Annotated in this window: 53 protein-coding genes and 1 pseudogene (2 of these 54 cut by a window edge); 25 read left to right on the top strand and 29 right to left on the bottom strand. The window is 68.9% G+C overall.

Annotated elements, in window-relative coordinates:
- On the top strand, positions 1–377 hold the 3' portion of the coding sequence (locus IPG50_18185; GenBank protein ID MBK6694112.1) for a hypothetical protein. 436 nt of this gene lie to the left of the window's left edge; only the last 377 of its 813 coding nucleotides appear in the window; its start codon lies off the left edge, out of view; the stop codon is at positions 375–377.
- 144 nt (positions 378–521) lie between these two features.
- On the opposite strand, the gene IPG50_18180 is transcribed toward IPG50_18185, so the two are convergent.
- The 9 genes from IPG50_18180 to IPG50_18140 all read right to left on the bottom strand — a co-directional run bounded on the left by IPG50_18180 (position 522) and on the right by IPG50_18140 (position 7,458).
- Positions 522–1,436, bottom strand: coding sequence for a hypothetical protein (locus IPG50_18180; GenBank protein ID MBK6694111.1), 915 nt, complete (start codon positions 1,434–1,436; stop codon positions 522–524).
- A 98-nt stretch (positions 1,437–1,534) separates the two neighbouring features.
- The gene (locus IPG50_18175; protein MBK6694110.1) at positions 1,535–2,326 is read right to left on the bottom strand and encodes a hypothetical protein; all 792 of its coding nucleotides are present in this window, start codon (positions 2,324–2,326) and stop codon (positions 1,535–1,537) included.
- On the bottom strand, positions 2,323–2,820 hold the full coding sequence (locus IPG50_18170; GenBank protein MBK6694109.1) for a sigma-70 family RNA polymerase sigma factor: 498 nt from the start codon (positions 2,818–2,820) through the stop codon (positions 2,323–2,325). Before IPG50_18170 ends, IPG50_18175 begins: the two co-directional genes overlap by 4 nt.
- A 130-nt stretch (positions 2,821–2,950) precedes the next feature.
- Positions 2,951–4,021 (bottom strand): hypothetical protein, encoded by a 1,071-nt coding sequence (locus tag IPG50_18165; GenBank protein MBK6694108.1) that lies wholly within the window; start codon positions 4,019–4,021, stop codon positions 2,951–2,953.
- Positions 4,022–4,241: 220 nt separating this feature from the next.
- Positions 4,242–4,943: a hypothetical protein gene (locus tag IPG50_18160; protein MBK6694107.1), complete on the bottom strand. Its 702-nt coding sequence runs from the start codon at positions 4,941–4,943 to the stop codon at positions 4,242–4,244.
- 319 nt (positions 4,944–5,262) lie between these two features.
- Entirely contained in the window at positions 5,263–6,033 is a 771-nt protein-coding gene (locus tag IPG50_18155) for a hypothetical protein (protein MBK6694106.1), read from the bottom strand.
- A complete protein-coding gene (locus IPG50_18150) occupies positions 6,030–6,806 on the bottom strand; it encodes a hypothetical protein (GenBank protein ID MBK6694105.1) in 777 nt (258 codons plus the stop codon). The genes IPG50_18155 and IPG50_18150 overlap by 4 nt, the downstream gene beginning before the upstream one ends.
- Before the next feature lie 68 nt (positions 6,807–6,874).
- The gene (locus IPG50_18145) at positions 6,875–7,051 is read right to left on the bottom strand and encodes a hypothetical protein (GenBank protein MBK6694104.1); all 177 of its coding nucleotides are present in this window, start codon (positions 7,049–7,051) and stop codon (positions 6,875–6,877) included.
- Between the two features lie 23 nt (positions 7,052–7,074).
- A complete protein-coding gene (locus IPG50_18140; protein ID MBK6694103.1) occupies positions 7,075–7,458 on the bottom strand; it encodes a hypothetical protein in 384 nt (127 codons plus the stop codon).
- Between the two features lie 247 nt (positions 7,459–7,705).
- On the opposite strand from IPG50_18140, the gene IPG50_18135 reads away from it, so the two are divergent.
- Positions 7,706–8,341, top strand: a complete 636-nt coding sequence (locus IPG50_18135) for a hypothetical protein (protein ID MBK6694102.1) — start codon at positions 7,706–7,708, stop codon at positions 8,339–8,341.
- A 445-nt stretch (positions 8,342–8,786) separates the two neighbouring features.
- Here IPG50_18135 and IPG50_18130 read toward each other — a convergent pair whose 3' ends face one another.
- From IPG50_18130 to IPG50_18120, 3 genes are read right to left on the bottom strand one after another with little or no spacing between them, the layout of a single operon-like run.
- Entirely contained in the window at positions 8,787–10,094 is a 1,308-nt protein-coding gene (locus IPG50_18130) for a sigma 54-dependent Fis family transcriptional regulator (protein MBK6694101.1), read from the bottom strand.
- A gap of 54 nt (positions 10,095–10,148) precedes the next feature.
- A complete protein-coding gene (locus IPG50_18125; GenBank protein ID MBK6694100.1) occupies positions 10,149–11,102 on the bottom strand; it encodes a hypothetical protein in 954 nt (317 codons plus the stop codon).
- Complete coding sequence (locus tag IPG50_18120) at positions 11,032–12,174, bottom strand: DUF2330 domain-containing protein (GenBank protein ID MBK6694099.1); 1,143 nt, start codon at positions 12,172–12,174, stop codon at positions 11,032–11,034. The genes IPG50_18125 and IPG50_18120 overlap by 71 nt, the downstream gene beginning before the upstream one ends.
- Before the next feature lie 93 nt (positions 12,175–12,267).
- On the opposite strand from IPG50_18120, the gene IPG50_18115 reads away from it, so the two are divergent.
- Positions 12,268–13,128, top strand: coding sequence for a hypothetical protein (locus IPG50_18115; protein MBK6694098.1), 861 nt, complete (start codon positions 12,268–12,270; stop codon positions 13,126–13,128).
- 40 nt (positions 13,129–13,168) lie between these two features.
- Here IPG50_18115 and IPG50_18110 read toward each other — a convergent pair whose 3' ends face one another.
- A complete protein-coding gene (locus tag IPG50_18110) occupies positions 13,169–14,086 on the bottom strand; it encodes an SUMF1/EgtB/PvdO family nonheme iron enzyme (GenBank protein ID MBK6694097.1) in 918 nt (305 codons plus the stop codon).
- Between the two features lie 64 nt (positions 14,087–14,150).
- Here IPG50_18110 and IPG50_18105 point away from each other — a divergent pair, with 64 nt between their 5' ends.
- Both IPG50_18105 and IPG50_18100 read left to right on the top strand, forming a co-directional pair.
- Entirely contained in the window at positions 14,151–15,008 is an 858-nt protein-coding gene (locus IPG50_18105) for a hypothetical protein (protein MBK6694096.1), read from the top strand.
- Positions 15,008–15,325: a hypothetical protein gene (locus IPG50_18100; GenBank protein ID MBK6694095.1), complete on the top strand. Its 318-nt coding sequence runs from the start codon at positions 15,008–15,010 to the stop codon at positions 15,323–15,325. Before IPG50_18105 ends, IPG50_18100 begins: the two co-directional genes overlap by 1 nt.
- Positions 15,326–15,331: 6 nt before the next feature.
- Here IPG50_18100 and IPG50_18095 read toward each other — a convergent pair whose 3' ends face one another.
- Positions 15,332–16,063, bottom strand: coding sequence for a glutathione peroxidase (locus IPG50_18095; protein ID MBK6694094.1), 732 nt, complete (start codon positions 16,061–16,063; stop codon positions 15,332–15,334).
- Between the two features lie 58 nt (positions 16,064–16,121).
- Positions 16,122–17,549, bottom strand: coding sequence for a dihydrolipoyl dehydrogenase (locus IPG50_18090; protein MBK6694093.1), 1,428 nt, complete (start codon positions 17,547–17,549; stop codon positions 16,122–16,124).
- 153 nt (positions 17,550–17,702) lie between these two features.
- On the opposite strand from IPG50_18090, the gene IPG50_18085 reads away from it, so the two are divergent.
- Positions 17,703–19,049: a DUF4272 domain-containing protein gene (locus IPG50_18085; GenBank protein MBK6694092.1), complete on the top strand. Its 1,347-nt coding sequence runs from the start codon at positions 17,703–17,705 to the stop codon at positions 19,047–19,049.
- Between the two features lie 4 nt (positions 19,050–19,053).
- On the opposite strand, the gene IPG50_18080 is transcribed toward IPG50_18085, so the two are convergent.
- The 3 genes and pseudogenes from IPG50_18080 to IPG50_18070 form a co-directional block, all read right to left on the bottom strand.
- Positions 19,054–20,436: a sigma-54-dependent Fis family transcriptional regulator gene (locus IPG50_18080; GenBank protein MBK6694091.1), complete on the bottom strand. Its 1,383-nt coding sequence runs from the start codon at positions 20,434–20,436 to the stop codon at positions 19,054–19,056.
- A 70-nt stretch (positions 20,437–20,506) separates the two neighbouring features.
- A pseudogene (locus tag IPG50_18075) lies at positions 20,507–22,106 on the bottom strand (HAMP domain-containing histidine kinase).
- Positions 22,103–23,176 (bottom strand): SRPBCC family protein, encoded by a 1,074-nt coding sequence (locus tag IPG50_18070; GenBank protein ID MBK6694090.1) that lies wholly within the window; start codon positions 23,174–23,176, stop codon positions 22,103–22,105. The pseudogene IPG50_18075 and the gene IPG50_18070 overlap by 4 nt, the downstream one beginning before the upstream one ends.
- Before the next feature lie 209 nt (positions 23,177–23,385).
- Between IPG50_18070 and IPG50_18065 the strand changes: the two genes are divergently transcribed.
- Positions 23,386–24,099 (top strand): fatty acid desaturase, encoded by a 714-nt coding sequence (locus IPG50_18065; GenBank protein MBK6694089.1) that lies wholly within the window; start codon positions 23,386–23,388, stop codon positions 24,097–24,099.
- A 13-nt stretch (positions 24,100–24,112) separates the two neighbouring features.
- Here IPG50_18065 and IPG50_18060 read toward each other — a convergent pair whose 3' ends face one another.
- Entirely contained in the window at positions 24,113–24,502 is a 390-nt protein-coding gene (locus IPG50_18060; GenBank protein MBK6694088.1) for a hypothetical protein, read from the bottom strand.
- Positions 24,503–24,800: 298 nt separating this feature from the next.
- Here IPG50_18060 and IPG50_18055 point away from each other — a divergent pair, with 298 nt between their 5' ends.
- Positions 24,801–26,936 (top strand): EAL domain-containing protein, encoded by a 2,136-nt coding sequence (locus IPG50_18055; protein ID MBK6694087.1) that lies wholly within the window; start codon positions 24,801–24,803, stop codon positions 26,934–26,936.
- A 49-nt stretch (positions 26,937–26,985) separates the two neighbouring features.
- Here IPG50_18055 and IPG50_18050 read toward each other — a convergent pair whose 3' ends face one another.
- The 4 genes from IPG50_18050 to IPG50_18035 are packed head-to-tail and all read right to left on the bottom strand — an operon-like array spanning position 26,986 to position 30,298.
- Positions 26,986–27,432, bottom strand: coding sequence for a DUF393 domain-containing protein (locus IPG50_18050; protein ID MBK6694086.1), 447 nt, complete (start codon positions 27,430–27,432; stop codon positions 26,986–26,988).
- A 5-nt stretch (positions 27,433–27,437) separates the two neighbouring features.
- A complete protein-coding gene (locus IPG50_18045; protein ID MBK6694085.1) occupies positions 27,438–28,649 on the bottom strand; it encodes a S1 RNA-binding domain-containing protein in 1,212 nt (403 codons plus the stop codon).
- A 37-nt stretch (positions 28,650–28,686) separates the two neighbouring features.
- Positions 28,687–29,334 (bottom strand): DTW domain-containing protein, encoded by a 648-nt coding sequence (locus IPG50_18040; protein ID MBK6694084.1) that lies wholly within the window; start codon positions 29,332–29,334, stop codon positions 28,687–28,689.
- A gap of 13 nt (positions 29,335–29,347) precedes the next feature.
- The gene (locus IPG50_18035; protein MBK6694083.1) at positions 29,348–30,298 is read right to left on the bottom strand and encodes a hypothetical protein; all 951 of its coding nucleotides are present in this window, start codon (positions 30,296–30,298) and stop codon (positions 29,348–29,350) included.
- A 164-nt stretch (positions 30,299–30,462) separates the two neighbouring features.
- Between IPG50_18035 and IPG50_18030 the strand changes: the two genes are divergently transcribed.
- From IPG50_18030 to IPG50_18015, 4 genes are all read left to right on the top strand, one after another.
- A complete protein-coding gene (locus IPG50_18030) occupies positions 30,463–32,673 on the top strand; it encodes a hypothetical protein (protein ID MBK6694082.1) in 2,211 nt (736 codons plus the stop codon).
- Between the two features lie 82 nt (positions 32,674–32,755).
- Positions 32,756–35,146 (top strand): PAS domain S-box protein, encoded by a 2,391-nt coding sequence (locus IPG50_18025; GenBank protein MBK6694081.1) that lies wholly within the window; start codon positions 32,756–32,758, stop codon positions 35,144–35,146.
- A gap of 93 nt (positions 35,147–35,239) precedes the next feature.
- On the top strand, positions 35,240–35,881 hold the full coding sequence (locus tag IPG50_18020; GenBank protein MBK6694080.1) for a methyltransferase domain-containing protein: 642 nt from the start codon (positions 35,240–35,242) through the stop codon (positions 35,879–35,881).
- Positions 35,878–37,074, top strand: coding sequence for a DTW domain-containing protein (locus IPG50_18015; protein ID MBK6694079.1), 1,197 nt, complete (start codon positions 35,878–35,880; stop codon positions 37,072–37,074). The genes IPG50_18020 and IPG50_18015 overlap by 4 nt, the downstream gene beginning before the upstream one ends.
- Here the strand turns inward: IPG50_18015 and IPG50_18010 are convergent.
- Complete coding sequence (locus IPG50_18010) at positions 37,058–37,663, bottom strand: protease inhibitor I42 family protein (GenBank protein ID MBK6694078.1); 606 nt, start codon at positions 37,661–37,663, stop codon at positions 37,058–37,060. The two genes, IPG50_18015 and IPG50_18010, sit on opposite strands and share 17 nt — an antisense overlap.
- A gap of 158 nt (positions 37,664–37,821) precedes the next feature.
- On the opposite strand from IPG50_18010, the gene IPG50_18005 reads away from it, so the two are divergent.
- Positions 37,822–40,083, top strand: coding sequence for an isocitrate lyase family protein (locus IPG50_18005; protein ID MBK6694077.1), 2,262 nt, complete (start codon positions 37,822–37,824; stop codon positions 40,081–40,083).
- On the opposite strand, the gene IPG50_18000 is transcribed toward IPG50_18005, so the two are convergent.
- The gene (locus tag IPG50_18000) at positions 40,067–41,428 is read right to left on the bottom strand and encodes an MFS transporter (GenBank protein ID MBK6694076.1); all 1,362 of its coding nucleotides are present in this window, start codon (positions 41,426–41,428) and stop codon (positions 40,067–40,069) included. The genes IPG50_18005 and IPG50_18000 overlap by 17 nt on opposite strands.
- A 249-nt stretch (positions 41,429–41,677) precedes the next feature.
- Between IPG50_18000 and IPG50_17995 the strand changes: the two genes are divergently transcribed.
- The gene (locus tag IPG50_17995; GenBank protein ID MBK6694075.1) at positions 41,678–42,625 is read left to right on the top strand and encodes a hypothetical protein; all 948 of its coding nucleotides are present in this window, start codon (positions 41,678–41,680) and stop codon (positions 42,623–42,625) included.
- Positions 42,626–42,628: 3 nt separating this feature from the next.
- Here IPG50_17995 and IPG50_17990 read toward each other — a convergent pair whose 3' ends face one another.
- Both IPG50_17990 and IPG50_17985 read right to left on the bottom strand, forming a co-directional pair.
- Positions 42,629–43,441: a hypothetical protein gene (locus IPG50_17990; protein ID MBK6694074.1), complete on the bottom strand. Its 813-nt coding sequence runs from the start codon at positions 43,439–43,441 to the stop codon at positions 42,629–42,631.
- Positions 43,438–44,880: a serine/threonine protein kinase gene (locus tag IPG50_17985; GenBank protein ID MBK6694073.1), complete on the bottom strand. Its 1,443-nt coding sequence runs from the start codon at positions 44,878–44,880 to the stop codon at positions 43,438–43,440. Before IPG50_17985 ends, IPG50_17990 begins: the two co-directional genes overlap by 4 nt.
- 110 nt (positions 44,881–44,990) lie before the next feature.
- Between IPG50_17985 and IPG50_17980 the strand changes: the two genes are divergently transcribed.
- Positions 44,991–46,292, top strand: a complete 1,302-nt coding sequence (locus IPG50_17980) for a sigma 54-dependent Fis family transcriptional regulator (protein MBK6694072.1) — start codon at positions 44,991–44,993, stop codon at positions 46,290–46,292.
- Positions 46,293–46,335: 43 nt separating this feature from the next.
- The gene (locus IPG50_17975; protein MBK6694071.1) at positions 46,336–46,725 is read left to right on the top strand and encodes a translational machinery protein; all 390 of its coding nucleotides are present in this window, start codon (positions 46,336–46,338) and stop codon (positions 46,723–46,725) included.
- 53 nt (positions 46,726–46,778) lie between these two features.
- Here the strand turns inward: IPG50_17975 and IPG50_17970 are convergent, their stop codons facing one another.
- A complete protein-coding gene (locus IPG50_17970) occupies positions 46,779–47,240 on the bottom strand; it encodes a hypothetical protein (GenBank protein MBK6694070.1) in 462 nt (153 codons plus the stop codon).
- Between the two features lie 122 nt (positions 47,241–47,362).
- Here IPG50_17970 and IPG50_17965 point away from each other — a divergent pair, with 122 nt between their 5' ends.
- From IPG50_17965 to IPG50_17950, 4 genes are read left to right on the top strand one after another with little or no spacing between them, the layout of a single operon-like run.
- The gene (locus IPG50_17965; protein MBK6694069.1) at positions 47,363–48,328 is read left to right on the top strand and encodes a hypothetical protein; all 966 of its coding nucleotides are present in this window, start codon (positions 47,363–47,365) and stop codon (positions 48,326–48,328) included.
- Positions 48,325–49,593, top strand: coding sequence for a serine/threonine protein kinase (locus IPG50_17960; protein ID MBK6694068.1), 1,269 nt, complete (start codon positions 48,325–48,327; stop codon positions 49,591–49,593). The genes IPG50_17965 and IPG50_17960 overlap by 4 nt, the downstream gene beginning before the upstream one ends.
- 50 nt (positions 49,594–49,643) lie before the next feature.
- Positions 49,644–50,732 (top strand): sigma 54-interacting transcriptional regulator, encoded by a 1,089-nt coding sequence (locus IPG50_17955; protein MBK6694067.1) that lies wholly within the window; start codon positions 49,644–49,646, stop codon positions 50,730–50,732.
- Complete coding sequence (locus IPG50_17950; protein MBK6694066.1) at positions 50,690–50,980, top strand: hypothetical protein; 291 nt, start codon at positions 50,690–50,692, stop codon at positions 50,978–50,980. Before IPG50_17955 ends, IPG50_17950 begins: the two co-directional genes overlap by 43 nt.
- A 237-nt stretch (positions 50,981–51,217) precedes the next feature.
- Here the strand turns inward: IPG50_17950 and IPG50_17945 are convergent, their stop codons facing one another.
- Positions 51,218–52,798, bottom strand: coding sequence for a serine/threonine protein kinase (locus IPG50_17945; protein MBK6694065.1), 1,581 nt, complete (start codon positions 52,796–52,798; stop codon positions 51,218–51,220).
- 21 nt (positions 52,799–52,819) lie between these two features.
- On the opposite strand from IPG50_17945, the gene IPG50_17940 reads away from it, so the two are divergent.
- The 5 genes from IPG50_17940 to IPG50_17920 all read left to right on the top strand — a co-directional run.
- Positions 52,820–53,599 carry a hypothetical protein gene (locus tag IPG50_17940; protein MBK6694064.1) on the top strand — a complete coding sequence of 260 codons (780 nt, stop codon included), beginning with the start codon at positions 52,820–52,822 and terminating at the stop codon, positions 53,597–53,599.
- On the top strand, positions 53,599–54,462 hold the full coding sequence (locus IPG50_17935) for a hypothetical protein (protein MBK6694063.1): 864 nt from the start codon (positions 53,599–53,601) through the stop codon (positions 54,460–54,462). Before IPG50_17940 ends, IPG50_17935 begins: the two co-directional genes overlap by 1 nt.
- A 161-nt stretch (positions 54,463–54,623) precedes the next feature.
- Complete coding sequence (locus tag IPG50_17930; protein MBK6694062.1) at positions 54,624–55,706, top strand: sigma 54-interacting transcriptional regulator; 1,083 nt, start codon at positions 54,624–54,626, stop codon at positions 55,704–55,706.
- Between the two features lie 5 nt (positions 55,707–55,711).
- A complete protein-coding gene (locus tag IPG50_17925; GenBank protein MBK6694061.1) occupies positions 55,712–55,972 on the top strand; it encodes a hypothetical protein in 261 nt (86 codons plus the stop codon).
- A 114-nt stretch (positions 55,973–56,086) separates the two neighbouring features.
- Positions 56,087–57,043: the 5' portion of a glycoside hydrolase family 16 protein gene (locus tag IPG50_17920; GenBank protein ID MBK6694060.1), read on the top strand. Its footprint extends 651 nt past the window's final position; only the first 957 of its 1,608 coding nucleotides appear in the window; its start codon is at positions 56,087–56,089; the stop codon falls past the right edge of the window.

Here is a 57,043-nt window from a genome sequence, read left to right as displayed (position 1 = left end):
AGGTCTCCCAGCCGCGCGTTCGTGCATGCCGCAGCGGCGACACCCGGCCCGACGTCGACGGCTGCAACACGTGCTCGTGCAGCGGCGGTCGTTGGGCTTGCACCGAGCTCTTCTGCGGACCGCCGCGCCGGCCGGGCGGGCGTGGCTCGGTCTGCACGGAAGGGCAGACGCGCCCCGCCGGCGACGGCTGCAACACGTGCGCGTGCAACGGCGGTCAATGGGGCGGTTGCACCGAGCTCGCTTGCGCTCCGCGGCCCCAGCGGCCCCGAGCGCAAGGCTGCACCGAAGGCGAGACGATGTCGCTCGACGGTTGCAACACCTGCACCTGCAATGGTGGCCACTTCGCGTGCACCGAGATGTTCTGCGCGCCGCGCTGAGCGTTTAGGGCGCACGCCCGATTCAGGGAACGTTGGCCCTGCGCACGCGCGCCTCTTCAGGCGCGACGTAGGCGCGACAACGCGAGCGCATCCGAGACTGGGATGCCGCCGACGTGTCGCAAGAAGCCACGATCGATGTGCCCCCTACTCAATCGCCAGCGCGAAGGCGTTCGCTCCAAACTTCCTCACCGGCTCGTAGCTCGAAGGTGTCGAGTCGAAGACGCCTGCCGTAAAGCCGGTGGTCGGTTGGTCTTGCCAGCGGAACTGGTCGTGGACGTTGACGACGATGCTGACCCGCGTCGCGTCGCCGGAAGCCTTTAGGTTCACGGGGAAGGTGTACGAGGCCTTGCCCGCGTCAAGGCTCAGCGTGAACGGGCCGGCGGAGGCGCTCGTTGGCAAGGGCGCGTTCGCCCCCTCCACTGGCACCGCGTAGGACTGAGCGACGAACGAGTATCGATACCAGCCGCTCGCGCGGACGCCGTTGCCGAGGGTCACTCCGTCGGCAAGCGCCTGGACGTTGTCGAAGGTCCCGGTGACGGGGACGCCGTTGTTGGAGATCGCCAAGTGCATCGTCGAAGGGACGCGGTAGCGCACGTGCGTGACGCCCACCTTCGCGAGCGTGAACGTATCGTTCACGAGCAGGGAGCGGGCGACGCGGCCGACCTCCGTGTCGTCGCCGTCGTTGAGGCCTGCCTCCACGTAGTCGACGCCGCGGTCGAAGACCACCCAAGGCGACGGGTCGCTTGCCGAGCGAAGGAGCGTGAGCGACACGATGCCCAAGCGTGAGTCCAGCGGTGTGAGGCCCGACAGGCCATCCTTGTGGGCGAAGGGCGTGGCGGTGGCGCCAACGTGAATGGTGATGTCATCGCCGGCCCCTGCGCCGGCCCCTGCGCCGGCGGGCGGTGCTCCGCCGCCTCCGGGAGCTGCGCCGACTTGACCGCTGCCGCTCGGCGAAGGGCCGGGTTCGAACGCGCCGACTTCCGAGGTCTTGCCGCTGCAGTGCAAGGCGCCGACGGTCAGAGCGAGTGGAAGCCACGTGGCACGGGAGAAGATGGGCATGAGAAGCTCCTTTTCCCCGGTGGGTGTCGGGCGAGCCTCGCAGTTATGAAGAAGAAATGGCGGTCGCGCTAGCGGACGTACCTGGTTCGAAATAGCCCCTACAGCGCCTCAACAAGATCGCGAACACGGCGCGCGTGACTCGAGTCGGGATGGGCACGTAAGAAGCGGGCCCCGGCGCGCCTCGCCTTCTCGACGTCGCCCGCGCGAATCAGCGCGTCGACCTCCAACACGTCTCGCTCTTCGCGCAGCGCGCCGTCGGGATAACGGCGACGGTGCTCCGCGCAGAGCGCGACGGTGCCTTGCGGATCACGGGCGAGCCGCCCTTGCGCGCGCGAGAGCAGCTCCGTCTCCGCGGCCAGGTCACGCGTGGGTGCCTGCGACGGGTTGAGCTTCGTGGGCGCTGCTGGCGCGGTTGCGGCGCTCTCCGCGGAAACGACGAGCCCCGGGCTCGTGAGCGGTGACGCATCGGGTTGTGCGCTAGTGACGGGGGCGGCGACCTGCACGGTGACCGACACCGCGGGACGGGGAGGGCGCATCGCCGGCCCCTCGTCGCGCACGAAGGCCACACCCGAGACGGCGACGGCCACGGCGAAGCCCGTCAAAGCGAGCTTCGTCGACAGGCCCAACTTCAGCGCGGCGCCCCGCGCGATCTCTCCGGCGAGCCCCGTCGCGCCGCCACCGCTCCCGCCCGCATCCGTCGCGGCGTCGCCCGTTCCTTGGCCTCGACCGCCATCGCCGCCGCCATCGCCGCCTGACGGTGCCGTCAGCGACAGCACCCGCGCAGCCATCGCGTCGAAGTGCGCCGCTGAGGGCACGTCGGCTTTGAGCTCGGCGAGGGCTTCTCGCAACGCTGGCTCCGCCGACTCGAAGAGACGCTTCGGCTCGTTCACGAGCTACCCCCTGGATGTCGAAGCGTTGGTCGCTCGCCGTTCCGCAGCGCACGTTCGACGGCCGCGCGCGCCGCGTACAACCTCGAGTAGGCGGTCTGGAGCGGGCAACCAATGAGCGCCGCAACCTCCGTCATCGGGAGCTCCTCAAGCTCGAAGAGCACGAAGGCGGCTCGTTTGTCCTCGTCGAGCGCTGCGAGCGCGCGTTCGAGCAGCGCGCGCGCTTCCTTGCGTTGGAGCTCACCCTCCGGATCACCGCCGCCGGCCACCTCGAGCATCGCCGCGTCGTCGGTTTCGGGGCGCTGTTTTCTCCGATGGTTGGCCGCCAGGCGGAGCGCAATGCCGTAGAGCCAGGTGCGCACCGAGGAACGCCCCTCGAAGGTACCGGCCTTGCGATAAGCCACGAGGAAGACCTCCTGGCAGAGATCGTCGACGTCGGCGGCGGGCACGCCCAACCGCCGGAGCGTTCGCCAAACAACAGCCCCGTGCTCACGCACGAGCCCGGCGACGTCGAGCGGTTTGGGTTCATGAGAGAGCTCCAAGGCGGCCACCGGAGGAGCGAAAACCTCCTCGTCGAGAGGAGTGTCTCTCAAGAGCCCAGTTTATGAAACGTCGAGATCGACCTCGCTAAGGTAGGTGCACGCCCAGGCCGAGCGTGCCGAGGGCGGCAAAGCGCGGGAGTTGATGGACCGTCACCAAGTCAGCGCCGGTCGAATAGGCGAAGCGCTGCGGCCCAAGGCCGCTCACTAGGCCGGCGATGCCCGCGTGCAGGATCACGGGACCGAAGAGACCCACCGAGCCCTTCGCCTCGAGGGTCCAATGAAGCGTCAGCTGCGACTCACGACCGCTTCGGTCGAAACCAAGTCCAGCGCCCCGCATCAGGCCAAGCTGACCGCCTCCGCAGGCCAAGGCCGTGAGCCGCGGACCGCTCGGATGCTCGAAGATCAAAGGGCACAGCGCGGCGCCGGCTTGAACGAAGTCGAGCTGCACCAGCACGGGGCCCTTCTGCGCGGAGGGCACGCTTGGCGACTGCTCGACCCAATACGCCGCGCTCGCGGCGAGGGCTGGCCAGCCGGGGCCGCGAAGCCAAGCGCCCGCGCCCACGCCGAACGCGGCCTCCGGGAGAAGGCCCGTCGCGAGCGCGGCGTGCACGTCTCCCTCGCCGCGCCACCCGGAGGGGGCCTCCCGCACGACCACGACTTCGCGTCGGACGACTTCACGGGTCTCCACTCTCTGCGGCTCGACCGCCGTTGCCGTTGCCGTTGCCGTTGCCGTTGGCGCTGGCGCTGGCGTTGGGCGCGAGGCGGCTTCAGGGTCGATCATCAGCGCAATGACTAGCGCGAGCGGCTCGCGCAGCGCCGGGCAGCTCGCATCCTCGAGCGTGCGTGCACCCAGCGGTCGACCGGCGGCGTCGCGGACGCGCACTTCGGCCCGGTACACGGAGCCTGTGCGCCGTACGTGCCCCTCGATGGAGAGGTCCGCTTGGGCCGCCGAAACGAAGGCCACGCGACCGAGCCGAGTTTCGACGGCCTTTGCTAGATCTTGCGTGGCGACGCACGACTCGGCGCCCTCGAGGCGCAGCCAGCTGAGTGATGACGTCCGCTCCTCTGCGCGGGCGCCCGCGCTCACCGCGAAGAGCGCTGCCCCGAGACAAGCGGCGAAGGTCGCCGAGCTCCTGCTTGCTTGGGGCAGCCGCATCGTTCGTTCGGCATAGCCGAGGCCCCGCGCCGCTCCCAGCCGATTGGTGGCGAGAAGTGCGTCCCAGGGGAGGCACCATGGCGACAGTCCCATCCGGGCAACGCCGTGACCGCCGCGGTCGCCTGGCCTGCCGCCGAGCGCCCTCTCTTAGCCGACGACGTCGCCCGTGTTGTGGGAGCGCCAGCCGACCTCGGGGAGCCAGCCACGGCCCCGTCCTTGCTTAGCGACGCACGACCGTCGCCTGAGCGCCCGCGACGGTCACGTCGAGGCTGCCCTTCGCGCCGGTGATGCGGACGCCTTGAGGAATGGCTCTCGCCTCCGTGATGGCGCCGAGCCCCTTCTTGGGGATGGCGAACAGCGCGCTCTTGCCCTCAAGGTTGGACGGGTTCACGTAGAAGTGCTCCAACGTGGCGACGGTGTCGATGACGCGCGCGAAGGAGTCCTGCCCGACGTCCACGAAGAATGACTTCTCGAGCGTGAGGAGCTCCTTGCAAAGGGCGCTCGTGCATTCGTCGTGCGGCTGGGTGAGGTCGAAGTCATCGTCGGACAAGTCGAGCATCGTCGCGCTCTTGCACTTCGGCAGCACTTCGATGCGAACCATGAGCTCGTGCGCCTTGCCGTCGCGGAGAACGTAGGGCTGCAGGCCCTCGGCTTCGGGGACATCACTGGGAGGACCGAGCGTCACGACACGAACGTTTCCGCAAACGCCTTGCGGAGACTCGGGGGTCTCTACGCGCGCGATACGCTCGAGCTCGGAGCGGACGCCTTCGCGGATGGGCTGAACGACCTCCGGACGCGTGGCCGCGGGCGCCTCGCTAAGCTGGACGGCGCCTTCGTCGGTTCCGGATTCGCCGGGCGCCGAGGAGCAGGCGGCAAGGGTTGAGAGGAAGAGTGCGACCAAAGGAAGGGAGTGGCGGTTCATGCGGCAACGGGGGAGCAAAGGCCGCGCCGCGACGAGTTCGGCCGCGAATTCGATCCGCCGGTCGGTCGACGATCTCCAGTTGAGCAGCCCGAGAACGAGTCGAGATCAGTCGGTGGGCCACCGCAGCCCAGTGGCGGGCGGATTGAGCTCAATGTCGGTCGGATCTAGGCCTTGTCGCCCAGTGCGCTCGTGGCCCAGGGGCCGCGAGCTGCCTCGTGCCTGCCGTGCTTGTCGCGAGTGTAGTGTACTTGCCAGAGAGCGAGCGCGCCGCTCTTGAGTGGCGACCACGGCGTCACGCCGGGCCCCAGCTCGCGAGCCCTCACGGCGCGACGTAGGTTCGAAACGCGAGATCCGCGAAGCCCGCGTCTTGAGAGACGTAGGTTGACGCTCGACCCGCCGCGTATCCTTCGGTCTGGTGCGTACCGAACAAGAATCGAGGCTCGGCCTGCGGCGAGAGTGGATTGGGCGTCCACAGCTCCAAGGCGTACGTCTCACCGGCCTTCACGTGCATGCAGTCGCTCCTTAGGTCGAACAGCACGCCCGCTTGGTTGCCGAGGTCGGGTACAGCGGTGCAGTCCATTGGCAAGAAGGCCACAGCGCCCGTCGCCACGACGTTCGTGCCCTGCCACACGTTGAGTCCAAGCCGGTCGCCGGGGGCCGCATGGCAGCGACGCGCCGAAACTTCGATGGCCGTGAGGTACCCCGAGGCGCCTGCGACGAAGGTTTGTTTTGCGCCCCGGGTCGCCGCGCTCACGGCGCCGGATGTCGACTGGTCCAAGACGCTCACCCCGGGCGAGCACACCGGCGGGGTGATCGCCTGCTCGTAGCCGCTGTCGGTCGCTGGCCACGTTCGCGTCCTCGGACCGTCGACGGAAGCATCGACGGCACGCTGCTGCACATCGACGCCAGCGTCCGATGGGGCCGCGGAGCTGCCGGTTACGTTGGGTGGCGCCTCAGGTGTCACGCCAGGCTTGGCTGAGGGACCGTCCTCGCCCCCGCCCCCGCCCCCGCCCCCGCCCCCGTCGACGGCGCCCGCGCAGGCGGCCAGCGTACTTGCCACAACGACGGTAGTGATGATGAGTCGGCTCATGGCTGCACGTAAATCTTGAAGGTTTCGTCGCCCCCGATGTTGCTCGCGTTGATGTTCCAGAATCCGTCGAAGTAGCTGAGCGCGGCGCCGCGCGGGTAGGAGTCGTACAGCGCGCCGATTCCCGTTGGGCCGGTCCCTCCGGTGAGGAAGTGCGTGTCATCGACCCGTTCGACGATGAACGTGTAGTCGTGTTCGGCCCTCACGGCAGCGCACGAGGCCGTCAGGTCGAAGGTCGAAGGCCCCCGCTGGCTGGGGTGAAGCAAGGGGAGATAGACGGTGATCTCGCAATCGGTAGCGGCAGGGGCGCGGAGCTCGCTGGTCGCCAGCCGTGGCCCGTCGACCCCGCGCCCTTCGAACACCTGAAGGCGCAAGCGTCCGTCGGCCTCGTCCCCGCATCGATAGATCGCTATCTCGATGGCCGTCAGCGCTCCGTCTTGCGTTGGGCGAAAGGTCTGCCCGAAGCCGCCGGGCCCGGACTCGAAGGGCGAGCCCCAGAATCGGACGCTGTTCTGCTTGGTCACGTTGGCCTGGTCGACGCGCTCGCGGGCTCCGTCGCGACACACCTGCGGCGGCGGCGATGGGGCGGGCGGGGCCGCGCTCGCGGATGCCGCCGTGGGCGCGGTCGTCTTCACGTCTTCCGCACCTGTCGCGCTCGCGGGCCCCGGCGACGTGCTGCCTGCGGGGTCGTCGAGCTCTCCGAGGCGTGAGCGTCCACCACACGCAACGAGCAACGAAAAGAGGAGCCAAACATCGGCGCGGGCGGGACTTGGCACGCGCGACCTATGGCATGCGCGCAGGTGGGGGCCAGCCGACCTCGCGCAAATTGCGCCGCCGCCCTCTACTACCTACTGCCTCCGTAGTTAGCACGCGCCTCGGCTTCGGCGCGCGTGATGTCGCCACGCCGCACCTGCTCCAAGAGCTCGCCCTGGACGTCGCGCACCTCGCCCTTCTCGAGGCGCTCGAGCGATCGCTGCGCTGCCTCCCTGTCGCCGCGCGCGAGGGCCTCGTCGAGACGCACGACCTCTTCGAGGGCGCCTAGACTCAGCTGACTGAACTCGCCGCGTCGCAACGTCCCACGGAGGAGCTCGAGCATCGGTGGCTTCGGACCCACGGTGGCGTCGAGCAACATCCGGAACGCGTTTCCCACGACGCGGAGCGCGTCGTAGCCGTTGAGCCCCAGCCGACGACGGGTAGGAAGCGCGTGACGAAGTCGGTGATCATTCCGCAGTAGTCGGCCACGCGGCCAGGGCCCGCGCCCGCGTCTTCGACCTTCTTCGTCACCATGCCCGCGACGGGACCCGTCCCGTCCAGCAACTTGCCCAAGAATCCCAAAAGCGGGTCGTCGGGGAACATGCGGAAGAGCTCGTAGAGTCCGGCGATGCCGAGCGCACCTTTCGCGAAAGCCTTCGTGGCCTTGGGAGACAAGGCGTTCCAAAGAGGAGACCCGCGACGGAAGAGAAGTGGACGTAACCCTCGATTGCGAACCTATCGCTTAGGCTCCATGGGTTCCAACGGGACTGGAAGCCGGACCCGAAGTGAGGCGACTTCATGGGCCGCGCCGATCTGGTCCACGTCGGCGGCACCAACGGCACCGAGTACCGGCTCAACTGGGTCGGCGCGGCATCAGAAATAGTTCCGTGGGCCGCGCTCGCGCCGCTGCTACCCCTTCCGCATGATCGATCGGAAGGTCGGCGGAGACGTGCCCGCCGCATGGATGTGCGTGCAAGAGGACGCGGACGAGCACGCGCTGACGGGCCGTGTGAGCCTCCCGATTCTCGTGGTTGCACTCGCGCTCGCGGGCTGCGCGGGCTCGTCGTCGAGCGCTTCGAGCGGCGACCTTCCACCGGGGCGCATGACGATCACGCCGGCGGTCGGCGGCGCTTCGTTCGACCCGCGGTGCGTCACGTCCGCCGCGCTGATCGGAACCATGTTGAATGTATCGTGCGGTGCGGGTCAGGAGACTTACGCTGCGATCGTGATCCGCGCGTACCACGGCCCCGGCACATACACCCTCACTTCGTCTGACGATGGCACGGTGCAGTTCGTCGACGTCGAGAGCGTGCTCTTCGGTATCCCCAAGCGCCAGCCGGGAGTGCCGGCTACGAAGTGCGCCGCGGAGATCAAGGGTCCAGCATCACCTGCTCGCGGAGACGTCATCAGCGGCACGTTCCATTGCGACAACCTCATGGGCAACCGCCTCTACGGCGACGGCGGGTACCAGCCTCCGGTGTACCGGGCCGTCGACGGTTCGTTCGAGGCACCGACCTTCGCGAGCGGTCACGCGGATCAGCGCGGACAGCCTGAATAGAGCACGTTGGCGTACTTCACCGCGCGGCCGGCCAGTGAGGACGGCGACGTGCCGCCGCCGCCATCGAGCGGCGGCGTTCGGACGCTGACCGTGTTCGTGGCGTCCAATGGCAGAGAGTCCAATGACCCGAGCTCTGCCGAGGTCCGCTGACGTCGGACGCGACCGCGACGTGGCGCCATGGGTCTTTCGTGAGTGTTGCCTCTCATCCGAGAGGTGGACCCGGGCTTTCTCGAGTCGCGCGCCCCTTCGTCGTCAGAGGCGAAGCCGGATGCGAGTGCACAGGGCCCACTCCCGGCCACGACGGCCGCGCCGCCAGGGCCCGCATCGCAAGGTGATGGCTGTGCGGTCGTGCCCACCAAAGCGGAGAGCGCCCCGTGGTCGCTCCTTGCGCTCGGCGCCGCGTTTGCGCTCTGCCTCGGGCGCCGCCGCCGGGCGCGCGGCGGCGCTACTTCTGCCGGCGCGCCTTGAGCGCCTGGAAATACCGATGCGCGAGTCCCGAGGCGCGCGCGGCTCGCGTCACGTTGCCGTTGTGCTCGCGCAAGATTTGGTCGACGTACGCTTGCTCGAAGCGCACGACGACCTCTTGCCGCGCCTGCACCAGGGGAAGGCGCTTGGCGAGGACCTCGGCGACGACGTCCGTCGTGTCAGCCTCGGGCGGCAGCGACTTGGAACGTGCCCCGACGTCGAGCTCGCCGGTCGCGAGGTGGCGGGCCACGGCGTTCTCGAGCTCGCGCACGTTGCCCGGCCACGGGTAGGCCTCGAGGTGCGCCACCAAAGACGACGGGACGTCGCCGGTGCCGTGGGCCGCTGCCCAGAAGTGACGCGCGAGCACGGCGATGTCTGCCGCGCGTCGCCGGACCGGCGCGATCTCCACGCGCGCCGCCGCCAGCGCGAAGAAGAGATCTTCGCGGAAGAGCCCTCGCTCCACGGCGCGGTCGAGGTTCGCGTTCGTCGTCGTCAGAATGCGGACGTCGAGCTTGAAGGCCGCGCCGCCGACGCGCTGCGCTTCGCCCCGCGCGAGGGCGCCGGCGAGGCGCCGTTGGATGTCCGGCGTCAGCTCGCTCGGCTCGTCGAGGATGAGCGTGCCGCCTTGCGCTTGTTCGAGGAGGCCGGCCTTGCCGTCGGGCGCCGATGGCAACATGCCCGGCGCGGCGCCGAAGAGCAGCGCCGCCGACGCGTGCGGATCCTCCGCCAGCGCGCTGAACGTGACGAGCGGGCCCTGCGCACGGACGCTCCGTGCGTGAAGCTCCTCGGCGAGCAGCTCCTTGCCGGTGCCCGTCTCGCCTTCGATGAGCACGTGCATCTCGGCCTTCGCGAGCTTGTCGGCGAGCGCGAAGAGGCGCCTCATCTCGATGGAGCGACCCACCATGCGACCAAAGCTGTCGGCCTCCGGGGGGGCGGCGTCGGCCGGCGCGTCGACGTCGGTCGTGGCGAGCTGCGAATCGCCGATCTCGATGGTGTCGCCGGGGACGACGTAGGCTTCGCGCACGCGCACGCCGCGGACGAAGGTGCCGTTGGTCGAACCGAGGTCGCGCACCAAGAGCCCCTCGGGCGTTTGCTCGAGCGCCAAGTGCCTCCGCGATACGCGACGGTCGCCGAGCTTGAGCGCGCAGCTCTGGCTCGTGCCGACAAGCAGCTTGTCACTGGGAAAGAGCGTTCGCTCACTCCCCGTGTCGGGGCCAGCTAGCACGCGCAAGACGACGGCGCGGGGAGGGGTGACGCTGCGATCGTGACGTTCAGTGCTGTGGTCCATGATGGCTCCGCGAAAGACGAGGACGACGCGAGGAAGGCGCGAGGATACCGGAACTCACTTGAGCTTGAAGTCGAGCTCATAGGAAAGGTCGGGCACCGACGCGGGATCGAAGACCTGGGCACCTTCGTTTTCGAGGATCACGAGGTAATCGGCGTCGGCCGGCATGGGCCCCCGGATTTCCGAGTCGCTCGTTGCCCCGCCCGCGTTGTCGTTGGTGAGCACGGCGGTCTTCGACGTCAGGTTGAAGAGCGACATGCGGGAGTCGAGGGCCGACGGCTGCGCCTTGCGCGCGGCCTTGACGACGATCTCAACGGACGTGTCCTTCTTGGCGCTGAAGGTGAACAGGGCAACGCTCGACGCAGTCGGCAGCGCCCCCGTGACCATTTCCGGCAACGTGACCTTCTTCGGTTGAGGCGTGAGGCGCCTCGCGGACAGCGAATACGTGTGTTTCGGGCCGCCGGCGTGGGCCGAGGACGACGCGGGGACGTTCCGCGCGTCGCGCACCGCCGCGACGAACTTGCCGGGCCGAAGGACGAAGTGTTCGAGCGTGGGCACCACGCTCGCGGCGCCAGCCTTCACGAGCACCGTGGGGTTCAGGTTGTTTTCCGCCGTGTCGAAGACCGTCACGTGCGGCACGTAGGGCGAGCCCTTCGCGTCGAGGGTCCACTGCCACAACTCTCCCGGCGCCAGCGAGAGCGAGAAAATGTCAGCGTCATCAGCCGGGTCGATGGCTCCTTGCATGATCCCCGGAACGGTCATCGTGTTGGTCTCGGGCGTCCCCGCTTCCGAGAGCGCGCCGTTGTTCGGCTCCGCTTCGTCTTGCAAGGGACCGGTGCCTTCCGCGTCACCGACGGTTGTCCCCGCGTCAGAGCCGAGGGGCCCGTCCAGGGCGGAAGCCGCATCGGAGGCAGGCGCCCCGGCGCTTGTCCCTGCATCGCTAGAGCAGGCGTGGGAGGCGAAGGTGATGGGGCCGGCGAAGAGCAGGGAAAGGGTGGCGAGGCGTCTCATGCCGGGGCCTATACCATCGGACGGCGCCGCTTGCGGAGGCGCCAGACGAAGAGGAGGATGGCCGGAAGGATGAGCTCCAAGGGCAAGAAGAGCTCCCGTCCTTGTAGATTACAAATGGGGGAGGGCGAACGCGCGCGTCGCCGGGACCGAAGAACACGTCCTCGCGTGCGCGGAGGCTCGTCTCGTCGACGATCTGCGTGACCCAAGGCTTGTCCGGCAAGGTAACGCCGGCGAGCGTCGCCGCTAGCGGCGCGGCGGCGACGGCATCCGCGAAGCGCGTGCTCGCGCTGATCCAAGGCGCTGCACCGGCACCGAGCGCGCCGTCGAGCCGTCGCGGGCCGACCAAGAAGAGGCTCAGCGTTCGCCCCGGCACGGCCGCCGCGTCGCTCGGCTCACGGTACGGATAGAACGGTCGCTCGCTTTTGAACGAGAGGCGCACGGCCGTGGGAGCGATGGGGACGGCGATGGCACCCGGCCCGGCGACGTCGGGCCTTTCGTAGCGGAACGCCGTAAGCGTGTAACCGGCATCAACGTAGGGTTTCAGCCAGTCGCGGAGCGCTGGCCGGAATTCGAAGCCGCGCTCGCCGAGCCAACGGCCCAGCGCGTCGGCGTCGGTGGCTGCGAGCACCGTGGCGTCCATGCCGGCGACGCGTGTCTCCTCGAGGACTCGAACGGCTTCCGCCGGAGCTGAGGCGGCGACTGTCTCGGACTTGCTTCGCATCGACAGAAAGAGCAGCGACGGAAGCACCGACCAGCGTGCTTCTTCGACGACCTCAGGCTTCGTGAGGTTGGCGAGCGCGTCGAAGACCGCGGGGCTCGCCTCCGCGAGCTTGGGACGCGTCGGCGTCGGCACGAGGAAGCCGAAGCTCTTCACGCTCGTGTCGAAGATGGCCTTGCGGACGAAATGCTCCTCTTTGTGGGCCTCGTCCCAAACGATGAGCGCCTCTTCACCGCGAATGCGCAGCGGCGGCTGATCTTTCGGCATCGCCGGCGCGCACGCGTGCGTCGTGGAAGGCCTGGCGATGGCCGACAGGGAGGCCAAAAACGCCATGGCCACGCGCAATTTGCGCAAGAAATTACCCTGTCGAAAGCCTTGCGGACACTTACCCACGATGCCACACCGTTGCTCGTCCAAGAGCCCGGAGCCAACCCCATGAAGCTTGCCATGCATTCTGCACTTTTCCTTCTCGCCGCCCTCGCTGCCGCGCCCGGTTGCGCATCGTCGCCCGGAGAGGAAGCGGATGCCACCGATGGCGAATCGGAAGAAGCTCTTTCGGCGTCCGCGAAGAAGGTTGTTGGCCTGTACTCGGCGAAGAGCGGCGTGCGGCCGCCGACGTTCCGTTCGCTGCGCCTCAGCGCGTGGGGCGACTTCGAGGCGACCGTCGACAGCGGCATCCGCTGCGCCGTGGCGCCTTGCCCGTCCTTCACGACCTTCTACGGGACGTTCACCGCGGGCACAAAGTACCTCACGCTGAAGGCCTCCGAAGGCGTCGACGCCGGCGGCTATGCGGGGCGCTACCGGTATCAGACGACCACCGATGGTGGCATCCACCTCACGCGCTCCGGCGCCGCGTGGAGCAATTGGTCGAACGACCTCGAGCGCGCGCCCGGCATCTTGCCGGACGACGCGACGCAAGTGATCGCCGAGAGCCCCGGCGGCGGCTTCATGCGCCCGGCGCCGGCGGGGTCGAACTGCGCCGGCCAGCAGAAGTACAAGCTCGACGTCGCCACCAGGGCGTTCACCTATTCGTATTGCGTCTTCGCCAACAACGGCCCCTGGCTCACGACGAGCGGCTCAAAGACCCTCACGAAGAAGCAGGCCGACAGCGTCCTCGAAGCCTTCTCACACGCGTCCATCTACGTCGGCGACAGCTGCGGCGCCGACAAACCGCTCCTCAAGGTCAGCGTCAAGTCGCCGGCTGGCACCAAGACGTACACGGATTCCTTCTACGCGTGCCACAACGATGGCGAATACATCGAAGGCATCGGCGAGATCTTCTCCGTGATGGGTGGCCTCTCCAAGTGACGCGCTGACGGCGCGCGGCCCGACGCAGGCGCATCGATCGCTACGTCGGGTCGCTGCAGCAGCGGAAGCCGATGGAATAGTCGCTGTAGTCGAAGGGGTGCGCGATCGTTCGATACGCGCACCCCTCGCCGTGTTCCGCCGTGTCGAGGTAATACCCGCCCTGGAAGGTGCCGTTGGGATCGGCCGTCCATTCGTGCAGGTTGCCGACCATGTCGAACAGGCCGTAGTCGTTGACGCAACCCTCGTGCGAGCCGGTCTTGCTGACGGTGTTCGGCAGCTGGTTGAGGCGTGGATCGTTGAGCTCGGTCCTGCCCCAGCCCTTCTTGAGCGTGCTCGCGTGAAAGACCATCATCGGGGCCGTCCCGCGGTCGCGGCAGCGGCGCGGCTCCTTCTTCTTACCGTAGGGAAACGCGAAGCCCTGTGAGCCTCCGCATGCGGCGCGCCACTCGGCCGCCTCGCAGAGTCGTTTTCCTGATGCGCGGCACGCGGCGAGCGCCTCGGGCCCTTTGATGTAGGCCTGAGGCGTCGCAGCGGCGACGCTCCGCGCAAAGAACTTCTGGCCCGATGGCGGTGACTCGAAGGGCGAGACCGCTTCTTCCGTGCCGTCGTCCTTTCGAGTCACGAGCGAGGCCTCCCAGCGATCGACGCAGACGCGCTCGGCGACGAGCGCCATCTCCGTGGGGCACGCGCCCTCCTTCTTGCGTGGCGGCGTCTTCCCTTCGTCGACGGGATGAAACTTCGCCGGCGCAAACTTGGCGATGACCTCTTCGAGCGAGCCAGGCGCGCCGGCGACCAGCGTACGCTTCGCGCCACGCATCACCCGCCCCAGCGCCTTGAGCGCTTCGTCGACCTGGGCGCGCGATTCCTCCGGCGCCTCGTCCGGTGTCGCAGCGCCGCTCGTGATGGCCAGGAGGGCTCCGCTCGAGAGGATGGCCAGGGTCACAAGGCGTCGCGACATCCACGTACAGTAGCGCAAGGCGCGCCATGAAGGCCGGCGCTCGTAGGCCGGTGTAGACTGACGCATGCTTCGAATTCACCACTCGCTCGGCGCGGCCTGCCTCACGGCGGTGCTTGGCGCCGTCGCCGCCTGCTCCTCCGACGAGACGACGTCAGCGCCGCGGGTCTTTGGCGATGGCGGCGTCGATGCCACCGTCGCTCCGCCGAGCGACGCGCCCCGTGAGGGGCCCGACGCGAAGGCCACGTTCTCGTTCGGCAGCAACGGCCGCGACCTCGCGACCTCCATCGCGGTGACGGCCGACGGCAACGTCGTGGTTGCCGGCAATTTTCAGGGAGCTATTCCTTTCGGGCCCGTGACCATTTCCGCCGGGGCCACCTCGCCGCGCGACGGCTTCGTGGCGTTCCTGGACGAAGCGCTGAAGCCTCAGAAGGGGTTCGCATTCTCCACCGGAAACGCCTTCCTCGCGTCCGTGGGCGACAATCAGGTCGCCGTCGTCGCGTCGCTCGGCGCGTCCACGCAGATCGGCGGCAGCGCAGTCGCCGCCCTAGACGCGCGCGACGTCGCCGTCATGGCGTTCCGCTCCAACGGCGACCTGCAAGGGCACCGCATCGTCGGCGGCCCCGGAGACGATGAGATCTTCGCCATGGGGACGTCGGGCGACGGCGAGCTAGCGCTCCTCATGGACGGCCAGTTTCAGCTTGGTCGGCGAATCCGGGGGAACATGGCTCTCCGGCATTCTCGCGCTTCTCGCCGACGGGCGTCCCGCTCCGCTCGGGGCTCTGGTCGACCGCTGCGGGCGACGCCCCGTTGGGCGGTCACGTGCTCCAAGACGATGACGGCACCGTGCTCTTCGCCGCATCCATCAAGGGGCCCGTCTCGTTCGGCGGTCGGGACGTGCCTGGCGAAGGCGGCGTTGTGGTGATGCGCATCCAAGCCGATGGTGGCGTCACTTGGGCCAAGCGGCTTGGCGGCCCGCACGTTCCCGCTTACCCAAAGGTTCGTCGCGACGCGTCGGGCGATCTCGTCGTGCTCTCGGCGCTCGACTCGGCCGCCGCGCCGATGGTCTACCGCCTGAGTCCCACCGGGGACGTGCGCGCCGCCATCAAGCTCAAGCCCATCGCCAAACTTCGCGAGCTCGTCGACGTCGCGCCTTCGGCGGGCGATTGGGCCGTGGTGGGCCACACCGAAGACGCCGCGGGACACGAAGACGTCGTTGTCGTTCGTTACGCTAGCCTGTGACCTGCCTCAGCGCTCGTCGAGCTTAAGGAGAGCCTTCGCGAGCTCGTCAGCGCCACCGACGTACTGGCCATCGATGAAGATCTGCGGCGTCGTCGCGCGGCCACTCACCGCGCGGAGGCGTCGGGGCGACGCCTCGATCTCTTCGTAGGCGAGCCCTCGCTCGCCGAGGAGCGTCTTCGCCTTCGCGCAATAGGAGCAGCCGGCGCGCGAGAACATCACGATGTCGTGGGTCTTGGCCTTGGGGGCCACGAATCGCAACATCGTGTCGGCGTCGGAGACTTGGAACGGGTCGCCTTCCACCTCTTGTTCGATGAACATCTTCGTGATGACGCCGTCGTCGACGAGCATCGAGTAGCGCCACGAGCGCGGGCCGAAGCCGAGGTTCCGCTTGTCGACGAGCATGCCGAGCGCCTGCGTCAATTCGCCGTTGCCATCGGGAAGGAAGCGGACGCGGTCAGCCTTTTGATCCTCTGCCCAAGCGTTCATGACGAAGGCGTCGTTGACGGAGACGCACACGATGTCGTCGACACCGGCGGCTCGGAAGGCGTCGGCCAGCTCGTTGTACCGCGGGACGTGGCTCGAAGAGCATGTCGGTGTGAAGGCGCCCGGGAGGGCGAACACGACGACCTTACGACCCGCGAAGAGCTCCTTCGTCGAGACGTCGCGCCAGGCGGCGCCGTCGCGGGTCTTGAGCGTGAGGTCGGGGATGCGGGTTCCTTCGAGGTTCTTCATGGCGATTCCTTTCGCGTGGTCGTCTTGAGGTCTTTGGTGGGGTTGTCTTCTTAGGTCGTGCGGATCACAGCGAGCGACGCTTGGCGCGCTCGCGGAGCTTGCTGTCGGCGTCGCGGAGCGCGGTGCGGAGGCCCTCCTCCACGACCGGGTGGTAGAAGGGCATGCCCAGCATCGCGCTCGCGGTGAGCCGGCTCTGATGGGCCCAGGCGAGCAGGTGGGCCATGTGTTCGGCGCGCGCGTGAGCGAGCTCGGCGCCCAAGAACTCGCCTGTCGTCTCGTCGAAGTAGAGGTGGCCGCGGCCGCGAGTTTTGTCCGTGATGCGGCTTCGCCCCTGGTCCGCGAAGTCGATGGCGCCGACGACGAAGTTCGCGCCGCGAGCCAGGAGCGCGCGGTGGCTTTCGCCCACGATGGCGAGGTTCGGATCCGTGAAGGTGATCGCGAGGGCGCTTCGCCGCGCTTGCGCCACGACGGCCGGATGGCGAGCCGCGTTGTCGCCGGCGATGCGGCCCTCGTCGGCGGCCTCGTGCAGGAGCGGCCGGATGCCGCTGACGTCGCCAGCGAAGAAGACGGCGCTGCCGCCCGATTGGAGGGTGCCCTCGTCGACAATGAAAACGCCGTTCGCAAGCGTCGCTCCGGACTTTTCGAGGTCGAGGCCGCGGAGGCGAGGCCGGCGGCCGGCGGCGATGAGCGCAACCGCGAACGTTCGTGTGATCGCGCCTTCCGCTTCCTGCGTGGTGACGCGAACACCGGCAGCTCCGTCCGGGTCCACCCGTGTGATGCGCGCGGCGGCGTCGAAGGAGAACTCTCGTCCAAGGGCCTCCTTGGCCGACGCTGCCACGGCAGGATCGGTGAGGGGGCCAACGGCGCCGCCCCGGCCATAGACGTGCACGCGGACCCCGAGGCGCGCGAGCGCTTGTCCGAGCTCGAGGCCGATGACGCCCCCGCCAAAGACCGCTGCTGACTCCGGCAGCGTCTCCCAGGCGAAGACGTCATCATTGACGATGAGGCGATCTCGGATGGCGTCGAAGAGGCTGGGCACAACGGGCTCGGAGCCCGTGGCGACGACGACGGCGGTTGCGCGAACGACCTCGCGGCCGCCGCCTTCGAGCGCCACGTCCAGCGTTCCCGGCGCGACGAAGCGGGCGGTGCCGCTCCGCTTGTCGCCCGCGGCGATGGCGTCGACGCTGTCTTTGACGAAGCCGACGAAGCGGTCGCGCTCCCGCTTCACTCGGTCCATCACGCGTCGGCCGTCGACGCTCACGGTGGCGTCGACGCCGAAGAGGGCTGCGTCGCGCGCCGTGTGGGCGACGTCGGCCGCCGCGATGAGCAGCTTGCTAGGCATGCAGCCGACGCGGGCGCACGTCGTGCCATAGGGGCCTCCCTCGATGAGGAGTGCCCGTTTTCCACGAGCGATTGCGGCGCGGTACGCGGCCAAGCCCGCGGTCCCGGCACCCAAAACGGCCACGTCGACGACGGTTTCCTTCGCTTCCATGCTCGCTTCTTCCTCCGGCGGTCCGTCCCGGGGACGTCACCGACAAGGGGGAGCATGGGGCGCGTGCGGCGATTCTTCCAATATATCGAGTGTATTGAGTTGATAGTCTAGTCGTATCAGGCGCGCCCGAACGGCAAGCCCTACCATGGCGCGATGGACGCGGACCCGGCGTGGGCGAACGAGGGGGCGCTGCGGGCCGCGTTTTTCACGGAGAGCGACGAACGGCGCCGCGCCGTCATTGGTGGCTTCGCTGTCGGCGACGCTGCGCACCGGTCGACGCTGCTACGGCTTGAGAAGGCCGAGCGGATGGCCCTCTTCTCTTTCGGCACGCGCGCGAACTGGGGGGCCCACGGGCTCGTGATCCGAGCCGCGAGGCTCGCCCTCGAGGCGGCGCGAAGGGGCGACGGCGCCGCCGTACTTTCCCTCGCGGAGGACCTCATGGCGGTGCGCGGCGTCGCCCCGGAGGTCCACATGAGCTGCCTCGAGGTCCTCTGGCGCGCGCCGGCGCCTCGTCTCATGGCGGCGCGTTCGATCGCGGCGGCCGCCGTGGCCGGAGCGAGGGAGCCGGCCATCTTCCACGAGGCGCTTCGCGTCGCCGTGAAGGTTGGCGACGACGCGTTGGCGGAGACCTGCCTTCGTCACGGCGCCCGCTACGGGGCCGACTTGTCCCGCGTGCGCACCGATCCCGAACTCGCGCTGCTGGCGAGTCGCGCCGCCTTCGGTCAGGTGCTCGCGATGTCGGAGGACGAGCGTCGCGCGGCGAACCTGCAACGGCTCGCCGACGCCGTGCCTGCCCCGCGGCCCACGGCGCGCGCTGTCTTGGAGCGCGCCCTCTTGCTCTCCGCCATCGCGTGGCGGGCGTCGCTGCCGAACACGCAGCCGCTCGTCGTTGGCGGCTACCTTCCGAAGGCGGAGCGCCGCAAGCAATCGCTGTGCGAATGGCTACGTCGCCACGCGCGCGAGCAGGGGACTCCCGCCGAATGGGCTTACCTCGAGGCGCCGCTCGAGACGTCGCAATCGTCGGAGGACGTGGACCGCTCTTGGTCGATTGAAGCGGCGGCGGTGCTCGCGTGGGCGCTAGGCCGAAGGCGCGCGCCGCCGCTCGAGGGAAAGGTGGAGCCGGAGGAGCTGATGCAGTCGCTGGGGCTCGGTACCAAGGCGGGCGTGGCACTGCTTGAGCACGCTTCCTGGAATGAGCGCTTCGACGCCATCGCCTTCGCGAGGCAAGCCTTGGCCGTCCATTGGCGAACGGTCGAAGCGCGCGTCCGGCCGGGCCCCCTGGACGTCTCGACCTTCGCGGCGCGGCAGGGACTCGCTCCGTTCGACTTTGGTCGCGCGCGCATAGAAGCCGGGGATCTCGTGGTGGCCGGAAAGCCCATCGCGGCGGCCAAGGCGGGAAAGGTGGACCGCCTCGAGAGCCTCGCCCTCGAGCGCCACCGCGCCGCGCGTTGGCTCTGTGGTCTCGACGCGGAGTGGAACGATGGCCTCGTCGTGACCTAGCGATCTACTTGAGCCCGTAGCGGGCCATCTTGTTGAGGAGGCCCTGCCGCGAGAGGCCGAGGCGCGCCGCCGCGTGGCTTCGGTTGCCGCCGTCCTTGGCGAGGGCACGTTCGATCTCCGTTTTCTCGAGCTCGGCGACCTTTTGATCGAGCGGGGCGTCGTCGGCCACCGCGGCGTTGGAGGTCGCCGCCTTGCGGCGCCGAAGCTCTGGCGAGAGGTCGTCTTCCAAGATCTCGCTACGGCCGCCGGCCATCACCATCGCGCGCTGCATCTCGTGGCGAAGCTCGCGCAGATTTCCGGGGAACGCGTACTCCTCGATGCGACGCGCCGCCTCCGCCGAGAGACGCGGCGTTGCCGACGCCGGGACCAGCGTCCTTGCGAGGTTCAAGAAGTGTTGCGCCAATAGCGGCAGATCGCCGATCCGATCGGCGAGCCGCGGCAATGCGATCTCGATGCCGCGAATGCGCCAGTAGAGGTCGTCGCGAAAGGCCTTCTGCTCCATCATCTCCGTGAGCGGCTTGTGCGTCGCTGACACGATGCGCACGTCGACGCGCTCCGGCTTCGGCGCCCCCAACGGCTGGATCTCGCCGCTCTCGAGGGCCCGGAGGAGCTTCACCTGGAGCGACGGCTCGAGATCGCCGATCTCGTCGAGAAAGAGCGTGCCGCCGTGCGCCTGCGCAAAGAGGCCCTTGGCGTCGGCGACGGCGCCAGTGAAGGCGCCGCGGCGGTGGCCGAAGAGCGTCGACTCCATGAGCTCGCGGGCGAAGGCGCCGCAGTTGACGGCGACGAAGGGGCCCGCGTGCCGTGGGGACTGCGCATGGACGTACCGCGCGAACACCTCCTTGCCGGTGCCTGATTCGCCGGTGATGAGGACCGGAACGTCAGTCCTTGCAGCGCGCTCCGCCAACGTGCGCGCATCGACGAACGCGGGCGCCTCTCCCAAGAGGCCGACGGCGGCGCGATCGCCGATCATGACCTCGGCCTCGAGCTCCCGGACGCGATCTTCGAGCGAGAGGCGAGCCGTGGCGCGCGCGCACACCGCGACGAGAACGTCGGGGTCTACCGGCTTAGACAAAAAATCGTGCGCGCCGCGCTTCACCAAGGCGAGCGCCAGCGAGCCCTCGCCGGCACCCGACGCGACGACCACCTTGGCCGTCGGCACGAGGCGCAACATGAGCTCGAGGAGCCGGGCCCCCGCTTCCGTCGTACCCGTTGGGGGCAGCATCAAGTCGAGGATCACGAGCCGAGGCTTGTGCTTCTCGAAGGTCGCCGCGGCTTCGGGCTCGCTAGCGGCCGTGATGACCTCGTAGCCCTCGGCACGAAGGAGCTCTTCGTAGACCGTTCGGAAGGCCTTGTCGTCGTCGACGAGCAGGATCGTTTCGCGCACGTACGTGACCGTATCACTGGGCCCTCGGCCGCCGCGCGCCGGATCACCCGGCGGCTTGCCGGGCCAGCGCTCAGTCGGTCGTGGGCCAGCGCGCCACGAATCGCGTGCCGCGGGCTCGTCGCTCGTGGGATAGCGCTCCGCCGTGACGCTCGAGCCACCGCGCAGCGATGGCGAGGCCGAGGCCCGTTCCGGGCCGCTTCGCGTCGCGACCGCGGCCCGTGACGAAGGGCTCGAAGAGGGCGTTTTCGATCTCCTTGGGCACGCCGGGGCCGTCGTCCTCAACGACGAGCCGGAGCTCGCGGTCGCCACGCTCCAGGGTCACGCGAACGGGCGGCAAGTCGGGGTCGCCTTCGACGGCGAAGCAGGCGTTCGACACCAGGATCGTCACCACGTCGCTGAAGGCGTTGCGATCGGCCGTTGCTACCAGCGAGGCCTCGCCCGAGAACTCGACCCTGGGCGCGCCGTCGCCGATCGATCGAAGGACGCTTCCGGTGGCCAGCTCGGCGGCGGCGCGCGCGTCGAAGCCTCGGATGTCGAGCGGTCGCGGCTTTCCGTAGCGCAAGAGGTCGTCCAAGAATCGCTTGGCGCGGTCGACCTCATGACGGATCCCGTCGAGCGACGCCGTGGCCGCGCCGCTCTTCTCCAAAAGTTTGACCTGCGCGGCGATGACCCCCAGCGGATTTCGAATTTCGTGCGCAACGGCGGAGACGACGCCGCCGAGCGCCGCGAGGCGCGCTGCCTGATCGGCTCCGGGTCTCGGTGCGCTCGACTCGATCGGCGAGCTCGGGGACGGTGATGGGGCTTTGGAAGAGCGCGCGCGCCGCTCCTTCCACGAGCAGCATGCGCAAGGGCTCGAGCGGAAGCGCCGCCACGAAGACGACGAACGCGAGCCAGAGGATGGACGCGCCGCTGCCCGTCGCGATCGGCACCGCGCCGCCCGGCAGCAGCCACGGCAGGGCGGCGATGAAGGCCGTGAGGCCCACGGCGGAGAGCGCCGCCGTGATGACGGCTTGCACGGCGCCCTGCACGAGGCGCTGGCGCACACGCAGCTCTTCGCCCGAGAACACCGCGTATCCCGTGAGCGCGATCGCGGCGAAGAGCGGCGGCGCAGACCATTCGACGCGGCCCATGGACCAAACGCGGAGCGCGATGGCGCCTCCGCCGCCGAGCGAACCGAAGGCACACGACAAGAGCACGGCGAGGCGTCGAGGGCGCTCCAGCGAGCTTGCGTCGCGCACAAGGCGAGCCAGCAAGACGAGCGTTGCGACGGTCACGCCGCTCGCCACGACGGCCAACGGCAGGAACACCGGGCCGGGGCCTCGCGCGCCCTCGCCGTAGAGCAGCCGCGGCGCGAAGAAGCCCGTGAGCGCGACGAGCACACCGAAGCCGTAGGCGAGCGTCACGGAGCGACGGCGTGGTGCGCGTTGCCGGGCCACGTCGGTGCCGGCGTGCAGGACGGCGCCGGCGAGGAGCATTCCGAGCGGGAGTACGCGCTCGGCGATGCGTGCGCCGGTCAAGAGCAGGATGAGGCCCGTGGCCCAGACTGCGAGCCCGCTCGAGAGGACCACGAGCCCGCCGCGCGTCTCCTTGCCGAGCCGAAGGGCGACGAGGCCGATGGTGAGCGCCACGACGCAGAGCGGAAAGAACGTGAGGACGATGGCCGGCGTCATGACGTCGCGAGGGCGCCTCGCCGCTCTCCGTGGGCCTCCGGAAAGCAGCGTCGCCGTCGGCCAGTGGCGCCAAGCACGAGCGGCTTTTCCATGCGGAAGAAGTCCGTGGCTAAGCGCCGGAAGGAACGCTCCGTCTCCCACTGGAAGAGCGGCCGGAAGAGCACGTGATCAACGATGCGTCCGAGCGCGCCCCAGCGAACCTCGTAGGTGTACGAAGTCGAGAACTCCACAAGGCCTTCCGCGACGCGGCGATAGAGCCAGAGGCCCACGCCGCGGGCGATGAGCGAACGAGGATCGCGCGACGAAAATTCGAACGTCGATTGACGCTCGGGGCGGTGCAACTTGTACCGGCCTTCGCCCGAGATGGTCATGCCGAGGACCGACTTTCGATAACGCATCCTCGTCCCCGTCTGAATCGGCTCGCCCGGCGCACCGAGCATGATGATGTCATCGAATCGGTGATCCCAGCGAGGGTGAAGGTCGTGATCTTGCGTGAGGCGCCAGAGCTCGCGCACGGTCGTCGGGATTCGAACCGACACGTGGACCGGGCGGGGCGGCGGCAGCGCTCCGGCGACGAGCGTCAGGGCGTCCTTCAGCGTGTGCACGACGAGGCCGAGGGCGATCACCGCGAGAGCGACCCGCAAGGGGAGGGGAGCCTGAGGCGCGAACAAGGCCGCCGTCGGCAAGAGGCGCAGGCTGAAGGCTTCGGCGAGCGCGGCGTGAATCATCGCGCCCACGAGCACGCTCAAGACAATGTGCATGCGGTATTCGCCGTCCGGCAGCCCACCTTGCGAGCGCCTGGCGGCGGGCTCGACGGCGATGTCGGCGATGGCGATGGCGGCGTCGAAGGCGAAGAGCAGAAAGAGCGCGAGCGCCCACGTTCCGGTGAGTCGCACGTTCGGGATCAGGAGGAACTGGAGCACGTAGACGGCGCCGCGGGCGACGTGAATCCACGCCTCGTGGCGGCCCTCGGGGCGGACCGTGAGCCGCGCGTGACGCTCGTGAAATACGACGACGTCGACGGACCCGAGGAGCCCAATGACCAGGAGCAACACCGAGGCGGTAAGCATGGGCGATGCCGGTGCAGGTCGCGTGCCCGTCTCGCCGCGTCGCGAAGTCAGCGAGGCCGCGGTGATGGCAGCGCCCCGAGCCAATGAGACTGTCTACGTCGTGGACACCAACTGCCTAAGGGACGCGGCTCGGGTCAATGTGAGCTCGCCAAACGCGGGCCTATTGCCGGAGCTCGGGGCTCGGCACGGAAATCGCTCCAACGGCGCTCATGAATCCGTCGACGCACACCGTTCTTGGCGATGTCGCGACGCACCTCCTTCGCATCGCGGCCGTCGCCCTCGCCCTGGCGTTCGTCGGCGGGCCTGTGCGCCTCGCGTTGTGTGTCGCGATGTTCCTCGCGCTCTTCACCTTCGCCCACGACCTATCGCATCGGGCGCTGGGCCTCCCTCGCCGCACCAACGCGGCGCTGCTCGCCGTTGCCGGCGCGCTCATGTTGCTCAGCGGGCGCGCCATGCGGCGCATGCACCTCCTTCATCACGCGCGGCCGCTCGCTCCATGCGACATCGAAGGCTTGGGGGCCACGCGTTCCCTATGGGGCTCGTTCGCGTGTGGCCCGGCAACCTTCGTGCGCCTTCGCCGGGAGGCGTGGCGGCGGGCCGCGCCCCACGAGCGGCGCGCGCAGCTCGTGGAACACGTCGCGACCATGATCTTCGCCGCGGCGGCGTTCTCGGGGTCGCTGGGGACCGCCCTGTCCCACTACGCCTTCGTGGCGCTCGCGATGCAGCTCACGGCGAGCTTCTGGGCCTCGTACATGGCGCACCACACGCCCCCGTGGCTCGCTCGCCTCGCCGCGGCCTTCGCCTTTGCGCGCTCGCCCGTGCTCCTCAGCCTCGCGTTCCACGAGGAGCACCATCGGCACCCGGGCGTACCGTGCCACCGGCTTTCGGCGGGCCTCCCAGCGAGGCGCGCACCAGGGCGTTGACCAGGACAACGGCTCACCACGACGGTACACACCAAACGGCGTCTGCGAGCCAGCGACCGTTCACCTCGTGGAAGCCCGTCATGGACTTGCCGAAGACGCTGACGCGGACCACGCGGCCGGCGTCGGTCATCTCCTCTTCGGCCATCTCCCAATCGGGCGTTACGGGGCGGTTGCCGAGGCGCCGCTTGCATGCCTCGAATTCAGCGTCGCCGACCTTGGCGTCCAGCGGCGGGAGGAACGTCTGGCGGAAGCCAGCGAGATCACCGCGCGCCAGCAGCTCCTCTTGCGCCCGGAGCGCGCCTTTCGGTGACGGCTTTGCGGCCGCGCTGGCGGGAGGCGGCCGAGGCGCTCCGCTCCCACTCCCTTGCGGGGGCGGAGCGCGCCTTGCGACACCGGTGTCCAACCTCGCACCTTCGCCTGCGTCGTCGTGGGTCGGCGCGGAAGGGGTGGCCACTTTCGGCGGCGGCCGAGTCGTCCGCGGGAAAAGCGCGAGCCAAAGCGACGTGGCCAGCAGGACGCCGCCGACCACCAGCGAAAGTTTCGTGAAAGGCCTCAAGGGTTCACGGCTTCCGCCGTTCCCAACTGCGGGGGAGCCACGCGTTCGCGCGGCCTTCGGTCCTTGACCCTCGAAGCATCCTCATTCGGAGCACCCTGAAGATCCCATGGAACGTGCACGAATTCTCGTAGTTGATGACGACCCCATGTTGACCATGCTCGCGGCGCATGCGCTCGGCGCCGAAGGGTTCGATGTGGCCGTCGCGGAGCACGCACGGGCCGCGCTGGCGTCGCTGGAAGAGCAGAGGCCCGACCTCATCCTCCTCGATGTGTGCATGCCAGAAACGAACGGCCTCGAGGTGTGCCGCCGCATCCGCGATCTGCCCGGCGGCGGCGGAATTCCCATCGTCATGCTGACGAGCCTCGATGACCACGCGTCCATGCGCGCGGCCTTCGCGGCGGGGGCCACAGACTTCGTCACCAAGCCAGTCAACTATGGCCTCCTCGCTCACCGCGTAAGGTACATCCTCCGCGCGGCCCTCGACTATCGCAGCTCGCGCGCCGGCGCTTCCCGTTTTGCGGTGGTCCAGCGGCTCGCGCGCCTCGCCCAGTGGGAGCTGGAGCTCGACGGAGGACGCTTCCGCTGGTCCCCGGAGGCGAACGCGGTCTTTGGCGTGGCTGACGCCGGCTCCTGGAGCGACCTCCGCGCGCTCCTCGAACGCGTGCATCCCGACGACTACGCCCGCGTCGAGGCCACGCTCCAAGCGGGCGCCAGCCACGCCATCGACTACCGCTTGGTCGACAAGAGCGGCCGCGTTCGACAGATTCACCAAGAGGCCGAGCTGGTCGTCGATGAGACGGGCGGCGTTTGCCTCGTGGGCGCGGCGCAGGACCTCACGGATCTCCGCGAGGTCGAGCGCGGCGTCATCGATCTCGCGTATTTCGACCATCTCACGGGGCTGCCCAATCGCCTCTTCTTTCGTGAGTTTCTCGAACGCGCTCTCACGCAGGCCGAGCGCGGCCGCCGCGCCGCCGCTGTCTTGACCATCGATCTCGATCTCTTCAAGCGCGTAAACGACATGCTGGGGCAGGCCGGCGGCGACACCGTCTTGCGCGAGGCTGCGGCCCGGATTCTCTCGAGCATCCGCGCAGCGAGCGACAGCATGGAGCATCGACTCGCCGCACGCTTGGGCGGCGATGAGTTCGTGGTGGCCCTGGCCGACGTAGCCGACGGCGACGAGGTCGCCGCCATCGCTCGTCGCATCGTCGAACAGTTTCGCGAGAGCTTCACCATCGGCGAGCACCAGATGTTCGTGTCGGTCAGCGTCGGGGTAGCGATGTTTCCCGAACACGGAACTGCCGCCGATACGCTCCTCGAACGCGCCGACGCGGCGATGCACGACATCAAGGAGCGCTCGCGCAACGGCGTGCACTTCTTTACGCCTAGCATTCACGAGCGCGCGCGCCGGAGGTTGGAGCTTGAGTCCGGCCTACGCGAGGCGCTCGACGGCGCTCGCGAGGGCAAGGGCCCCAGTGAGCTCGCGCTCCACTATCAGCCGAAGGTCGGCGTTCCGTCGGGACGGGTCATGGGCGTCGAGGCGCTGCTCCGTTGGACCCGCGCGTCGGGCGGCATTTCCCCGGCCGAGTTCATTCCCGTCGCCGAGGAGACGGGCCTCATCGTCTCGCTCGGCGAGTGGGTGCTGCGGACCGCATGTTTTCGCGCCAAGCAGTGGGCCGACGACGGCCGGCCGCTTCGCGTAGCGGTCAACGTGTCGGCCCGTCAATTCCGCACCCCAGGCTTCGTCGCCACTGTCGAGGACGCGCTCCGCGATTCGGGGCTCGCGGCGTCGTCGCTGGAGCTCGAGATCACCGAGGGGCTGGTGATGGAGGACTCGGAGGCGAGCGGTGTCGCGCTCACGAAGCTGCGCGCGCTGGGCGTTCGTATCGCCCTCGACGACTTCGGCACCGGGTATTCGTCGCTCAGCTACCTCACGTGGCTCCCCATCGACTCGCTCAAGATCGACCGTGCCTTCGTGCGTCACTTGGGCCGCGCCAAGACCGACACCATCATGCAGGCGATCCTGTCTTTGTCGAGAGGGCTCGGCATTGACGTGGTGGCTGAAGGTGTGGAGACGGAGAGTCAGCTCGCGTTTCTCACGCCGCGCGGTCCGCTCGATATCCAAGGATTCTTGTTCGCGAAGCCCATGCCCGAGGCGGCGCTAATGGACTGGCTCGCGCGGCACGACAGAGAGCCACCGCCGACGCCCGATCTCTCGTCGATGCGCGAGACGACGCGCCCGCGCCGCGAGCCCCGTCACGCATCGACGCCACCCGCCGAGTGAGTCGTCGAGCCGCTTGCTCATCTGCTCACCGCTCGGGAGTTGGGCGTCGCTACGGCAAGAACAGGCCGCGCTCTTCGGGCGTCGGCACGCGGCACGCGTCACGCCGCCCGAAGAGGACGAAGCGGACGCGCGCCACGACGCGGTAGCCGGCGTCGGTAAGCCACGCGGGGAGCCGAAGGAGCACGCCAAAGGCTCGGTAGCGGCCGCCCAAGAGGACGAGTGTGCGGAAGACGGCGCGCGAGCGCAGGTAGACGTGACCCTCGTCGATGAGGACGACGGTCGACAGCTCGGTCGGGATCGTGGCGTACCGGGCTCGCAGCGCCGCGGCGGTTGTTCCCTGCAGTGGCGCGTAGCGAAGCCGCCGCTGGCCATCGCGCGCGATGAGGGCGGTGACCACGCGATCGCACAGGCCGCAGACCCCATCGAAGAGGACGATGGGCGTCACGCTCGGCGCGACAGGCGGCGTCGGCTCGTCGGACGGAGCCGCTTCGGCCACGCCAGCTACTTCCGCTTCCTCAGGAGGTCCGCGAAGGTGCCGAGGCCCTTCTCGTTGCTCTTCTCGCGGTGCGCGTTGAACTCGGCGCGCTCCGCGTCGTCTTTGGCGCGGCGCACCGACAGCTTCAGCTTGCCGCCACCGGTCTCGAGGACCTTGGCCGTGAGCTCCGTTCCTTCCGGGAACGCCTTGCGCAGATCGACGCCGCGCGCGACGTCGAGCTCGGCGGCGGGAATCAAGCCGCGCCCGTCGCGGCCCTCGGTGCCGTCGACTTGCACGAAGACGCCGTAGGTCTCGATGCGGGCGACCTTGCCCTTGACGATGGCGCCGATGGCGAGCCCCGCGCCGCCCGCGGAGGGCTTCGGGGCGGGGCGCGCCGGCGCCTCCACGAGCGCCTTGAGCGACAGCGTGATGCGCTTCTGACCCTTGGGAGACTTGGCGCTCGGCTCCTCGTCCTTGATCTCGAGAACCTGCGCCTCGACCTCTTCGCCGGGCTGCAGTCGCTCCGCGGGCTTCACGCCCCGCTCGTGGGAGAGTTCGGAGGCGGGGATGAGGCCTTCGACGCCGCCCAGATCGACGAACGCGCCGAAGTCGCGCACGGCGGTCACAGTGCCGCGCACGGTCTTGCCCTTCTCGAGGGTGGCGAGGACGCGCTCGCGCGACTCGCGCCCTTGCGCGTCGAGGAGCTTGCGGCGCGATAGAACCACGCCGCGGCCGCCGTCTTTGATCTCGGTGACGAGAAACTCGAGCGACTGGCCCATGAGGCCGGGAATGTCGGTGCCGGGTCGCTGCGCGACCTGCGAGAGCGGGCAGAAGCCGCGGACGCCTTTGCCGAGGTCGACCTCAATGCCTCCCTTGTTGGAGCCGGTCACCTTGCCCGTGATCGCGATCTCCGACTCCATGGCTCGCTGGATTTGCCCAAGGTCGCCGCTCTTGCCGAAGGAGTACCCGAGGCGCACGTCGCCGGAGTTTTGATCCACCGAGACGACCTTCGCGCGGACCGTGTCGCCGATCTTGAGGGCGATGGTGCCGTCTTCGGCCCGCACTTCAACGGCCTCGAGCATCGCCTGCCGCTTGCCGTCGAGCTCGACGAAGATCGTCTCGGCGCCGACGTGAACGACGAGGCCTTCGACGACCTCCCCGACGCGCACCGAGCGGTGCATCGTTTGACCCTTGCTTTGCGCCTCGAAGAGCGCCGCGAACGACTGGTCGTCAGACATGGCCCCTATATAGACCGTTTTCGCCGGCGTTGCTTCGTCACCGCGACCAATCGTGGAGCCGCGCGGCGTCGGGCACGCCGCCCGTGACCTCACCCACGGCCAGCATGCCGCGCGACCACAACGTTCGCTCCACCATGACCCGGAAGAGCTGCTCGATGGCGCCGCGCACCTCGGGACCCTCGAGGATTCCCAGGGCGCGCGCCACGGCTTCGAGCGTTGCGAGGCCATAGTCGTGTGCCTCGGCGCGGAGCCGTCGCGGCGCTCGCGCCTCGCCGACGGGGAGCATGACGCATGGCGTCGCCTCGAGGCCGCTCACGCGTTTTCGTACCTTCGACGCTTGCCGCCAGTTGCCGTCGGGCACCACCAGCGTGACGGGGCGTGCGGTGGGCTCGCGGGGGCCAAGCGGCGCGGCGTCCTCGTGGGGAAAGAGCAGGAGCGGCTCGGTGCCGTCCTTCGCCGTGAAGGTCGTGACCGCGCCCTCGTGGCCGCGCACGAGGACCTCGCTGTTGACCAGGCACTCGGTGGCGAGCCGGCCCGAGTTGGTGGGTTTTCGATCCTCGTAGCGATGGGTGATGAGCACGACGCGCGTCCGCGTCTCGATGCGCGGAATGAGCGCGCAAACGCAGAGCGTGCGGTGCATGTGGCAGCGCGCGCAACGCAGCGCGCCGTTGGCTCGGCGGCTCATCGTCGTCGGATCGTCAGTCGAGCGGGACTCGCATGAGGTTGTCCTTCTTCGGGCCATCGAGGGCGACCAGCGCGACGCGCTTTTCGCCGGGGAGGATGACGAGCCCTTCGGTCTTTTCGTCGTCGCCGTTGAAGGGCAGCTTCCATTTTTCGTCGGCTTCGGCAGCGTCGTCGTCCTTGTCGAGGAGGGGAAGTCGGGCGATGGCGCGCGACTCGTCGCTGAGCACGTAGAGGCCGCCGGGCCCTACGGCGAGCTCGCTGATGTCGGCGAAGTTGTCGGCGTCGCCCTTTAGGCGCCACGCCATCAGCGGCACCATCGTCGACGCTCGGCCTTCGGTGGGAAACCTCGCGTTCGCGGCCTCGCTGCCGGGCCGGTATCCCGAGGCACGCTCACCTTCGGGCCCGAACTCCACGATGCGTTTCGGGTCCTTCTCTTTGGCCACCAGAACGTGGCCATTCTTGAGCAACACGAGGCCTTCGCCGCGCGAGTTGGCGCTGTCGTTCCACGCAGCGGTCCACTCTTCGTTCGTCACGGGCACGCGCAACGTGACGGTGTGGACCAGCTCGCGTCCTTCTCGATCGAGGACGAAGATGCGTCCCGGGTTTTCTTCGAGGAGGAACAGCCGCCCGGAGCCATCGGAGGTAATGCCCTCCCATTGAGCGCCGCGCGGGTTCGCCGGGAACGCGCCGGTGAGGTCTCGAAGCTGGTCGTCTGCGAAAGAGACCTTGCGGCCGTCGAGGCTGCCATCGACGGCGATTTTGAAGTCGCGGTCCCCGAGGCTCAGGAGTTTGCCGTCGCGGAGGCCCAGCGCCGACACCTCGAGCAGTGGAGGGGTGCCGGCCCCCGAGACCTCTTGCTGCTTGACCCGCACCTCGCCGAGGTCGCTGCCAGGCTCCTCAGCCTCCGTCGCGCCGGGCGCTCCACAAGCAACGGCGAAACCCAACGTGAGGAACAGGGGGCGCACGATGTCTGGCTCTTGCACACCTCGCACCACCCATTGGAGTGGAAAGTTATCGGCGATTTCAGGGGCAACGGTGGTGGGGCCAGGATCCAAGTGTTCGATCCAGACCAGCCAGTGCTACGCGGACACATGCGTCCTCGCTCCGACTTCTGACCACAAGGTGCGGCATGGTCCGTGCTTCGTGGGTCGCCATGCGCGTTATGGCCTCGCTTCTTGCTCTCGCGTTCCTGGCGTTGGCACCGGCCTGCAGCACGGCCGGGCAGGACGACGAAGAAAGCGAGGACGAGCTCACCGCCAACGCCCTGTCCGTGAGCGAAATGACCTCGGCGGCGCGCTACAAGGCCTTCAGCGTTGAGGGGGGCGGCTTCGGTCAATCAGGTCGCTCGATGAAGTTCCTGATCGATGCGCGCAGCAGGCCCACGCTCAGTCCGAGCTTCATCAACGCGAACTTCAAGGCTGGCGGCAAGACGCCCGACTACGCGAAGTACCACTACTACTTCGCGAAAGAGAAGCTCGGCCTCACGATGGAAACGGGCGCCTTCAACGACTCGACCTATTTCGTCGACGCCAAGAAGTTCTTCGCCGGAACCATCCAGACCTACAAGCTTGGCGCCGAAGAGAAGCTGACCTACGCCGTTCAGTTCTATCCCGACGACGTGATCGCCGAGGGGCGAATCGTCGAGGCGCTGAAGGTCATCAAGTCGGCGTTCCGCGTACGCGGCGCGAAGCTCGCCTTCGTGGCTACCGGACCCCAACAGACGACGCGCACGGTGAAGGCCGAGATCGAAGCGATGGGCTTCGCCATCTATTCCATCGACGACATTCTCGGGTCCGTGAACTACTTCCCCGTCAACGCCGGCGAAGCTTGGGGCACCCTCCGGATCTTTCCGACGAACGTCGACGACCTCCGCCCGACCGATCTCCCGGTCTTCAATGAGCTTCCGCTCGATCTGTCGGTCGTCGCCGGCGCGATCACGAAGGTCTACCAAGACGCCACATCGCACGTGAACCTCAAGTCCAAGGAGCGGGGCACGCCGAACATGGTGCTCCGCGATGCGAGCCCCACCAACGCGGTGCTCGCGCCCTTCGCCGACAAGCCGGTGCACCTCGTGGTCGGAAAGGACGGCTTCAAGCTCGAGGCCACCACCGACGCCATCGTGCGGCAGAAGCTTGCCGAACGCCTCGCGCGGCCATGGGTCGAGCTCGGTGTCGTGGCCGAAACACGGCTCATCAGCTACGACGACATGTGCCCGATCAACCCCGCGGGCTGCACGGAGCTGACGGCCCATTGGGGCGGCAAGGCGCAAGGCCTCGGCTTCCTCGCCAACAAGAAGGTCTTGGGCCGCGTCGAGCAAGCCACGTCCATTAGCCACCGCTTCGGATACGACCTGACGCCGCGCGGCTTTGGCGTCCCCGTCGCGTCGTACCGCGACTTCGTCGCGCACGCGCCCAACGGCGCCGTGCGTCAAAAGATCGATGCCCTCATCGCGGCGGAGCGCCGCGGCGATCTCTCGCCGAACGAGCGCGGAACGATGGTCGACGCGGTCAAGTCGGCGATCCTCCTCGCCGAGTTGCCGACGGCGACGCGAAGCGGCGTGATGGATCGCATCGCGGCGCTCATGCCCGGCGTGCCCAAGTTCAAGGTGCGCTCGAGCTCCAACGCCGAGGACGTCCCGAACTTCGACGGCGCCGGTCTCTACGACAGCTTCTCCGCCGAGCCCGACAAGGTCGACAACCCCGACGGCTCGTGTCGCATCGAGACGGAAGCCGACGGCGCCGTGACCAAGTCGAAGGTCAAACCGAAGACCGTCCACTGCGCCATCAAGGGCGTCTACGCGAGCCTGTGGAACCGTCGCGCCGTGGAGGAGCGCACCTTCGCTCGCCTCTCGCACGCCACGAGCGGGATGGGCCTCTCCATCGTGCCCGCCTACGACCTCGAGGACGACGTCGCTGCCAACGCCGTCGTCATCACGCGCGTCGTCAACAGCGACGACATCATGGGCTACACGCTAGCGGTGCAGCAGGGGAACAACCTCGTCACGAACCCAAACCCGGGCACCCTCGCGGAGAACACCATCGCCACGTTTGGGGACATTAACCGCCCCCCGCGCTTCACCCTGGTGCGCCGAGCCGCGCCGGCGGCGGGCCAACCCCCGCTGCAGGGCAGCGTTCTGCCGGACGCGAAGCTCCAGGAAATCGTCACCGCCGTGCAGGCCGTCGAGGTGGCGTATTGCCGAGCCAAGCCCGACTACTACAGCGGCGACTGCACTTACGTGGCCTTCGACAACCAGAAGCCGCGGTCCCTCGACTTGGAGGTCAAGATCCTCGGCAATGGGCACCTCATCGTGAAGCAGGTGCGCGAGTTCAACGGCCACTGACTGCCTCAGCCACGCCGTTTCGTCGCCTTCGGGGCGGAACGATCGCCTGCTTTGCACCGCCTCCTGGTACAGAGAAAACAGCATGCTTGGTGCGTTCGATGCGGCGCTCGCCCACGTGGCGATCCTCGACCACGAGGGCACCATCGTTGCGGTCAACGGCGCTTGGCGGGCCTTCGCCGCTCGGAATGTCAGCGGCCCCGCATCTTCAAGCCTCGAGGCCGCCACCGGCGTGGGCGCGAACTACCTCGCGGCCTGCGTAGGGGACGAGAGCGCTCGGAGAGCGGCCGCGGGGCTACGGGACGTGCTGGCGCGACGAACGCTGCGCTTTGACCTCGAGTACCCATGCGTCATCGAGGGGGAGCGTTGCTGGTTCGCGATGAGCGCCACGCCCATCGACGAACCGCGCGGCGGCGCCATCGTGACGCACACGGACATCTCGGCGCAGAAGCACGCGCACCAATGGACGCTCGGCCACAACCGCGTCCTCGAGTCCATCGCCCATGGTGAGCCTCTGCCGGCGGTCCTCGCAGCGGTCACGCGTTTGGTGGAAGACCTTCAAGCGGGGACGCTCTGTTCAATTCTCCTTCTCGAAGGCGACACGCTGCGCCTTGGCGCCGGGCCGAGCTTGCCGGCGGCCTACAACGCTGCGCTCAGCCGCGTGACCATCGGCCCGGAGGTCGGCTCCTGCGGCACCGCCGCTTTCACGCGCCGGCTGGTCGTCGTCGACGACATCGAGACCGATCCGTTGTGGAAGAACTTCCGCTGGGCGTTCACCGACTACGGCCTCCGGTCCTGCTGGTCGTTGCCGATCGTCGCCGCCGGCGGCGGGCCCGTCTTGGGGACCTTTGCCATCTACGCTCGCCGCGCGCTGCGCCCGTCGCAAGGCGTCCTTCAGTTGCTCGGTGGTGCCGCCCACCTCGCGGGGCTGGCCATCGAGCGTGAGCTCGCCTCCGCTGAACTTCGCGCGAGCGAGGAGCGCTTCCGGCTGCTCGTCCTCGGCGTTCGTGACTATGGCCTCTTCATGACGACGCCCGACGGTCGCGTCGTCACGTGGAGCCCCGGCGCTGAGCGTCTCTACGGCTACTCGGAGCAGGAGGCTGCGACACTCAACGTTCGCGCCCTCGAGGCGGTCGACGCTCCGCCGCACCGCGCGGCGAGCGGCTCGGACCGGGGGGAAGCGGAAGGCTGGCAGGTGCGAAAGAGCGGCGAGCGCTTCTGGGCGAGCCTCGCCACAACGCCGGTCTACAACGATGACGGTACGCTGCGCGGCTTCGCGCGCGTCGTCGGCGATTTGACCGAACGGCTCCGCTTGGAGGAGGAGCTGCTCCAAGCGCAAAAATTGGAGGCCGTGGGCCGGCTCGCCGGAGGCATCGCTCACGACTTCAACAACCTGCTCACGGTCATCCGCGGCAACGTGGAGTTCTTGTCGATGGACGCGCAGCGCGTCGGGCCCGCCTGGGAGAGCCTGAACGAGATTCGCGACGCCGCGGAACGCGCGGCGCATCTCACGCGGGAGTTGCTCACGTTCAGCCGCGCGCGGGCGCCTCAAGTGTCGCTCACCTCGGTCAACGAGGTGGTTGCCCTCTCGGAGCGTGTGTTTGCGCGGCTGCTCGGTGAAGACATCCGGCTGACGACGGCCCTCGCTGACGAGCTCCCTCCCGTTCGCGTCGACGCGAGCCAGCTCGAGCAGGTGCTGCTCAACTTGATGATGAACGCGCGCGACGCGATGCCTGCGGGAGGTGTCGTCACCATTGAGACCGCGTGCGCGCGGCTCACGGACGATGGCGGCGGCGGCCGCTCATCGTTGCCGCCCGGTCTCTACGTCGACCTCTTCGTTAGGGACACGGGGACGGGCATCGACGAAGCGACGCAGGCGCGGGTCTTCGAGCCGTTCTTCACGACGAAGCTCCTCGGCGCGGGCACCGGCCTGGGCCTTGCCATGGTGTACGGAGCGGTGAAGCAGGCTGGCGGCACCGTGCGTCTCGAGAGTCGCCTCGGCTTCGGGACGACGTTTCGCGTGCGCCTGCCGGCCGCCGGAGTCTCGCCGATGGCTTCGCGGACCGACGCCAGCACGCTGGCCGCCCCAGGCGGCGAGACGGTCTGGCTCGTAGTCGGCGATCCCGCGGTGCGCCGGACGTTCGGGGCCGCGCTCGAGTCGCAGGGGTATTCGGTCATCGAGGCGTCGGCCGACGACCTCGTGCAGAAGGTGACCGAGGGGGGCGCCGCCGCCGACGTGCTCATCACCGACGAGCAAGTGCTTCCCATCGACGAGCAGGTGGCAGTCCTCCGGTCGAGTCGACCACGCATCCGGGTGCTCCACGTGGTCAGTCATCTTGACGATGACGGGCATGGGGCCGCTCACGCCGACGTGCTCCTGCGCAAGCCGGCGACACCGCTGGTGCTCCTCGCGAAGGTTCGCGCTGTCCTCGACCCGGGCGCCGTCGGGCCGCGCGGGTTGCGGGGCAGCTCGTAGCGTGTCGCGCTATCGAACGGCCCGTCGCGCTCGTTGACGGGCCCGCGCAGAGCAATCGGGTAGACTGCCCCCGTGCTCGACCCGCGGAGCCGCGTGCGCCTCAAGCCGACCACGGCTCGTCACTTCGCGACCGATTCGCTCTTCGACCGCGTCGCGCGCGTCGTGTGCGAGGCGAATTGCCTCCCGCGAAAGGAGCTCTTCGAGTCGTGGCAGGTGGCGCGCCGCGTGCGCCGTCGCTTCCGCGGTGGTCGCGTCGTCGACCTTGCTTGTGGGCACGGACTCGTCGCGCAGCTCCTCCTCTTGCTCGACGACACCTCGGCGTCGGCGCTCGCCGTGGATCGGCGCATTCCCGCGAGCGCCTCCAAGCTGCTCGTGGCCATGAGCGCCGCGTGGCCGAAGCTCGCCGGCCGGGTCACCCTCGTCGAGGCTGACATTGAGTCGGTGCCGCTCTTTGCCACCGACGTCGTGGTCTCGGCCCACGGCTGCGGCACTCTCACGGACGTCGTCTTGGCGCGCGCCGCCGCCGCTGGCGCGAGAGTCGCCGTTCTGCCTTGTTGCCACGACGAGGTCACCTGTGACCTCGGGGGCCTTGGCGGGTGGGTCGATCTCTCGCTCGCCATCGACGTGACGCGCGCGCGCGCCTTGGCGGCGCGCGGGTACCGCGTGCACACGCAGCTCTTGGCGGAAGAGGTCACGCCGAAGAATCGCCTCCTCTTGGCGGAGCCGCTCCGATGACGCTCGCCGACGGTCGTGAACCCCGCGCCCTTTGCACGAGCTGCGGTCGCCCTGAAGTCGTTTGTTATTGCCGCTTCGTCACGCCGCTGACGAGTCGGACGCGCGTGGTCATCCTCCAGCATCCGCGCGAACGGTCCGTGCCGATCAATACGGCGCGCATCGCGTCGCTCTGCTTGCCTGAGGCGGAGCTTCACGTGGGGCTCTCCTTCGACGGGCTCTCGGCGCTCTCCGACGCGGAGCGTCCCGCCGTGCTGCTTTACCCCGGCGACGGCGCCATCGATGTCGAGGGGGCTCGCTTCGAGGGCCCGCGGACGTTGGTCGTCGTCGACGGAACCTGGTGGCAGGCCAAGTCGCTGATCGGACGGAACCCCGCGTTGCGGAGCTTGCCTCGCGTCGCCTTCCGGCCGAAGGCCCCCAGCGCGTACCGCATTCGCCGAGAGCCTGCCCTCGACTACGTGTCGACGGTCGAGGCGTTGGCGCACGTGCTCGGCGTACTCGACGGCGAACCGGAGAAGTTCCTCGCGCTGCTTGAGCCCTTTCGCGCCATGGTTGAGTCGCAGCTCGCCTATGCGGCGCAAAGCGGTGGCTCACGCCACCGCCGGTCGCCCCGCAAGGGCACGGTGCCGCCGAAGCGTCGCGGGTTACCGTCGCTCCTTCACGAAGGCGATCTCGTTTGCGTCCACGCCGAGGCCAACGCCTGGCCCTACAGCGCGGGCCGCCGCGGCGCGTGCCCCGATGAGGTCGTGCAATGGTCCGCCGTTCGGCTGCCCCAGCACGAAGCCTTTCAGGCCTTCGTCGCCCCCCGCGGTCCGCTCAATCCCGCCACGGCGATCCACCTCGAGGTCGACGCGGCTCGCATCGTGGCCGGTGAGACGTTCGCCTCGTTCCACGAGCGCTGGCGTCGATTCCTCCGGCCAACGGACGCCGTTTGCCGCTGGGGTACGTACACCCACGAGCTCCTGAACCGCGAGCACCCCTCCGGAACGGACGTGCCGCTTCGCGGTGACCTCGATCTGCGTCCCGTCGCGCGCGCCTTCGCGCGCGGCCCCGTAGGCACCATGAGCGACTTTGCCGTCCGCCTGGGGGTGACGGGCGAGCTTCTGGCCGACGCCATTGAAGGGCGAGCGAAGCGTCGCCTCGGCGAACTCGCCGCCATCACCACCGAGCTCGCGCGTCTCAGTCGAGGTAGCTGACACCGCAATTCGCCTGGGCCCACGCGCGGAAGTCGGAGGCGCAATGCGGGTTCGTTGTCGGCGGCATGCAGTTGATGGAGCTCGACGTCGGGCAGCGTCGGGCCTCCGGTTCGTCGGTGGCGCCAGCGGCCTTGATCTTCACGCCGAAGGAAAACGTTCGCTGCGCCGGTGTCTCGTCATTCTCGAAGGAGCGACGGTATTCAAGCGTCACGCGGTGCACCGTTGCCGCGGCTTCGAGGTGCGCGCCGTTGGTCTTCCAGACGAAGACTTGGTGGCCGCCGCTGCCAACGGGGCCGTCGTGCGCGCCCTCGTACGTGCCGTCCCGCGGCGAGGGATAGCCGAAGGTGCGGTTCGTGCTGGTGACGCGCCACGCGTAGCCCGTGGTGGCGTTGGCCGGCAAGGTCACGCGCACGCTCTTGCCTTTTTCGACGGAGAGCGTCGTGTCGTCATCGCGTTCCGTCACGTCAACGAACTCACTTCGCCGAAGCTCGTCCGACGACGACGGCGCACCCTCGGGGGAACCCGAACCCGAGCAAGCGGCAAGCGAGGCGGCGAGGGGCGCGAACAGCACAAGCAGCGAAAGACGCATCGGGAAACCTCCACACCGAGCCGTGCAGCTCGCGTGCCGTGCGGACAATGTCGACAAGTGTGTGATAACTCGTCGGGGGCCGGATCAAGCGAGGCGCGCGGTGTCGCGGAGCCGCGACGGGCCGTGCCCCGGCCCAACGCCGATGTATAACGGCGTCGATGCAATCATTCGAAGACCAAGTCGCGGAGATGCGCCGCTACTTCGAGCAGCCTCGCTTTCGCGAGACCACGCGCCTCTACACGCCGCGCGAGGTGGTCGAGCAACGAGGGACGATCCAGAACGACTACGCCGTCGCTCGCGACGCGTCGTCGGCCTTTTACGCGCGACTCCGTGAGCTCTACACGGGAAAAAAGTGCATCACGACCTTCGGCCCGTATTCGCCGGGCCAGGCCGTGGCCATGAAGCGCATGGGCATCGAAGGCATCTACCTCGGCGGTTGGGCCACCAGCGCCAAGGGCTCGGTGCAGGAAGACCCAGGACCGGACCTCGCTAGCTATCCGCTCAGCCAGGTGCCCGATGAGGCTGCGCCCATCGTGCGAGCGCTGCTTACGGCGGACCGCAATCAGTTTCACGCGCGCTCCCGCATGACCGACGAGCAACGCAACGTCGCGCCGAACGTCGACTTCCGGCCTTTCATCATCGCCGACGCTGACACGGGGCACGGCGGCGACGCGCACGTACGCAACCTGGTTCGCCGCTTCGTCGAGGTCGGGGTGCCGGGCTACCACATCGAAGATCAGAAGCCCGGCGTGAAGAAGTGCGGCCACCAGGGCGGCAAGGTCCTCGTCTCCGAAGACGAGCAGATCAAGCGCCTCAGCGCCGCGCGGTTTCAACTCGACATCATGCAGGTGCCGGGGATCATCGTGGCCCGCACCGACGCCGAGTCGGCGACGCTCCTCGACGGCCGCAGCGACGAACGCGATCAGCCGTTCATTCTGGGGGCCACGAACGTCAACTTGCCGAGCTTCAAGGCGGCCACCCTCGGTGTCCTCCGCGCGCTTCACGACAAAGGAGTCCTCGAGCTCACGGGCCACAAGCTCTACGCCCTCTCGGAAGACGAGTGTTCCGCGACCGCCGCTTGGCTGGAGGAGCGCGGGCTCCTCGCGCTCGCGGCGGACGCCGCCGCGGCCTACGAGAAGGAAGGGCGTCGTTCCCCCGACGCGGCCTTCGACAAGGTCTTCGATCGGCTCGTCGACGTTTGGCAAAAAGAGGCCAACGTAAAGACGTACGGCGAAGCCGTCGCGGAGGAGATGCGCTTTCTCGCGAGCGAGGGCGTGCAGTTTCCGTTGAGCGAAGCCGAGTGGCTCACCTTCGCGGCGCGCGCCTCGTTCTACGCGATTCGTGAGAAGGCACGCGGCATCGGCGTGCACGTCGTCTGGGACTGTGAGCACGCAAAGACCCCCGACGGCTACTTTCAAGTGCGTGGCGGCATCGACTACGCCATCGCCAAGTCGCTGGCCGCCGCGCCCTTTGCCGACATCTTGTGGATGGAGACGAAGACCGCCGACTTGCACGAAGCGAAGATCTTCGCCGACGCGATCCACGCCGTTTATCCCGACAAGATGCTCGCCTACAACCTGTCGCCGTCCTTCAATTGGGACACGACGGGACTCAACGATGACGCCATGCGTCGGTTCCCCGAGGAGCTCGGCAAGCTCGGCTTCGTGTTCAACTTCATCACCTACGGCGGCCACCAGATTGACGGCCTCGCCGGCGAGGAGTTTGCGTCGGCGCTCCGCCAAGACGGCATGCTGGCCTTGGCGCGGCTCCAGCGAAAGTTCCGGCTCGTCGAGTCGCCCTACCGGACGCCGCAGACGCTCGTCGGCGGACCGCGCGCCGACGCCGCCCTCTTGTCGCTCTCGGGCCGGACCTCGACGACGAAGGCCATGGGCATTGGTTCGACGCAGTTTCAGCATCACGTCCTCACGGAGGTGCCGCCGAAGCTCCTCGAGGAGTGGCTCGACTTCTGGCGCCTCAAGCACGGCGTCGACGGCCGGCTCACGGTCGGCCTTCGTCCCCATACGCCGGGCGCGCAGGTGCTCGAGCTCGCCGTCGTGGCGCCGGCGGGCGACAAGACGGCGAACGTGGTGTTCGAGCCGATTCAAGATCGGTACGGACGCAGCATCCTTTCCATTCGCGACCAGAACACCTTCGACAAGGCGCTTCGTCAGAAGCGGCTCATGAGCCTGTGCCAGCTCTTCTTGATCCATCGCTACAAGATCGACTCGGTGCACTACCTCACGCCGACAGAAGACAACCATCGGCAAACGGAGCGGATGCATCGCCGCGGCGTGTTTAGCTCGGTCAATGAAGAGGTCGGCAAGATCATCGTGGCAGACGTGAACAAGGATCGCGTCAAGCAGCTCTTGGACCCGGAGTCGGAGCGAGCGGCCCTCAAGCGCTTCATTGCCGACGGCTGAGAGCGGTGACCGCCGCGGGCGTTGGGCCGCGCGGCGCGGCAGGGCGAGCGGCTACCCAGCGCAGCGACACGACGACCCACGATGAGAGCGCGAGGGCGGCCAAGAGGAAGGCCGCCCGATAGCCGCGGCCCGCGTCGGAGGGGTCCCGGAAGATCGCCGCGACGATGCCGCCGGCCATCGGCCCCGCGAGCATGCCAAAACACCCGGCCGCGTTGACCATGGCCATGGAGCGGGCGCGCGCGGGCGCCTCGGTCTCGTCAGCGGCGAAGGCCAAGACCGACGCGAAGACCAGCGCGGAGGACACGCCCCCCGCGATCATGGGCAGCGGGAGGAGCGCCGCTGGCACGTGACCGAGGCAGGCGACGGAGCCAGCGAAGGCGAGCATGCCGAGCGCCAGGGCTCCTCGACTGGGGCGGTGCCGAAGGAGAGCGCCGGCGGGGAACATCGCGAACGCAAAGGGGACCGTGAGGCAGGCGTACAAGAGTCCCACGTGCCGATCGGACGGCCCATGCACGCGGTGCGCGAAGAGCGAAAAGCTGACGATGAGGCATCCCACGGCGAACCGAGACAGGAACGCGGCGGCCAACGGGAAGCTCGCTCGCGGGAGCGCCGCCCGAGCGGCGGCCGCCGGAGCCGCGCGAACAGCGAGCCGCTGCCCCGAGAGGGTCGCGGCCACGAGCATCAAGAGCGCTGCGCCGGCCCAAAACGGCGCGCGCGCGTCGAGCGCGACCAGGAGTCCTCCAACGAGGTTGCCCGCGGCGACGGCGAAGATGACCGCGGTTCCCGCGGCCGTGGTGAGGCTCGGCGTCTGCCTCGCTCGCGCGACCTCCGCCGCGTGGCTCATGAGCAGCACCGTGAGGCCGACGTGTAGGGCGCCCTCAAGGACGCGCGCTGCGAGGAGCCATTGTGTGGGCATCGGCAGCGCGAAGCAGAGGAGCAACAGTGCGTCGGCGAGGGCGAAGAGCGGCGCGCGCGCCGCCGCGGTCTTCCGGAAGCGGGGCCATGAGGCCAACAGAAGCGTCAAAACGATGGCGCCCACCATGTTGAGCGCCATGAACGCGTGCATCGGTCCTTCGCGGCCACCGTGGTGCTCAGCGAAGAGGGGGCGGATTGCCGGCGCCAAGGCTGTGGCCGGCAACATCTGGAAGAACACGATCGCCGAGAGAAAGCCTCGCCGGTCGAGCGGGGCCGCCTCATCGAGAGGACAGGGAGTCGTTCGCGGCAGGGCGCGCGCGCGGAGCGTCAACGGAACACGCATGCCGGTCGTGGTGCAATCGCTGCGCCGCCCGAGCGGCGTCGTTGCCGCGGGCTTCGTTGCGGCGTCGAGGTAGGTCGATGCATCCATCACTCGTTCCATCTCGCACTTAAGTGGAGGCGCGCGATTCGTCGTCCTTTCCATTGCGCGCGACATCTGCGACTGGTGGAGCGCGTTTCTTGCCGTGACTCTTGCTTGGGGGAGGATGCCATGTTCATGAAGCTCGGAATCTGACGGCGGCAAGCGGGACGAGGACGAAGGCGCTGTGTCAACGTCCTCTCACCGCTCGCGGTCGCTGGCGTTCGTGCGGTTGGTCTCGTCGCGAGGTACTCTTCGCCGGTGACCGCGATGACCAAAGGGGGCGTCTTGTCGGTGGCGACGCTCGCCGCGACCCTCTTGGCGGGATGCGTGTTCGCGTACTCCTTCGACTCGCTCGAGACGCCGGTGCGGCCCGCTTCCGACGCGTCGCCGTCGCCGTCGGCGGCCGACGTTGGGTCCGTCAGCACGCGGCTCTGCGATGGTCCCTTCGCCGAGGTCCCGGACCTTTGCGACGACTTCGACGACGAGTCGCCCGTGGGCGCGCGGTGGGACATCGGCGGCGCCGTCGACAACCCGGTGCTCTACAGGGATGCGTCGGTGACTCGAGAGTCGCCCGCCGCCACGGATCGCTCGCCGCTCGTGTCGAGGCCGAGTGTCTTGCGCATGCGCGCCTCCGGCGAGCGGGCGAAGGCCGCGCTCTTGCACCTGTTAGGCAAGGCAAAGCGCGGCACGGCACGTCGCGGCGTAGAGGTCTCGCTGGTGGCGCGACCGACTGTCAACGAGATGCCGCTGCCGGTCGAAGGCGGGCCGCTCACCGGCATCATGCCCGTGGGCTTCCTCACACAGTCCGCCGTGGGAATCCCTGCTGGCGTCTTGCTCGTGCTCCGTGACAGCACCCTTTACCTGGCCGTGACCAACGATCTGAGCCCCGCGGCGCCGCCGCCCGATCGAGCGTCGTTCCAGCCGCTGACGGTCCTCACGGCAAGTCCTGCGGCAACCTGGGTTCGCGTGCGCTTGGCCGTCGGAGAGCGAGAAGCCCTCAAGGAGCGAGGCTTCTCGTGCGACGCCATGGAGCCGGTCGTGGTGGCTGCCGAAGGCGGCGCGCTCTTCTCCGCGTGCCTCGGGCTCAAGGGGAGCCTGGGATCGATCGAATGGCTCGACTTCGCGACGCTGGCGTTGGGCCCCACGATCCTCGGTGAGGGCACCGCCGAGATTTTCGTCGACAACGTCTTGCTCACGACCTTCTGAGGGCTAGCGCCCGGTGACGTTGGGCGCTTTCGGCGACAGAAACAGCCACAAGGCCCCGGCAGCGGCGAGCGCCGAGGCCACGAGGAAGGCGTCCGCGACGACGAACGAGCGTCGGTTGCTCGCCACTTCGTCGCTGGTGCACGAGCCCGTCTGCCCACACGTCGCGCGCAGCGAATCGTAGCGGGCGTCGGCGCCCAGCACCAACGTCGTCCCGGTGACGCCGAGGGCGACGGCGACGCCGCTCGCGACGAGGGGCCAGGTCAAGTCTCGCGACGTCGGCGCTGGGGTGGGGGCCACCGCACGATCGCGAGGCCGTGCCGGCACGTCTCGCGGACCAAACTCGGCGACGACCACGCGTCCCCGCTGTCCGTCGAGCGCCACGACCGTCAAGGCGACGGTCTCTCCGAGGCGCTCGAAGACGAGCTCGTGGGTGCCAGGATCGACGGCGAGGGCCTTGCCGCTTACGGGCCGCCGCTCGGAGCCGTCGATGCGAACGGTTGCGTCGGCGAGATCGCGCCCCTCGCGGTCTCGGGCGCCAAGGACGAGCGTGGGCGCGGCTTCCGCGAGCTCCGCCTCCCAGCGTGCGCAGTCGGCGGCGACGACCGCCGGGCACTCGGAGTTGGCGCACGCGCGAAACTTGAGGATGGCCGCCGCGTAGCGACCTTGACGCCGCAGCGGCTGAGCCTCTTCTGCATCGCGCGCGCAGCGCTCGGCTACGGCGGGGCCCGGCGGCGCGGGGCCGCTGTCTTGGCCATGCGCGCCGCGAACGCCGAAGAGCGCAGCGAAAAGCGCGGCCATGCCCAGGGCGCGGTTCATTGGAGGCACTCTCTTCGGTAGATGCGATTGCCCTCGCTGTCGAGTCGGTACGGCACGCGGCAGTCGAGACTCTTCTGCGCGCTCGCACTCGGTGCGGGTCGTGGCAACGCAGCGGGCCGCGCGATGGCGCCGACGACGCCAGCCTCGTGACCAAGCGCCGCATCGGCCGTCGATGCTCCGCCTGCCGAGGGCGAAGGGGGCGCCGAAGCAGCAGGTAGTACGGACGCCTCGAGAGGAGCCGCCGGCGCCATCGCGTCGACGCGCGCCGTCGCGAGCGCGTTGGCGTCGGGCGCGTGCGCTTCTCGGAGGTCGCTCTCGCCGCGAAGCCGGGAGGAGAGCAGCGCGGCGCCTCCTGCGACGAGCAGGGCGACGAGCGCCGTCGTTCCGTACGCAGCGGCGTGTCGTCGTGGCTTGGGCCGGGTCTCGAGCTCCTCCGCCGCGCCGAGCGACGCGCGCGCCGGCGATGCCACGTCCGGCAGGGCCGCCACCTCGAAGGCGCGCACCTGGCCGCTTCGCTCCTCGAGCGTTGGGCCGCACTCTTGGGCGAGCCACGCGCGCACCGCCGCGGCCGGTGCCGGCGGCGCCGCCACGCGGAGCGCTGCTGCGAATTCGGCGGCCGACTTCCAACGCTTGCGCGCCGAGTGCTCGAGCGCCTTCAGCACGACCGCGTCGAGGGCCTCCGAGACGGAGGGTTCGCTGCGGCTCGGCGGGCTCACGTCGCCGACGAGAATCCGCGCCGTGATGGCGCCGTCGGTTTCAGCGGCGAAGACCGGCTTGCCCACCAGGGCTTCCCAGAGGACCGCTCCCGCGGAGAAGACATCGCCAGCGATGCCATGGGCCTCGCCCTCGACGACCTCCGGTGGCAAGTAGAGGAGCTTGCCCTTGACCAGGCCTTCGCGCGTGTTTTTGAGACGCGCAGCGCTGCGTGCCACTCCGAAGTCGATGAGCCGACCGGCCCCGTCGGCGCCGACAAGAATGTTTTGCGGGCTGATGTCCCGATGCACGAGGCGGAGCGGCGTTCCGTCGTCGGCGGCGGCCCCGTGGGCTGCCTCGAGGCCTTCGAGGACGTTAAGGAGCACCGCTGAGGCGATCGCCGGCGGAACCTTGCGGACCGTTTCGGCACCGGCCATGAGGCGCGCGAGCGAAAGGCCTGGCACGTAGTCCATGACCAAGAACAGCTCGTCGCCTTCGCGGACCACGTCTTGGATCGCCACGACGTTGGGGTGTCGGATGCTGGCGGCGACCTTCGCTTCCGCGAGGAAGCTGTCCACGATGTCGGCGTCGGCCGAGAAACGACCGTGGAGCTTCTTGAGCGCGACGATGCGATGGAAGCCCTCGGCGCCGAGCTGCTTGCCTAAGTGGACCGTTGCCATGCCTCCCGACGCGAGGTCCGGGCCGAGCACGTAGCGGTCGCCGATGCGTCGCGACGAGGCGGTCACGAGATGGCCGCAAGTCTACCCGATCGACGCGCGGGCGACTGATTTCGCGGTGATCGCTCCGGCGAGTCCGCTGGCTACGCCGCACGTTGGGCTGATGATACCGTCCCGTCATGGCAACCAAAGAGGCCGAAACGCGGCTCTCGGACCTCACGCAGGCGCCCCCCGGCGGCTGGACCTTTGAGCTCGTCGTCGCGTCCGGTCCCGACGCTGGCAAGGCGCTGGTGGTGGATGGTGCAACGCCGCGCCGCCTCATCGGGAAGAGCGCCTTGTGCCACCTCTCGATCGACGACGCGGAGATAAGTCGGCGGCACGCGACCGTGGAGTCTACGGCGTCGGGTCTTCACGTCCAAGACCTGGGGTCCAAGAACGGAACGTTTCTGTCCGGGGTGCGCATCGCGTCGGCCTTCGCGCTAGGCGGCGAAACGTTGCGCGTGGGGCAGACCGAGGTCTCGGTCGTGCGTCGCTCTGACGAGCAGGCGCAGCTCGCGCGCGCGATGCGCTTCGGTCGCGTCATCGGCGCCAGCGCGGCCATGCGCAAGCTCTACCCGATCCTCAAGCGACTCGCCGAGAGCGACGTCCCGGTCGTCCTTGAGGGAGCGACGGGCACCGGCAAGGAGCTCCTCGCCGAGACGCTGCACGAAGAGGGGACGCGCGAGGCGGGCGCCTTCTCGATTCTCGATTGCGCGGCCCTCAGCGCCGCCGAGTCGGAGCAAGCGCTCTTCGGTGATGAATCGGGCCGCGCGGGGCTCCTCGAACAGGCGAACGGCGGAACGCTCTTTCTCGATGAGATCGGTGAGCTCGACGGTGGCGTGCAAGGCAAACTGCTCGGCGTCATTGAGCGAGGCAAAGTGACTCGCGGCGCCGACACCGTCGCGGTGGACATTCGCTTCATCGCGTCGACTCGGCGCGACCTCGAGGTCGAAGTCCAAGAGGGTCGGCTACGCGAGGACCTCTACTTTCGCCTCGCCGTAGCGCATGTCGAGCTTCCGCCGCTTCGCGAGCGACAGGGAGACGTCGAGCTGCTCGTCCGCCACTTCTGGACCAAGCTCGGCGGGCGCGGTGACCTTTCGAGCGCAACCATGGCGCGCCTCGAGCGGAGCGATTGGCCTGGGAACGTACGCGAGCTGCGCAACGCCGTGGCGCGCCTCATCGCCGTGGGCGACGACGCGCCGGCCCTTGCGGCGTCGAAGGATGCGCCCACGGCGGTGCTGGGCGATTTTGATCACGTGCTGCGCCAAGACCTCACGCTGCCCGTGGCTCGGCAAAAGGTGGTGGACGCCTTCGAGCACGCGTACATCGAGCGCGCGCTGGCGAAGAGCGGTGGCAACGTCTCGGCGGCCGCCGCGGCCGCCGGCATCGCGAGGCGCTACTTCTACGTCGTGAAGAATCGCGTGGGCTCCGGCGAGCGTTGACCCGCGCCCCCACTTTGGGCACCGGATTTGCTATACGAGCGGCATGACCTTTCACGCAGTCGTGTGGCTCGACCACCAGCAGGCCCGTGTCTTTCACATCACCGCGGAGGCGTTCGACGAGGCGACCTTCAAGGCGCCGAAGCATCACGTCACTTCGTCGCACGGCGCGCGCGATCAGCACGCACGCGGCGAGACGCGAGAGGCGGCCCAGTTCTTCGAAGCCATCGCCCGCGCCCTCTCGGATTCCCAGGAAATCCTCGTGCTTGGGCCCGGTACGGCTAAGCTTGCGCTCGTGAAGCACATGCACAAGCACGACCCAAAGGTCGAGGCGCGCATCGTCGGGGTCGAGACCGCCGACCACCCGACCGACGCTCAGATCGTCGCGCATGCGCGAGCCTACTTCCGAACCAACGACCCCTTGCTCGGGCGCTAGCGGGCGAAGCGGTGGCGCAGCATCTGCGCCTCGCGGCGCTCGTTGCGTCGGCGTTACGGGCTGCAGCGGGTGCTGACGCCGCCGTCGGGCGTCGCTTGCGACAGGCATACGCCCGCGGCGGGTAGCGCGGGGCACGGCGTCGGGTCGCAACTAGCCAAGCAGCCGGCGTCGCGAAACGCCGCCGCCGCCGCCCGAAATTCGTTGGTCGCCGCTCCTCCAGCGACGGCGACGAAATGGCCGCATCCGCAGCCGTCGGTCTCCTTGGCGAGGCAGTGTCCCGAGGCCAGCGTGCAACTCCGCGCGCGGTCGAGCGCGATCGACTGCTTCGCGGCAAGCTCGCCGCACGAAGGGCCCCCCTCGGTGACGTTCGCGTCGAGGGCCGCGGCGTCGGTCGTCACGTCGGCCACCGAGGCATCGGCCGGCGCGGCAGCGTCGTACGCGCGCAGCGCCCAGTCGTATCCGCAGCCGGCCGCGAGAACGGCGCCGAAGCCGAAGGGCACGAAGAAGCAGCGCACGGCGCGTGACTCTACCTCATGGGCGTTGGCGTCGGGGCGCTCGCGAGCCGGCGCACAGGAATTGGTGGGCTCGCTCGCGGCGGGGCCCTACCGGCGCGCGCGTCGGCTACTCTTCGCGGAGGATGTCGACTCGGTTGAGGGCCGCGGCGCGCGTACTTTCCGTCGCAGCGCCTCTTCTTGTGGCGGCCCCCGGCGCGCGAGCGGCGGAGGCCGTCGACGCTGCCGCGGAGGCGCGGACCTGCTACGAGCGCGGCCTTCGCGCGCACGCAGCGCGTGAGTTTGCGCTCGCGGCGCGAGAGTTTGCGCGCGCCGATGCGTGGGTGCCTTCCAACGCAGCCATCGAGGCAGCGCTCGAAGCGGCGCGGCAAGCCGGTGATCCGGTCCTCGCCATGGAGCTCGTTGATCGGGCGCACGGTCGGCAGCTCGATGGTGCAGCGCGGGCCGCTGCGGCGCGCGCCGAGGCGGCCTTCGCTTCAAGCGTGGCTCGGTACCTCATCCCCTGCGACAAGGCCCTCGCGTGCCATGCTTTCGTCGACGGCGTTGAGGTGCCGAGGCCGCGCGAGGCGGTGTTGGTGACGCCTGGCAACCATCGGGTGCGCGTGGTGGTCGGCGAGCGAAGCCGTGAAGTGGAGCTCGAGGCGAAGGCGCAGAGCGTCGTGGCGGTGCCGGCCCCGGAAGGCGACGACCGACCTGTCGGGCCGCCGAGGGTTGAGTTGCGCCCCGAACAAGGCCCGGGTTTTTGGTCCGACCCCAACCACGTGGTGGCCACCGTCACCTTCGGGGCGGCCATGGCCGCGGGGGCCTTCGCGTTGGTCTCGTACCTGGATCTGCGCGACACGCGCGCGCGCTTCGAACGTGGCGCTTGCGGTGCCGGTGCCGCGTCGAACGCGCTGCCGGCCGGTGATTGCCCGCGCTTGGCCGACGACGGGAAGACCGCGCAGCTCATGACGCAGGTCTCCTTGGCGGCGACGGGCGTGTTCGTTGCGACGGGTCTCACCTTCCTCGTGTGGAGTCCCCTCCCGGTGCGGGCTCGCCTGGCGGCGCGTGGTCACGGCGGCCTCGTGATGCTCGAAGGAACACTGCCGTGAAGGGCGCCGTGAAGGGGGCCGTCAAGCTCGCCTCCGGCGGCCACGCGACCGTGTGGCTCGCCAAGGACCGCGAGGGCAATCGGGTCGCGCGAAAGTGTCCGCACCCGCACCTCTTAGAGGATCCCGACGTGCGCTTCGCGCTGCATCGCGAGGCGGAGATCGCGATGCGCCTGCATCATCGCAATGTGGTGCAGCTCCGGGGCGTCGAGCTCGTCGATGACGCGCCTGTGTTGGTGCTCGACTACGTCGAAGGCGCCAACCTCGCCGAGCTCGTGCGCGACTGGCGAAGGAGCGACCGTCCGGCGACGGCGCGCGCCGTCGTCCGTATCATCCTCGACGGCGCCGCCGGACTCCATGCGCTCCACGAGCTGCGCGACGAACGGGGCGATCCGCTTGCCCTCGTTCACCGCGACGTGTCCCCGCAAAACGTCTTGGTCGGCGTAGACGGCGTGGCACGCATCTCGGACTTCGGCCTCGCGAAATGCCTCGCGACCGATCGCGCGACGACGGAGGGGGTGCTCAAAGGTAAGGCCGGGTACTTGGCGCCGGAGTACGTGCGTGGTGAGGCCGGCGATCGCCGGCAAGATGTCTTTTCGCTGGCCGTCGTGGCGTGGGAGGCGCTCGCTCAGGAGCGGCTCTTTCGCGGCGACAACGACGCGCAGACGCTCGAACGAATTCTGACGCTGCCGATCCCGTCGCTGGCCACGGCGCGGCCCGAACTCAACGCTGCGCCCCTCGACGCGGTGCTGGCCCGCGCCCTCGCGCGTCACCCCGGCGACCGATTCGCGACGGCGGAGGAATTCGCGGAGGCGCTCTCAACGGCCGCGAAGTCGGTGGGCCTGCTAGGGACCGAGGATGATGTGAGGGGCTGCTTCACGGCGGAGCGCCGAGCGCTCCTCGAGGCGCACGCGAGGGCGCTGGCGCTGCCGACGCGGGGGCCACCGCGCCGTCGCGTCGTCGTCGCGCTTTCGCTGGCGGCTATCGTCGCCGCTGGGGCTGGGGTGAGCTTCCGAGCGTATCGCTCGACGCGGGTATCGCCTGCGTCCGCTCCCGTCTCTCGGTCCGCGGCCGCGCCGCCAAGGGCGCAGGAGAGCACCCCCGGTGAGGCGCCAGCGCTCGCGCCCGCGGCTTCGGCTCAAGGCGAACCGCAAACTCGAGACGTGGCACCTTCGCCGTCCGTCGACGCGCCGAAGCGAAGCGCTGGTCCGAGGGCTCGGCCCGTGTCGAGCTCCGCGCCGCTTCGGCCTCGGCAAAACCCGTACTGAGGAGCCGGTCGCTCGTCGCGTTCGAAAAGCGAGGTAGTCTCTCGGTCGCCGTGAGCGAAAACGACGAAGACGGATTCCCCGACGATGCCACGACCAAGTTGGTGAAGCCAAAGGGCCGCGCCGAGCCGTTTGTGCTCGTGGTCGTCGACGGACCATCGAGGGGAAAAAGGGCGCCGCTAACGAAGGGAACGGCCAAGGTCGGCTCGTCGTCGATCTGCGAGCTCGCGGTCGACGACCGGGCCGTGTCCCGGATCCACTACGAGGTGACAGCCACGTCGCGCGGTTTGTCGCTTCGTGATCTCGGCAGTACCAATGGCACGTTCGTAGCGGGCCTCGGCGTCTCGCTCGCCACGATCCCGCCGGGAGCGCTCATCCTAGCGGGAGGCACCACGGTGCGCGTCGAAGGGTCGGGCGACGGCTTCGCGCTGCCGGGAGTATCGACGGGTGAGGCCTTCGGCGGACTCTTCGGCAAGAGCGTCGCGATGCGGCAGGTCTTTGCGATCCTCGAGCGCGCGGCGCCGAGCGACGCGACGGTGCTCTTGCGAGGAGAGACCGGCACAGGGAAGGAGGTCGCCGCGCGCGCCATCCACGACGCGTCACCCCGGGCCCGCGGACCGTTCGTCGCCGTCGACTGCGGCGCCATTCCCGAGGCCCTCTTCGAGAGCGAGCTCTTCGGTCACGCTCGCGGCCCGCTCACCGGCGCCTCGTGCGATCGCGCGGGCGGCTGTGAAGAAGCGCACCAAGGGACGCTCTTCCTCGACGAGATCGGCGAGCTCCCCTGTCGCTCCAGGCCAAGCTCCTCCGCGCGCTCGAGACGCGGACGATCCGTCGCGTCGGCACCAACGTCGAGCGCTCCGTCGACGTCCGCGTCGTCGCGGCCACGCATCGGCCGCTGGAGCAGGCGGTCAATGGCGGTACCTTTCGCGAAGATCTCTACTACCGCCTCGCGGTCGTCGAGGTTCTGCTGCCGCCTTTGCGCGAACGTCCCGCCGACATCGCGGAGCTCGCGGACCGCTTCCACAAAGCGCGCGGCGGGCGAGGCCCGCTGCCGCCCGAGTTCTTGGCGTCGCTCGCGCGGCGATCGTTCCCCGGCAACGTGCGCGAGCTCAAACACACCGTCGAACGCGCCCTCTTGCTAGGCAACCTCTCGACCGAGACCGAGCCTGCACCGGCGCCAGCGCTCCGAAGCATGGAGGACCTTGAGGCCTTGCGGTTGCCGCTGAAGGAAGCGCGCGACGCGTGGACCGAGCAGTTCGAGCTCCTCTACGTCAAAGGGATCTTGGAGCGAACCGGCGGCAACGTGACGCACGCCGCCGAGTTGGCGGGTGTTAATCGGCGCTTCCTCCAACGCATGATGGCGCGCCTCGGCGTCCGCGGCCCCGAGTGACGCGCCGCTTCGTCGCTGCCGAAGCCCCCCCCCCCCCCCCCCCCCCCCCCCCCCCCCCCGCATCTCGCACGGGAAGCAACGCGGCGTACGAAGACTTCGGCTACGGGGGCGATTGCACCATGACAGCGGTCGTCGAGACGAAGGCCCTCGATGCAAGCTCGAGTGAGGCGGCCCTCAAGGTGCGTTGCAAGGGCGAAGGCTTCCAGGAGGATCGGTACCGCTGCACGGCGGAGTGAGTCACAACGGAATGACCGCAAAGCCCGTCGCGCTCGCTTTGGGTGCAGGCGTTGGCTTGGGCGGCGACCGCCTGGGGCGATTCGCGGGCCCTGCGGATTTGCCCTCCGCCGAGGGGGGCTTCGCCGCGGCATCGCGTGGATAGGTTTCGGTCGAGGTCGAGGTGACTAGGGTCCTGACGGACCCGTCGACTTGCCTTTCCTCCGTCCCTTCGGGACTCCGTCCAGTAATGTTCGGGGTCGGGGTCGGGGTCGGGGTCGCGGTCGCGGTCGCGGTCGCGGTCGAGGTCGCGGTCGAGGTGACTAGGGTCCTAGCGGACCCGTCGACATGCCTTTCCTCCGTCCCTTCGGGACTCCGTCCAGTAATGTTCGAGGTCGAGGTCGAGCGAACGAAGGCGGCGGCCCCCGCCGCCACCAGCGTCGCCACCGCGAGCCCGACGTAGGCCCACAGGCGCGGGCGCGCCTTGTTCCTGGCGGCCGCGGGGCCCGTGGTCTGTTCGCGCGGATCGGTCACCACGCGCGTGTCGAAGTCGCCCTCGATGACCGGCACCTCCACGGTCTCGTCGACGTCGGCGGGCGGTACCGACGCGAGCGGACCGGTGCCGCGGGCCGCGCCCACCATGGCAGCCTTCTCCGCGATGCGGTCGCCAAAGACGCGCCGCATGAGAGCGGCGAGCGCTGCGTCGGGCTCTGCCTCGCGAGGTCGCACGAGGGCCAGCAGATCGCGCCGCATCTCGGCGGCGGTCTCGTAGCGATCCTCGCGCTTCTTCTCGAGAGCGCGAAGCACGATGCGCTCCAGCTCGGGGAGGTAGCCGGCCTCGAGCGACGACGGTGGCGGAATCGGCAACTCGCAGATGGCCTTCACCGTGTCGAGACGCGTCGCCCGACGGAAGAGGCGGCGCCCCGTCGTCAACTCGAAGAGCACGACGCCCAGCGCGAAGATGTCGGCGCGCCGATCGAGCGGCTCTTCGCGCCACTGCTCCGGGGGCATGTACTCGAACTTGCCCTTCAGCTGGCCTGCCTCGGTGCGCACGATGCGGTCACCGGCGAGGGCGATGCCGAAGTCGAGGACCTTCACATCGCCGCCGTAGCCTACAAACAGGTTTTGCGGCGACACATCGCGGTGGACAACGTTCTGCCGCTCTCCGCTTGGCGTCGCCAGCTCATGAGCGGCGTGCAGTCCCGCGCAGGCCTCGGCCACGATGTACGCCGCGAGCGCTGGCGGAAGCCGCTCCTTTTGCACGGTCAACCGACGAAGCAGACCTCCGGCGCTCTCTCCCTCCAGGTACTCCATGACGAGGAAGAGGTCGCCGTTCTCGTACCCAAGCTCGTGCACATGAACGACGTTGGCGTGCCGGATTTGGGCCACGACCCTCGCTTCGTCGAGAAACATGTCGACGAACTTCTGCTTGCCCGCCAAGTGGGGAAGGATCCGCTTGATGACGACGAGCCGCTCGAAGCCGCTTGGGCCGCGCAATCGGCCGAGGAGCACCTCGGCCATGCCCCCCGCGCCGAGGGCGCCGATGATCTCGTAGCGGCCCACCTGTTCGGGCCCCGCGCTGGACGTCACGCCGACGGGCCGCATAGGATCTCTCGAAGCTAGCGAATGGCCCTCCTCCCCTCAAGTCGTTGGCTCCTCCTGCCGCTCCTGGCGGCCACTCTCTCGGTGGCGCCCGATGCCTGGGCAGCCTCTGACGAGCCTCCCGCTTCCGCCGAGGCCATCGATCGCGCCAAAGCGCTCAACGCGTCGGCTGTCGCGGCCTATCTGGCGGGGCGCTTCACAGACGCGGTCGCCCAGCTTCGTGAGGCGATTCGCTTCGCGCCCTCTGAGCCGATCCTTCATCTGAACGTTGGCAAGGCATACGAGGCGCTCCGTGACAGGCGCGAGGCGGTGGCAGCCTATGAGCGCTATCTCGCGCTGGCCCCGGCCGCGAAGGAGCGAGTCGTCCTTGAAGCGCGCATCGTGTCCATGCGGCGTGAGCTAACGGAGGTGGCGGAACGCGAAGAGCGGCGGCTCGCCGAGGAGCGGGCGCGGATGGAAGCGGAGCGCCGAGCGAAAGAGACGCCGGCGAAGGCGAGCGTGAGTCCGTGGCCTTTCGTGGTCGTCGGCGTTGGCGCCGCCGGGCTTGGTGCTGGCGTGATCAGCGGCGTGCTCGCCACGGGCAAACACGACGATGCCACAGCCTCGCCGGTTGGTATCGATGCGAGGCAGAAGCAAGACTCGGCCGAGAGCCTCGCGCTTGGGGCCAACGTTGCGTTGGCAGTCGGCGGGGCGTTGCTCGCCGCAGGCGTCGCCTGGGTGTGGCTGGACGCTCGCGCGCGCAGCCGAGACACAGCGTCTATCGGGGTTGGCCCGGGCGGGGTCCTGTTGCGGCAGGGTTTCTGATGCGCCCGCGCTTCGCGACGTTGCTCCTCGTGCCGGCCGCGTGCGTCATCGCGGAGCTCGACTACACGAACAAGGCGTGTCCTTGCCCCGAGGGGTATCAGTGCGTGGAGTCGCGTTGCGCGCGCGGCGCCGGCAGCGGCGATGGTGGTCCTGACGGCGCAAGCGGCGATGCGGCCGCCGGTGACACGTCGTCGGGCGACGTCGGTGACGCCACGCCCGCCGGGCCACCGTTTTGCGACACCGTCGACGCCGGTCTCTGCGTCGACTTCGGCCGCGCGGGGGATCTCGTCTCCTTCTCTCCGTCGACCTCAGCCGGCGGCACTCTCGATCTAGCGACCGACGAATGGACCTCGCCGCCGAGCGCGCTCGTGGCACGCGTCGCGAGCGTGGCCGCGGGAGACGTCGGCTTTGCCGTCGTCGTCCGCAATTTCACTGGAGTCACCAAGCGCTTTGCCATGGCCTTCGACGCCAAGCTCGTCATGACGCAGGTGGGCGCGTTGGGGCGCTTTGCGACCGTGTCGTTCGACACCGACTACGCGATCGGCCTCGTGCCCAGCTTGGGAACCATCGGCTTGGAGGAGACGGGGCCGAAGGACGCGGCCGCGCCGCCGAACCACGCGTCCCACGCGCTCGATTGGAATGGGCGTTTCGTTCATCTCGAGCTGGAGCTCGCGCGCTCAACGGGCAGTCAGTTCGTGGCGACCCTCAAGGTCGACGGCGTGGCCGTCGATGCCGCCGTGCCGCTCGCACCAAATTTCGCCTTGGGGAAGACCGCCACGATGGTGATCGGTTGGGGGTATGTGCCGGGCCCCTCGGCGCCCGTCGCGGGGTTCGTGGACAACCTCGTCGTGACCCTCGAGTAAGCGCCGCCAACACGGGCGGGCCTTGCCATGGTCGCGGCAAAAACCTCGACAAAAGCGGCCGATGTTGGCTCCTGCCGGTCACCCATACACCCCCTGTCTCGCGGTACGGGTCGAGCCTCGCGCGATACGCGGCGTCCCGTCCTGATAACCTCAGCGTCGCGATGCCTCTCCGCGAGCCCACCGATGGCGACGAATCGCCGACCAACATCGTCGACAAGGAGGAGTCTCCGGAGGCGGGGCAGAAGGCGCACCTCGTTGGGCTCTGGGGCGGGGCGCAGGGCGGCTCTCTGTTCTTCGAGCTGCCGGAGACGGGAACGCTTTTCGTAGGTCGTAGCCCTGGCACCGCCGAGGTGCGCCTCGACCACGATTCGGTTTCGCGAAGGCATGCGCGCCTTCACGTGAATCACGGCGACGTGCGCATCGAAGATCTGCGCAGCGCCAACGGCACTTGGCTCGCCGGTCAGCGCCTTCCGAGTGACGTGCCGGTACCGATGCCCGTCGGGGTGCCCGTCGAGGTCGGGACCGCCGTGCTCCTCCTCGTCCGGTCCGGCTCGGCGCCGCTCGTTCGCGTCGGTCAGCCGCTCGCGCTGCGCGACCCGCAGATGATCCGCGTGAGCGGCGTTGTCGACGTCGTGGCCAAGAGCAAACTCAGCGTCCTTCTTATCGGCGACACGGGCGTCGGCAAGGAACGCCTGGCGGCTCAGCTTCATGAGGCATCGCGGCGCGCGTCGGGACCGTTCATCAAGGTCAACTGCGCCGCTCTCGTCGAGTCGCTCCTCGAAGCGGAGCTCTTCGGGCACGAGCGCGGCGCCTTCACGGGCGCGTCGCAAGCCAAGGCTGGACTCGTCGAGGCGGCCCACGGTGGCACGCTGTTCTTGGACGAGGTCGGCGACATGCCGCTCTCGACGCAGGCGAAGGTGCTTCGCTTCCTCGAGTCGGGCGAGGTCACGCGCGTAGGAAGCGTGACGCCGCGCATCGTTGACGTGCGCATCGTGGCCGCCACCAACGTGGACCTTCGCGCCCTCGTCGAGGAGGGCCGCTTCCGTCGCGATCTTTACTTCCGCCTCGACGGCGCCACGATCTTCGTGCCTCCTCTTCGCGATCGTCCCGGCGACGTAGCGCCACTCGCGCAATCGTTCGCCGACGAGGCTTGTGTCGAGGCAGGGCGTGCGCCGGTGCGGCTCACCGATGACGCGCTCGCGCGCTTGCGACGCACGATTGGCCGGGCAACGTGCGCGAGCTGAGGAACGTGATCGCCCGCAGCGTCCTTTTCTGTCCCGAGGGCACGCTCTCCGGTGCCGATCTCCGGTTCGACAGCGTTTCGGGAAAGAACGTCTCGTCGCGTCCGCTCAGCGCCGCCGACGAAGCCGAGCGGCGCCGCATCGTCGATGTGCTCGATCGGTCGGCCCACAACCAGACGCGGGCGGCGAAGCTTCTGGGCATCTCGCGGCGCACGCTGCTCAGTCGCTTGGACGCCCTCGGCATGCCGCGCCCCCGCAAGGACCAATAGCGCAACGGGTCCGAGCGCTTGCGCAATTGGCGAACGGGTCGCCGTTTTTTGCGTAGCCAAATCATGTGGTTGCGGCATGTGGCTCAGGGCACACCGGTTGCGATAGCGGTGGCCATGCGTACCGCCATCTCCTCCGCCCTGTTCGCAGCACTCCTGTCCCTCGCCGCATGCGAGACCACCCCAACGGAAGCCGACGGGACCACCGAAGGCGAGCTGCGGCGCCGCGCGTTTAGCGTGTCGAGCACCGCGTCCGACAAGACGACCGTCGCTCCCGGCGACGTCCTCGTGCTGACGACGACGTTCACACCGCAGCGCCGCTTCACCGCGGACGTTGTCCTAAGCCACACGTTGGGTTTCGGCCCCGACGTGGTGACTCGGGAGACGATGACCGCAAACGCGCTGCAGCGCGGCCAAGAGGTCGTCGTCAAGCAAACGCTGCGTGTGCCCCTCGGTGCCCCAGAAGGCGCCTACCGTATCGGAACAAGCGCGACGAGCGTCGATGGTTCGCTCTCCTATCACTCCAACGAGGAAGCCTTGTCCATCACCGTAAGCAAGTCGGCGGCGCCGGCCGCGACGAGCGGCATCTCCGCGGCGAGCGTCTCACCGGCAAGCGTCGCAGCAGGCGGCACCGTGACGGCGAAGGCGAGCATTGCGCTTCCCGGTGGCGGCGAGAACCTGCACGTCCTCATGCAGCTCGTCGACGAGGCGTACAACGTCGTCGACAAGTACGTCGTCTCGAGCCAGGCGTTTGTCTCGGGACAGGCGGCCGTCTACAGCCACGACTTCGCGCTGCCCGCGTCGCTTTCCGCGGCAACCTACTACTTGTCGATCGGCGTCTTCAGTCCCGATTGGTCGAACGCCGTCGCCTATCTCGACCGCGGCGCGTCCTTCACTGTCGCGAGCGGCAGCGGGGCACCGGCGACGCCGCCTTCACCAACGGGCGTTCCCGCGCCGACCTATCCGCCGACGGGGCCCCGCACGCTCGCCTTCCGCGAGGAGTTCGACACGGACCTCAGGCAGTGGAGCGATCGCGAGCCTTGGCAGAATCCACCGGGGGCCGACGCTTACGGA

The sequence above is a fragment of the Myxococcales bacterium genome, assembly GCA_016703425.1.
In the GTDB taxonomy this organism is placed as follows: domain Bacteria; phylum Myxococcota_A; class Polyangia; order Polyangiales; family Polyangiaceae; genus JADJCA01.
The sequence above is the reverse complement of the archived record's forward strand: the minus strand, read 5'-3'. Positions and strand labels throughout refer to the sequence as shown.

Coding starts and splice junctions, on each gene's coding strand:
- IPG50_18180 (MBK6694111.1), bottom strand. CDS start 1,436: ATGCCCATCTTCTCCCGTGCCACGTGGCTTCCACTCGCTCTGACCGTC.
- IPG50_18165 (MBK6694108.1), bottom strand. CDS start 4,021: ATGCGGCTGCCCCAAGCAAGCAGGAGCTCGGCGACCTTCGCCGCTTGT.
- IPG50_18160 (MBK6694107.1), bottom strand. CDS start 4,943: ATGAACCGCCACTCCCTTCCTTTGGTCGCACTCTTCCTCTCAACCCTT.
- IPG50_18155 (MBK6694106.1), bottom strand. CDS start 6,033: ATGAGCCGACTCATCATCACTACCGTCGTTGTGGCAAGTACGCTGGCC.
- IPG50_18135 (MBK6694102.1), top strand. CDS start 7,706: ATGATCGATCGGAAGGTCGGCGGAGACGTGCCCGCCGCATGGATGTGC.
- IPG50_18130 (MBK6694101.1), bottom strand. CDS start 10,094: ATGGACCACAGCACTGAACGTCACGATCGCAGCGTCACCCCTCCCCGC.
- IPG50_18125 (MBK6694100.1), bottom strand. CDS start 11,102: ATGAGACGCCTCGCCACCCTTTCCCTGCTCTTCGCCGGCCCCATCACC.
- IPG50_18115 (MBK6694098.1), top strand. CDS start 12,268: ATGCATTCTGCACTTTTCCTTCTCGCCGCCCTCGCTGCCGCGCCCGGT.
- IPG50_18110 (MBK6694097.1), bottom strand. CDS start 14,086: ATGTCGCGACGCCTTGTGACCCTGGCCATCCTCTCGAGCGGAGCCCTC.
- IPG50_18105 (MBK6694096.1), top strand. CDS start 14,151: ATGCTTCGAATTCACCACTCGCTCGGCGCGGCCTGCCTCACGGCGGTG.
- IPG50_18100 (MBK6694095.1), top strand. CDS start 15,008: ATGCGCATCCAAGCCGATGGTGGCGTCACTTGGGCCAAGCGGCTTGGC.
- IPG50_18090 (MBK6694093.1), bottom strand. CDS start 17,549: ATGGAAGCGAAGGAAACCGTCGTCGACGTGGCCGTTTTGGGTGCCGGG.
- IPG50_18085 (MBK6694092.1), top strand. CDS start 17,703: ATGGACGCGGACCCGGCGTGGGCGAACGAGGGGGCGCTGCGGGCCGCG.
- IPG50_18070 (MBK6694090.1), bottom strand. CDS start 23,176: ATGCTTACCGCCTCGGTGTTGCTCCTGGTCATTGGGCTCCTCGGGTCC.
- IPG50_18065 (MBK6694089.1), top strand. CDS start 23,386: ATGAATCCGTCGACGCACACCGTTCTTGGCGATGTCGCGACGCACCTC.
- IPG50_18055 (MBK6694087.1), top strand. CDS start 24,801: ATGTTGACCATGCTCGCGGCGCATGCGCTCGGCGCCGAAGGGTTCGAT.
- IPG50_18045 (MBK6694085.1), bottom strand. CDS start 28,649: ATGTCTGACGACCAGTCGTTCGCGGCGCTCTTCGAGGCGCAAAGCAAG.
- IPG50_18040 (MBK6694084.1), bottom strand. CDS start 29,334: ATGAGCCGCCGAGCCAACGGCGCGCTGCGTTGCGCGCGCTGCCACATG.
- IPG50_18030 (MBK6694082.1), top strand. CDS start 30,463: ATGGTCCGTGCTTCGTGGGTCGCCATGCGCGTTATGGCCTCGCTTCTT.
- IPG50_18025 (MBK6694081.1), top strand. CDS start 32,756: ATGCTTGGTGCGTTCGATGCGGCGCTCGCCCACGTGGCGATCCTCGAC.
- IPG50_18015 (MBK6694079.1), top strand. CDS start 35,878: ATGACGCTCGCCGACGGTCGTGAACCCCGCGCCCTTTGCACGAGCTGC.
- IPG50_18010 (MBK6694078.1), bottom strand. CDS start 37,663: ATGCGTCTTTCGCTGCTTGTGCTGTTCGCGCCCCTCGCCGCCTCGCTT.
- IPG50_18005 (MBK6694077.1), top strand. CDS start 37,822: ATGCAATCATTCGAAGACCAAGTCGCGGAGATGCGCCGCTACTTCGAG.
- IPG50_18000 (MBK6694076.1), bottom strand. CDS start 41,428: ATGGATGCATCGACCTACCTCGACGCCGCAACGAAGCCCGCGGCAACG.
- IPG50_17990 (MBK6694074.1), bottom strand. CDS start 43,441: ATGAACCGCGCCCTGGGCATGGCCGCGCTTTTCGCTGCGCTCTTCGGC.
- IPG50_17980 (MBK6694072.1), top strand. CDS start 44,991: ATGGCAACCAAAGAGGCCGAAACGCGGCTCTCGGACCTCACGCAGGCG.
- IPG50_17975 (MBK6694071.1), top strand. CDS start 46,336: ATGACCTTTCACGCAGTCGTGTGGCTCGACCACCAGCAGGCCCGTGTC.
- IPG50_17965 (MBK6694069.1), top strand. CDS start 47,363: ATGTCGACTCGGTTGAGGGCCGCGGCGCGCGTACTTTCCGTCGCAGCG.
- IPG50_17945 (MBK6694065.1), bottom strand. CDS start 52,798: ATGCGGCCCGTCGGCGTGACGTCCAGCGCGGGGCCCGAACAGGTGGGC.
- IPG50_17940 (MBK6694064.1), top strand. CDS start 52,820: ATGGCCCTCCTCCCCTCAAGTCGTTGGCTCCTCCTGCCGCTCCTGGCG.
- IPG50_17935 (MBK6694063.1), top strand. CDS start 53,599: ATGCGCCCGCGCTTCGCGACGTTGCTCCTCGTGCCGGCCGCGTGCGTC.
- IPG50_17930 (MBK6694062.1), top strand. CDS start 54,624: ATGCCTCTCCGCGAGCCCACCGATGGCGACGAATCGCCGACCAACATC.